Source organism: Streptomyces odontomachi (genome assembly GCF_024435355.1).
Taxonomy (GTDB): domain Bacteria; phylum Actinomycetota; class Actinomycetes; order Streptomycetales; family Streptomycetaceae; genus Streptomyces; species Streptomyces odontomachi.
On sequence record NZ_JAMJWG010000002.1, the window covers coordinates 570,788 to 626,799 of the forward strand.

Below are 56,012 nucleotides of genomic sequence, written 5' to 3' on the forward strand. Positions count from 1 at the left end.
GTCACTTTGGACGGGAGCCTAACAGGTGGCGTCGGCGAGCAGCAGCCGATCATCCTGGCCAGGCCGCCACCGGCAGGCCGACGGTAAGCAGAGCGGTTCAGTCGAATGACCAAAGCGGCCTTCCGGCCCGCCGATCCGACACCGCAGGAAAAATGCCATCGAGGCGCAGCACATCCGCCATCGCCGCCATCACCACCACACCAGCCTGTGCAGGCCATTTACACACTCCGTAACGACACCACTCCTCTTCTCGTTGACCGAAACATGCCCCATCGGCCGGAAGTTGCGCGCTGGGTCAACCATGTCCGGATAACGCTTAGCTATACTGGGACTGAAGCGTCGGAAGTTAATCAGCGGGTCGGCTCGGCCGGACCGTTCCTGCGACAACGCCCGGAGGCGGAGAGGGACGCGACATGAGGGCACCGGCGAGATGTAGACATCACGGCATCGCCGCCCTCGACGGCACCACCACCATCCGCGTGGCAACCAGGCCTTCCACTGCCTCCCCTGTCAACCGAGACCAGGCCTTCATCGAAGGCACCTACTACTGCTCATATTTGGCGCTCTCAACGAGTCATCCTTTCAGACGTGGTCCAGATATGTGGTGTCAGCCGGACAGGATTCACACGAGGGGGAAATGTGCCACGCGCCGAACGACAGGTACCGAAACCACCGGAAGCAACGCCGAGGAAAGCGCAGAGTAGGGATAGCCAGGTATTGGTGTCCCGAGTGGGATTACGTTTCTCATCGAGCCTGACCTACGACAGCTGGGAGCGAGCCGGGGTACAGCTGTCGCGCATTCTCGATTCATCGGCCTGGTGTCTGGGGGACTGGCTGATATGCGGTCAGGAGAACTACGCCGACCGCTATGTACGAGCCATCAAGGTGGCCGGTCTTGACTATCAGACGTTACGCAACTACGCCTGGGTCGCCCGGCGCTTCGAACTGAGTCGGCGCCGGGAGATGCTGAGTTTCCAGCACCACGCCGAGGTCGCCGCGCTGGCCACCGCTGAACAGGACCGGTGGCTGGATCGCGCCGAAAAAGCGGCCTGGTCACGCAATGAGTTACGCCGTCAACTGCGCCAGAGCCGCAGTGACGAGCAGCCGTCCGCGAAACCGACGTCGTTGATACCACGCCTGCCGGTGGCGCAGGAAAGAGTCGAACGCTGGCGTGCGGCAGCGCGGAGGTCGAACGATCCGTTTGCGAACTGGATCGTGGGCATCCTGGACCGTGCCGCCGAAGACGCCCTGAGTGCGGAGTCCCCGCAACACGAGTAACCGAGTAACCAGCGGCGCGGTTCAGATCGTCCTCCCGGCGGCCACAATGTCGTCCCGCTGGCGGGACAAGAAACCGGCGCCCGTCATTCCGGTGTCCTGTCCGGATACGGTCGGCACATCTCGATTGGCCGGGGCTATACGGCCGTCCACCCGACTCGCGCGATAGGTTGCCAGAGCAGCCGTACCGAAACGACCCGTCATGAGGTGTACCGCGCCACGGAACGGCGTTCCCCAGCAGCGCGGGTTTTCTTCTCCTGCACCTCGATCCAGCACGACGACAGCCCGCAGAAGCGGTGGAGGACTCAACCGATGACGACAGAGACAACACGCGTTGCCGTGGTGACCGGAGCAGGGAGGGGAATCGGGTTAGCGATAGTGCGCGCACTTGTCGAGGACGGATACGCCGTCGTCGCGGGCAGCCGCACCGTCACCGATGCGCTGAAGGAATTGACGCCGGATGCGATCGAGGCCGATCTGGGCAACCCGGACGAGCCTGCCCGCGTGGTGCAGCACGCGCTCGACCGGCACGGCGGGATCGACCTGCTCGTCAACAACGTAGCCGGCACCTCCACACCTCCCGGCGGCTTCCTGCAACTCGACGACGAGGCCTGGCAGCACACGTTCAATGTGACGTTCATGTCCAATGTCCGCGCCACGCGGGCCGCCCTCCCGAGTCTCCTCGAGCGCCGGGGCGCAGTGATCAACATCAGTTCGGTCAACGCGAAGCTGCCGCAGCCGCGCCTGATCGCGCAGTCCGCGGTCAAGGCCGCCGTGTCGAACCTCGGCAAGGCTCTCGCCGAGGAGTTCGGTGGCCGTGGTCTGCGGGTGAACACGATCTCACCCGGCCCGGTATGGACCGACCTGTGGAAGTCCCCCGGCGGGCCCGGGGACATGCTCGCCCGGCGGGCAGGCGTCGCGCTGGAGGACTTCAAGGACCAGCTGCCGGCGACCGTGGGCCTGTCGACCGGCGAGTTCGCCGACCCGGAGGAGATCGCGGCACTCGTCGTGTTCCTCGCGTCCGGGCGGGTGGCCAACATGAGCGGTGCGGATCTCGTGATCGACGGCGGGATGATGAAGACCGTCTGAACCCGGCGTGGCGCCACCGGCTCGGGGTTCGGCCGAGCCGAACCCCGAGCCGGTGGCAGTGATCACTTGTAGTGCGCCAGGCCCAGCCGTGGTTCCGTCACCACGTACAGCCCGCGAGCCTGCTCCGGGACGGGCCCCAACGAGCGCTGGAGCGCCGTGTTGAAGAACTGGGCCCGGGCGTCCTCCATCTCCCGCTCCTCATTCGTCAGCGAGTCGGGATCGCCCTTCTGCCACTCCTCCCCCGTCGACGACTTCCAGTTCCAGCCCTCCCACTCCGTCATCGCCTTGCTCGTGGTCCGTACGGCGAGGTCGAGTGTCGCCTGGGCGTCCCGCAGGTCCTCGATGCCGGACACGATGTCCACGAACGACTGCTTCAGCTCCTCGGCGCTGCAATCGCGGAGCGTGAGGCGCTGCGCCTCCCAGAAGTAGGAGTCCTGCCCGCGGTTCTGCTGGTACAGGTTCGACACGACGACCAGCAGGCGGAGATAGGCCTGCCGGTAGGACCGTTCGTAGAGGCCCTGGGCCTCCTCCTCGCCGAACTCTCCCCGGAAGACGCTGGCCAGGCTGGCCGCGGTGAGCATCGCGCTGTACATGGCGAGGTGCACGCCGGTCGAGAGCAGCGGGTCCAGGAAGCATGCGGCGTCGCCGACGAGGAAGTAGCCCGGTCCGGCAAAGCGCTCCGACGCGTACGAGTAGTCCTTCTCCATGCGCAGCGGCGTCACCAGCTCGGCGGGGGCCAGCAGATCTCCGATCATGGAGCTTTCGCGGATCGCGTCGTGGTAGACCTCCTCCGACGTGATTCCCTCCTGCCGCTTCGCGTTGAAGACTTCCTTGTGCGTGACGAGACCGACGCTGAGCCGGCCGTCCGCCAGCGGAATCCCCCACAACCAGCCGTCGTCGACGGAACCGATCGCGATCGCGCCGTCCGGTCCCGCGGTCAGCGTTTTCGCGCCCTCCCAATACCCCCAGATCGCGATGTTCTGGAACACCTCGTGGTAGCGCCGGCCATGGAGATGGCGCGAGTTCAGCAAGCCTGCCCGGCCGGACGCGTCCACCACGTAGTCGAAACCGATCTCGTACTCATCGGCTTCTCCGTCCGGCCCTTCCTGTGACCAGACCGCGCTCCGTGGCCGTTCGCCGTCGAATCCGAGCCGCTTGACTTCGGCACCTTCCAGGACCTTCACGCCCAGTTCCTTGACGTGGTCCAGGAGCAGCTTGTCGAAAACCGCACGGTCGACCTGGTACGAGTAGAGCCGGTCCTCCGAAGCGCCGAACGTGACGTCCCAGTTCTCGCCACCCCAGTCGAAATAGGCTCCCCATTTCTGCTGGAAGCCGCAGGCGTCTATCTTTTCCCGAACACCGAGCAGCTCTAAGATCGGCAGACAGGACGGGAGCAGCGACTCGCCGATGTGGTAGCGCGGAAAGTGCTGCTTCTCCATGAGCGTCACGTCAAGTCCTTCGCGGGCCAGCAGACCTGCGACAGTGGAGCCCCCAGGGCCGCCACCGATCACCAGAACTTGCGTAGATCGGTCCATGCTTTGCTCCTATCAGAGGCCCCATAAGGCCAACAGCAAGATGTGTTCCGGTCGAATACCGAAGAAGGTGGCTGTCTGATGGATGGGCAACCGTTCGACCCCGCAGCTTCCGGTGACCTTATTACGGATCGGGTCGACTCCTCAACCCATGGCGCCCATTCGCATACTCGATATTGTCCCGCCGGCGAGACATCATCGAATCTCGCAGCGCGTACCGACACCGGCAGTATGAGATGTTAGAACCTCGGAACCGCCCGTCGAATACGAAGGTGCCGGTGGTCCGGGTTCCCTGGTCGGAGGCTCTGGTGCAGAATGACCTGTCAGTACTGTCGGCCGAATCGGCATTACAGCAGCCGGCCTGGCCGGATTCTCAGCACGTGCGCCAGGTGAGAGAGACGCTGGCAAGCAGACCCCCGCTTGTGCGCGCTGAAAACGTCTACACGTTGCGTTCCCTGCTGGCCTGCGCGGCGGCGGGCAAGCTCTGTGTCGTGCAGTCCGGCGACTGCGCCGAGGACCCCGCCGAATGCACGCCCCGTTATGTGGCCCGGAAAATCGCCCTGCTGGACATGCTGGCCGGGGTGGTAAAGATGTTCACGGGCAAGCCCGTACTCCGGGTGGGGCGGATCGCGGGTCAGTTCGGCAAACCGCGGTCCAGACCGACGGAGCTGGTGAACGGTGTCGAACTCCCGGTCTACCGCGGCCATATGGTCAACAGTCCGGAACCCGATCCCCTGCTCCGCCGGCCGGACCCCGACCGGCTGCTGCGCGGCTACGACGCGGCGAGCGAAGTGATGCGCTACCTGAGCCGGCGCAGCAGGGAACGGCACCCCCTGGGGGAGGCCTCCGTCTGGACCAGCCACGAGGCCCTGCTGCTCGACTACGAGATACCGATGCTGCGCCGGGACGACGGGGGGCGGCAGCTGCTCACCTCGACGCACTGGCCCTGGGTCGGCAACCGCACCAACCAGGTGGACGGCGCCCATGTGTCCCTGCTGGCCACGGTCGACAATCCGGTCGCCTGCAAGGTGGGCCCGGACATGCCGCCGGACGAACTGGTCGCGCTGTGCGAGCGGCTCGACCCCTGCCGTACGGCCGGCCGGCTCACGCTCATCGCCCGGATGGGCGCTGACGCCGTGGCCGAGAGGTTGCCGCCGCTCGTGGCCGCGGTCCACGCGGCCGGCCATCCGGTCGTCTGGCTCACGGACCCCATGCACGGCAACACGGTCAGCGGCCCGAACGGGCTCAAGACACGATTTCTGGAAACCGTCGTCCGAGAGGTCGTGGATTTTCAGCACGCGGTATCCGCCGGGCGGGGAGTGGCCGGCGGGCTACATTTGGAGGCGACTCCGGACGACGTCGTCGAGTGCGTCGCAAACGAGTCGATGATCAAGCATGTGGGCGCCAGGTACGCCAGTTTCTGCGACCCGCGGCTCAACCCCAGGCAAGCCATCACGGTGGCTTCCGCCTGGCGCGCATAGCCACCCCGGACCGTGGTGAAACAGGCTCGCACGTGCGAGAACGTGCACCCTGTCTCGCCGGCGGGACACACCGAAGTCCCGTGCCGCTTCGTCGAGCGCCAGTGCCGCGGTCCGCATTCGACAATCCCCTTCTCCTCCTTCCTGTCGTCGTGTCAACGGAAACGAGGTCGCCGGTATGGGCAAGACGGATGTGCCGCATTACGTCGAAACAAGGATCGAAGTACCGCAGGACCCGCTCGTCGTGGCGGCCAGATTGGCCGAAGCCGGCCCGCACGGCGAGTTCGTCATCTACGAGGACGACGGACAGTGGTCCTATGCGGGCGGTGTGCTCGCCGACGTTCGCCTCGACCGCGAAGGAGCCCGACTCAGCGGCGTCCGAGAAGCGCGACTGCCCTGGAGCGAGCGGCCTTTGAGGCAGGTCGCCGAACTGTTCTCGACCCTGCCGGTGCGGGATTGGCGGGCCTATGGCACTGCCATGTTCGAGCTGTCCTACGCAAAGGACGGCAACCAGGAACACCTGGCCGATCAGTGCCTCCTCCATCTCGTGGTGCCGAAGAGCGAAGTACGCCTCGCTTCCGGCCAGGCACTGGTACGTTCCACCGATCCGGACACCCTCGCCGTGCTCGTCGAACTGCTCACCGGGCCAATTGACAGTAGAGCGCGGTACGCGATACCAATCGACGTCAGACGCACCGGCCGTGACGAATACTGCGGTGCGGTCGCGAGTGCAGTTCGCGAGATCACGGACGCTCAGCTGCAAAAGGTGATCCTGTCGCGTCTCGTCGACGTGGATCGCGATATCGACCTGGTCGCCACGTATGTGCTCGGTCGGCGCCAGAACACCCCTGCCCGATCCTTCCTTTTGCACATGGACGGTCTGGAGGCGGCCGGATTCAGTCCCGAAATCGTCGTCGGTGTGACCGCGGAAGGTAAGGTCGTCAGCCAACCGCTCGCCGGTACCAGAGCACTCACGTCCGACACCGCGGAAAATAGCCGTCGCCGCGTGGAGCTGCTATCTTCCGAGAAGGAGATCTACGAGCACGCGATTTCGGTGAAAGTCGGAAACGACGAGCTGCTGACCGTCTGCGAACCGGATTCGGTAGGGGTCCGTAATCTGATGACGGTCGAGGAACGGGGCAGTGTCCAACATCTCGCTTCTCGGGTGACGGGACAACTGGCCGAAGGACTTGACGCCTGGGACGCCTTCGCCGCCGTCTTTCCCGCGGTAACCGCTTCTGGGGTACCCAAAGAAGCCGCCTACGAGGCAATCCGCCGGCACGAGACCGAGCGCCGTGGTCTTTACGGCGGCGCGGTACTGACCGTGGACGCATCCGGCGCCCTGGACGCCGCACTCGTGCTCCGTACCGTCTACCGCCAACACGGAAGGACCTGGCTGCGTGCCGGCGCGGGAATCGTCGGGCAGTCGCAGCCCGCCCGGGAATTCGAGGAAACCTGCGAGAAGCTCGACAGTATCGCGCGCTTCCTCGTCGCCGGCGAAACCAAGGAGGAAGTGCACGCGTGAGAACGGAGAATCTCTACCTGTCCGGGATCGGCAGTGTCGTTCCGGAACGGGTGCAGACCGAACAGGCGGTGGCGCGGGGCTGGTACGACGAGGCCGCCCGCGAGGCATCGGGCATCATCTCGGTCGCGGTCAGCGAGTCGACGCCCGCACCGGACATGGCGATCGAGGCCGCCAGGACCGCGATCCGGCGCTCCGGCCACGACGTGGGCGACTTCGGCATCCTGTTGCACAGCCACGCCCACCACCAGGGTCCGGAGGGCTGGTCTCCGGCGCACTACATCCTTCGCAACACCCTGGACCGGCCGATACCGGCAGTGGAGATCAGGCAGGGGTGCCTGGGCATGCTGGCCGCGATCGAGACGGCCGCGAACCGGCTGCTGGCCAATCCCGGTCACCCGGCCGCGCTGGTGACCGCAGCGGACAACTTCTCCACCCCCCTCGTGGATCGCTGGCGGTCCTCCTCGGCGTTCGTGCTCGCCGACTCCGGGTCCGCCGTGACCGTGTCGAGGACCGGTGGATTCGCCCGGCTGCTGGCCATCGGATCGGTGTCCGACTCCCGGATGGAAGCCCTTGACCGCGGCGGCGACCCCCTGTTCCCGCCCGGGATCACCGTCGGCCGGCCGCTGGACTTCGAGAAGCGCAGAGAGCACATGCGCCAGCAGTGGGCGAAGGGCGTCACCCCGCCCATCGGGTACTTCGGCGACAAGATCTCCGCCGTCACCGAGCTGACGCTGAAGGAAGCCGGCCTCACCATCGACGAGATCGCCAGGGTGGCGCACCCCGGATTCGGGTGGGACGGGCTCGAGACCATGTTCCTGTTCCCGCTCGACATCGACGGCGACCGGGGCGTCTGGGAGTACATCAGGCGGATCGGGCACGCCGGGGTGACCGAGGTGTTCCTCGGCCTGGAGCACCTGTGGACGACCGGGCAGGTCGTTCCCGGTGACCGCGTGCTCCTGGTCACCGCGGGTGCCGGGGCATCCATGGGCTGCGCGGTCGTCGAGATCCTCACCGCCTACGGGTCAGAGTCAGGGAGCTGATGTGCTGGCTGGATGTACGCCCTGGCCCACCGAGGCAGCCGAGCACTATCGGGCACGGGGCTTATGGCGCGGGCAGGATCTCGGCACCCTGCTCCGCAGGGCGGCGGCGCAGTACGGCCCGGCTCCGGCTCTGGTGCACGGCGAGCGCCGGATCTCCTACGCCGAACTCGACCGCTGGGCCGACCGGATGGCCGCCGGCTTTGCCCGGCACGGCATACGCGCCGGCGACCGGATCGTGGTTCAGCTCCCCAACGTGCCCGAGTTCGTCGCCGTCTGCTTCGCGCTGTTCCGGCTCGGCGCCAAACCGGTCTTCGCCCTGACCGCACATCGGTCCCAGGAGATCGGGCACCTGTGCCGGAGCACCGGTGCGGTCGCCTACGTGCTGCCCGGGGTGTACCGCGGGTTCGACCACCGGGAGCTCGCCAGGGAGATCCGCGCGAGCACCCCTGACCTGCGGCTGCTCTTCACCCTCAGCGGCGGCAGGGACGACGACCTCGTCGCGCTGTCCACCGTGCAGGACGAACCCGGCGGCCTGCCGGAACAGGATGCGTCGGATGTGGCGTTCTTCCTGCTCTCCGGTGGGACGACCGCGCTGCCGAAGGTCATCCCGCGCACGCACGACGACTACGCCTACCAGGTCCGCGCCACTGCCGCCGTCCTCGGCATGTCCCCCTCGGACGTGTATCTGGCCGTGCTGCCCCTGGAGTTCAACTTCGCCTGGGGCTGCCCCGGGGTGATCGGCACGCTGGCCTCGGGTGGCACGGTCGTGCTCGCCGACGATGCCACCGCCGACGACTGTTTCGCGGCCATCGCGAGGGAGCGGGTCACCGTGACCTCCGTGGTCCCCAGCGTCGCTCAGCTGTGGCTGGAGGCGGCGGAGTGGACCGACGCGGACCTGACGAGCCTGCGTGTCATGCAGATCGGCGGTGCCAAGCTCCAGCGGTCGCTCGCGGAACGGATCGCGCCCGCCTTCGGGTGCGAACTCCAGCAGGTCTTCGGCATGGCGGAAGGCCTGATCACCCTGACCAGGTCCGATGACCGGCCGGACGTGGTCATCGGAACCCAGGGCAGGCCGCTGTCCGACGCGGACGAGATCAGGATCGTCGGCGAGGACGGCCGGGACCTCTCCCCCGGAGACGTGGGCGAACTCCTCACGCGCGGCCCGTACACCTTGCGCGGCTACTACCGCGCACCCGAACACAACGCAGTCGCGTTCACCGAGGACGGGTTCTACCGCAGCGGTGACCTGGCACGCCTGACCGAGGACGGCAACCTGGTCATCGAGGGCCGGATCAAGGACGTCGTGATCCGGGGTGGCGACAAGATCTCCGCCGCGGAGGTGGAGGGGCATCTCCTCAGCCACCCGGGGATCCTGCGCGCCGCTGTCGTCGGCGTCCCGGACGACTTCCTCGGCGAGCGGACCTGCGCGTACCTCGTCACGGCCGGTGCGCCCCCCACGCTGCACGACCTCAAGCAGGCCCTGCACCAGCGCGGACTCGCCGACTACAAGCTTCCCGACCGGGTCGAGGTCATCGACGCGCTGCCCGTCACCCCGCTCGGCAAGGTCGACAAGAAGGCACTGGCACTCTTGGCCGCTCAGCCCCGCACACCGGTGGCGAACCAGAAAGGCTGACATGGACGCAGATTCCCAGACGACCACGGAACCGCCCGACGAGCGGGAGCTGCGCGAGATCATCGCGCCCTTGATCGACGCCCGGCCCGCGGACATCCCCGGTGACGCCAATCTCATCCTGCTGGGGCTGAGCTCCATCGACGTCATGCGTCTGGTCGGCCGCTGGCGCCGGGCGCGGCTGCCCGTCGTCTTCGAGGAACTGGCGGCCGCTCCCACGCTGAGCGGCTGGCTCGCGCACTTCGACAGCCTGCGCACCCGATGAGTGGCGCAGACCTTCGGCACCATCCACATGTGAGGGGACGACCTTGGCCGAAAGAGCAGTGATCGCGGATCTCGACGAGCCGTCCGTCGTCTACGGCGTGCACGGCACGGAAGGGGAATCCCGGTGGAAGTGCTTCGCACGGCGTAACGACCTGTTCGGGTCGTGGGAGGCCGTCGAGTGGGCGGGGCTGCCCCCGGGCGGGATCAGCGGCGAACACCTGCACAGTCGCACCGAAGAGCTGTACTTCATCGTTTCCGGCACCGGAGTGATGCTCATCGACGGCCAGGAGCATCCCGTCGAAGGCGGTGACCTCGTCCTGACCACCCTCGGCACCCGGCACGGCCTGCGCAACGTGGGCGAGGGCGAGCTGACGTGGCTGGTCATCGAGGTGCTGGGTCCGCCGATGGCAGCGGTGCTTTCGGGTCATCAGAAGCAGTCCGAGCGTGGGGGTAAGTGATGAGCAACGCCGTGGTGATCAACCTTCGTGAGGTGCGGGAGATCGACGCACGCGTCTTTCTCAGCGGTCCGCTGGGGCGCATCCGCCTGCCCAGGCTCCAGCCGGGCCAGCGCGAGACGCTGGTCGCCGACGCGCAGGAGCACACCCTGTTCGTCGTGCAGGGCAGCGGAACCGCGGTGACCGGTTCGGCCACCGTCCCCCTTCGGCACGGTGTGGCGCTGACGTTGCCGCTGGGCAGCAGTGTCACGGTCGAAGCCGGCGGTGACGGTCTTGAGCTGTTCATCGCCAGCCTCGCCACCCCGCAGGCGGGCGGAGAGTCGGCGTGATCGTCACCAACGCCCACGGTCTGAACCGCATCGCCGACGACCGGGCCTGGCGCTGCCTCGCGCGACGCGGAATGTTGCACAGCGAGTGCGAGGCCTTCGACTACCTCCGGCTGCCGCCGGGCGCCACCCGTGACGGGCGCGGCCGGGAGGGAGTGGAAGAGGTCTGGTTCGTCCTCAGCGGAGCAGGCCGATTCTTCGACGAAGCAGATCATTCCGTCCCCCTGCAACCGGGCGATCTCGTCCTCTGGTCCGGGGGTTCCGGCGGGTCACTGCGCAGCAGTGCCACGGACTCGCTCGAACTGCTCGCCTTCGCGGTGCTGCCCGCCGCCGTGACGGAACAACTACCCGTCCGCAGCCCGGTGGCCTGAAGGCCCTGGACCCCGTCCTGCCGTACTGGAGGCAAACATGGTGGACCGACTGGTGGTCACGACTCTGGACGAGCCGTCCCTCGTCTACGAAATGCACGGTGGCGAGAAGATCGCCCAGTGGAAGTGCCTGGCACGGCGGAACAACCTGTTCGGGCCGTGGGAGGCAGTGGAGTGTTCCTGGCTGCCGCCGGGCGGGGCCAGCGGTGAGCATCTGCACAGCCGTACCGAGCAGTTCGACTACATCGTGTCCGGCTCCGGCGTGATGACGATCGACGGCACGGACCATCCGGTCACCGCCGGCGATCTGATCACGACGTGCTTGGGGACCCGCCATGGCATCCGCAACGTCGGCACGAGCGACCTGGTCTGGCTCGTCATCGAGGTGTCGGGTCCGGGGATGACCGGTGCGGCGCCGCCCACGCCCGACCGGCACGCACGGGACGTCCGTGCCGAGGTGATCAAGCTCCGTGAGGTCAGGGACGTCGACGCGCTGGAGTATCTCGCCGGGCCCCTGCGCCGTGCACGGCTGGTGCACCTGAGCCCGACGGAGACCGAGACCCTGGTGGCCGACGACCAGGAGCATGTGCTCTTCACGCTCGGCGGAACCGGCCACGCGGTGACGCGTTCGGCGACCGTCCCCCTGCGCCAGGGTGTGTCCGTGGGGGTGCCGTTCCGCGGCGGTGTCACCGTGCAGGCCGGCCCGCAGGGACTGGAGTTCTTCGTGGTCAGTCTTGCCGTCCCGGCGAACGCAGGTGGTGCAAAGTGATCGTCTCCAGTGTTCAGGACGGGCTGACCCGGACCGTGGACGAGCGGGCCGGCGAGGCCGTGTGGCGGTGCCTCGGCCGGCGCGGAATGTTGTACAGCGAGTGCGAGTCCTTCGACTACGTACGGCTCGCGCCGGGATCCGTCCTCGACGAGCGCGGCCGGGACGACATCGAAGAGGTGTGGTTCGTGGTGCACGGCACGGGCGAGTTCGTCGATGACGAGAAGGGCCCGCTTCCGGTGCGCGAGGGGGAACTGGTCTTCTGCTCCCACGCGGCCGGCGGACAGTGGCGCAGTGCCGCGGACTCCCCTCTGGAACTGCTGCTCCTCGCGATGATGCCCGCTTCGGTGAGCCGGGGGCTGCCGCTGCGCACCCCCGCCGAGTGAGCTGTCCGCTCTTGAGTGAGGAGGGGAGATGAGAGGCGGCATGCGTCAACAGCCGAGCGAGCGCGTCAAGGTCGATGTCCTCGTCGTGGGTTCCGGCCCGGTGGGCTGTACGTTCGCGCGGGGGCTCGTCGAAGGCGGCCGGAGCGTCCTGATGGTGGACGCGGGGCCGAAGCTCTCCGGCCGTCCGGGCGAGCATCTGAAGAACACCTTCGTCTACCAACGCAACGTCGACCGGTTCGGCGCGCTGGTCCGTGGGCATCTGCATCCGCTCTCGGCACCCTCGCGCGTTCCGGCCCCGCAAGACCTGTTGATCCGTCTTGACGCCGGCGTCGCCACCTACGCGGTCGGCGGGATGGCCACGCACTGGACGGGCGTGACTCCCCGGCACCATCCGACCGTCGAGCGTGCCGACTGCTTCCCGGCCGGCGAGTGGGACAGGTTCTACGGCGAGGCCGAGACGCTGCTCAACACCCACACCGACGTGACCGCGGACGCCGTCTCCCACCAGGTCGTGCAGGACGCGCTGGCCGCGGCATACCCGGAACTGCCCGACCCCTACGGGGTGCAGCACCTCCCGCTCGCGGGGGAACGTCGCACGGACAATCCCCAGCTCGTGCGCTGGACCGGTGCGGACACCGTGCTGGGCCCGCTCGCGGACGGTGAGCGGGGCGACTTCGTCCTCCGCGAACAGCACCTGTGCAGGCGGCTGGTGCCTGCGTCGGACGGCTCGAGGATCGAGTACGCCGAGATCGAGGACCACGCCCGGTGGCGGACGCTACGGGTGGAGGCCGACACGTACGTGGTCGCATGCGGCGCCGTGCTCACCCCGCAGTTGCTGTACGCCTCCGGCATCCGCCCGGACGCGCTCGGCCGCTACCTCACGGAACAGCCCGTCGCCTTCTGCCAGATCGTGCTCCGGCAGGACCTGGTCGACCACCTCGCATCGGACGCCCGCTTCGCCCGGCGGGTGCGGGCCCATCAGGCAGCCAGCCCCGCCGACCCGGTGCCGATCCCGCTCGACGACCCCGATCCCAACGTGTGGATCCCGGTGTCCGAAGACCGCCCGTGGCACTGCCAGATCCATCGCGACCTGCCCTACGACGACCAGGTGCCGAACCTGGACGTGGACCCTCGGCTGGTGGTGGATCTGCGCTGGTTCGGTCTTGTCGACCCGCGGCCGGAGAACCGGGTGTGCTTCTCCGACACCGCTCGGGACGCCTTCGGGATGCCGCAGCCGAGCTTCGCGTTCTCGCTCGGTGACGACGATTCCGAGCGGCAGCACCGGATGATGCGGGACATGCTCCGGGCGGCGCGAGCGCTCGGTCCGTTCCTGCCGGGGTCCGAGCCGCGGTTCGTGGTTCCCACACTGCCGTTGCACATCGCGGGGACCGTGCGAATGGGGACCGACGCGGACACCGGCGTGGTCGATCCCGACTCGAAGGTCTGGGGCGTCGAGAACCTCTACCTCGGCGGCAACGGCCTCATCCCGACCGGCACCGCAAGCAATCCGACGCTGACCAGCGTGGCGATGGCGCTGCGGGCAGCGCGCGGGATTCTCGGCGAGGAACGCCAACACGCAGCAGAAAGGTACACACATGACCGGCCCGGGATATCTGTTCCTAGGTGACGAAGAGACCGCCTTGGTCCAGCATGCGCTGGCCGGCCGGCAACTGAACCGGTACCGATTCGACGACTCGGCCGAGCAGTCCATGGTGTTCATGCTCGAGCGCGAATTCGAGCAGCGCACGGGCGCTCCGCACTGCCTCGCCGTCAACAGCGGCACGTCCGCGATCCTCACCTCGCTGGCGGCACTCGGCGTGGGTCCCGGCGACGAGGTGATCGTTCCCGGTTACACCTTCATCGCGACCATCGCCGCCGTCGTCCACCGTGGCGCGATCCCCGTCCTCGCCGAGATCGACGAGTCGCTCACCCTCGATCCCGCGGATGTGGTGCGCCGGATCACGCCGGCGACGAAGGCCATCATCGCCGTGCACATGCTGGGCGCGCCGTGCGCGATGGACGAGCTGCGGACGATCGCCGACGAGCACGGACTGGTCCTGATCGAGGACGTGGCCCAGGCCTGCGGCGGCCGGTACCGCGGCCGCGCCCTCGGCACCATCGGCGACGCGGGGGCCTTCTCGCTCAACATGTTCAAGATCATCACCTCCGGTGACGGCGGTCTGGTCACATGCGCCGACGACGCGGTGCACGAACGCGCCTTCGCCTTCCACGACCACGGGTTCAAGCCGTTCCGCCAGGGCGTGGTCGACGCCGACTCGTTGTTCGGCATGAACCTGCGGATGCACGAGCTGAGCGGCGCCGTCGCGCTCGGCCAGCTCCGCAAGATCGACGACATCCTGGGCACGCTCCGGCGGCAGAAGACGGCGCTCTCCGACGCCGTCGGCGAGCTGCCGGGGGTGGCGCGCCGCCGCCTCAACGACGCCGACGGCGAGTGCTGCTCGCTCCTCGTGCTGAGGTTCGAGTCCGTCGAGGCGGCCCGGGCGGTGGCCACCCGGCTCGACACCGTCACCCTCATCGACTCGGGCCGCCACTACTACGGAAACATGCCGCAGCTGCTCGGTCGCCGCATGCCCACCACGACGGAATGCCCCTTCGCGTGTGCCGCCCATCCCACCAGCTACCGGTACGAGCCGCACATGCTGCCCCGCACCGACGACATCCTCGGCCGTTCGGTCGCGCTGTCGGTCGGAGTGGTCGATTCCTACATCGGCGCCGGATTCGGCATCGACCCGCTCTCGTCGCCGGACGAGATCGCGGCCGTGGCCGGCGCCCTGCACTCAGCCGTCGACGAAGTGGTTGCGAAGATATGAACACGCCACCTGCCGAATCGGGATTGGCGCGGACGGGCGTCCCGCCCAGTCACTGGAGGGTCCGGGCGCAGCAGACCGTCACGTACGAAGTCCACATGATGGACAACGTCCTCGACCCGGCGAACCCGGCGCTGATCGAGGCGGGAGCGACCGTCCCCACCGACCGTCCTCGCCGGTTCGTCGTGGTCGACGCCACCATCCACGACCTCTACGGGCGGGAACTCAGCCGGTACCTGGACCACCACAACTGCGAGTACCGCCTGTGCGTCCTGTCGGCCTCCGAAGAGGCCAAGACGATGGAGGCGGTGTTCACCGTGGTGAGCGGTCTTGACTCGTTCGGCATCTCCCGCCGGCACGAGCCGGTCATCGGCATCGGCGGCGGCATCATCCTGGACATCGTCGGCCTGGCCAGCAGCCTCTACCGGCGCAGCACTCCGTACGTGCGCGTTCCCACCTCGCTCCTCGGCCTGGTCGACGCCGGGGTCGGCATCAAGACCGGGGTGAACTTCGCCTGCCACAAGAACCGCCTGGGCTCGTACTTCGCTTCCTCGGTCGCGTTGCTGGACCGGAGCTTCCTGGCGACCATGGACGAGCGGCACATCAGCAACGGCCTGGCCGAAATCCTCAAGATCGCGCTGGTCAAGGACGCGCGGCTGTTCTGGCTGCTGGAGGAGTACGCCGAGCTGCTGCTCACGGAGCGGCTCACGGGACAGACGCTGACCGGCGACGTCGTCGCCACGGACGTGTTCAGCCGTGCGGTGGGCGGCATGCTGGAGGAGCTCCAGCCGAATCTGTGGGAGAAGCAGCTGGAGCGGCTGGTCGACTACGGCCACTCCTTCAGCCCCACGCTGGAGATGCGGGCCCTGCCGGCGCTGCTGCACGGTGAAGCCGTCACCGTCGACATGGCGCTCACCACGGTGCTGGCCGAGGGGCGCGGCCTGGTCGCACGGCAGGAGCGCGAACGGATCTTCGACCTGATGCGGCGGCTACGCCTGCCGGTCTGGCACCCGTTGCTCGAACCCGAGCTTCTCGAGCACGCGCTGCGGGAGACCACCCGGCACCGCGACGGGTTGCAGCGCATGCCGATCCCGGTGGGGATCGGCGGGGCTCGCTTCGTCAACGACGTCACCCTCGCCGAGCTCTCCGACGCGGCCGGGATCCTGCGCGAGCTGGACCGGGCCCGGGCCACCACGTCCGGGCACCGTCATGCGCCGGGCAAACCGGTGGTCACCGACGTCGACGGTGCGTCCGATGCGGACGGGACGTGCGTGATCCGCCACGACGGCATGAGCAGCACCTGGGAGGCGATCACATGGTCGTCCCTACCGCCCGGCGCCTCCTGCGACGTACCTGCGCGGTCCGGCACCGACACGTTCTGCTTCATCCTCGCCGGCGAAGGAGAGCTGCTCCTCGACGATGTTCCGCACCCGCTCCTCCCCGGCCATCTGATCGCCCATCGCAGCGGCACCGTGCACCGCTTCAAGAACCTGGGCACGGCGGACCTGAGCTGGCTCGTGATCGCGGTGCCCCGCCCTCCTGCCGCCCCCGAACTGTCGGAGAACGCACCGACGACGGAGTGTGTCGCGTGACCCCACACCTGGCGACCGAGGCCCGACAGCGGGGCATTCCCGGCGCGACCGCGGTGCACCATGTGGCCTACACCGTGCCCGACCTGGACCAGGCCGTGGCGTTCTTCACCGAGGTGATCGGCGCGGAGCTGGTCTACACCCAGGGTCCAGTGCAGGACGGCGAGGGTGACTGGATGACCCGCAAGCTCGGCGTGGCCGCCGAGGCGAGCGCCCAGGTCGCCATGTTGCGGCTGGGGCCCGTGACCAATCTGGAGCTCTTCGAGTACACGGCGCCGGACCAGCGCCGGCACATGCCCCGGAACAGCGACTGGGGCGGCCACCATCTGGCGATCCACGTCACGGACGTGGATGCCGCCGTGGCCTACCTGCGCACCCAGCCGGGTGTCCGCGTACTCGGCGAGCCGGAGACCATCACCGAAGGTCCCATCGCGGGTGACCGATGGGTGTACTTCGTCACACCGTGGGGGATGCAGATGGAGCTGATCCACCTCCCTGCGGGAATGCCGTACGAGCAACAGACCCCTGCCCGGCTGTATCTGCCGGAACAGCCCTGGTCCAACCGCGAAGGAGCCCGATGAGTGCGCCGGTGAACGACAGGCCCCCGCGGATCACCCACGTGCCCGCCGGCCAAGGGCCGACGACCTGGGTCGACGGTGACGCCTACACCGTCAAGGCCGGCACCGAGAGCACCAACGGCTCGCTGGCGTTCCTGGAGGCCTCGATCCCGCCGGGCAGCGGTCCGCCGCCGCATGTGCACACGCTGGAGGACGAGGCGTTCTACATCCTCTCGGGCCAGCTGGAGATCCGCGGCGACGACCAGCGGTTCGAGGTCGGTGCGGGAGACTTCGTCTTCATCCCGCGCGGCACCGCGCACTGCTTCAAGAACCTCAGCGTGCACGTCGCGCGGATGGTCTTCCTCTACACCCCGGCCGGGTTCGAGAAGTTCTTCCTGGAGTCCGGCGATCCGGCCGTGCCGGGCATGCCGATCCCCGTGTGGGGGCCCGCGGAGTTCGAGCGCGCGACGCAGATAGCCGTACGCCTCGGGTGGCAGGGGCCGGCGACCGAGGAGGAAGCCGGCCGGTGACGCGCCGCCAGGTGGTGCTTCTCCCGCCGGGAGGCTTTACGGACCGTCGAGGAGCAGCATGTCGTCGCGCGATGGGTCAGGTTCAGCCGTCGACCCGTAGCGCACCCAGCAGCATCGGCAGGGAAGCATGCAGTTCGCGTTCCCAGTACGCCCAGCCGTGGGTTCCCGGTCCGTAGAAATGGGTGGTCACGTGCTTTGCGCCCACGCTGTCCAGCTCGGCGGCGAGTGCGTGGTTCTGCCGGTTGAAGTCGGCCTCGAGCGCGCTCGTGTTCCCCGGAGGGTCCAACGGCCCGGTGGTGCCGTCGCCGCACGACAGGTACACGGGGATCGACCGGAGCCGGTCGGCCAGGTAGAAGGGGTCGTGGGCTGCCCAGATGCCGCGCTGCGCGACCGGGTCGCCCCAGACCCGCAGCGGGTCGTCGCCCTGGCCGGCGAAGTAACCCAGGATGCGGTTCACCGACTCGTCGTTCAGCAGCGGGTGTGCCGAGCCCGAGTACGCGGCGGTCGCCTTGAACATGCCGGGATGCCGGGCGGCGTACAGCAGCGCGCCCTGGCCGCCCATGGACAGCCCGGCCACGACGCGGTCGCTGCCGGCTGCCCAGTCTCGTTCCAGCAGCCGTCGCAGCTCCACCGTGTGGAACGTCTCCCACGCCGGGTCGCCGCCCTGACCGTAGTTCCACCAGTCGCTGTACCAGCCGTTCCAGCCGGCCTCCGGCATCACCACGAGCACCTTGCGCAGGCTGTCGAGCTGCGCGACGTCGGTGAGGCTGGTCCACGAGGTGTAGTCCCCGCAGCAACCGTGCAGCAGCCAGAGGGTCGGCCAGTGCTGGCGTCGATCGCTCGGGTTCCAGCCGTCGGGCGTGAGGAGCCTGACCTTGACCGTCCGGCCGCCCAGCGCCGCCGACCGCACCGACAGGTCGACCTGACGGTCCGCGACCTGGGTGACGGCGACCACCTCGGCGCCTGCCGACGTCGCGGCGGGTGTGGCGTCGACGCCCCCGACGGTGGGCGCCGGCGACTTCCCGAGCGGGGCGGCGAGCGCCGGCGCGGTGGGCGCGAGGGTGAGGAGCAGAGCGGCAAGGACGAGCAGAAGGCGCGAGCGAAGGGTCAGGACAGCGATCACGGCGGCTCCCTGGGGTTGGTCGCTGCTTGGATGTGGTGCGACGGGGCCGGGTCAGCCCCTGTCGGGCAGGATCAGCAGGGCGTCCCCGACGGGACGTTCACCGGTGGCGTCGGACGGCTGGTTGACCACCTTGCCGTCGATCACCGTCGTGGTGGAGCCGCCTCCGTCGAGGTTCATCGCGTCGCGCAGCCCGAGCGCCCTGGCGATCTCGGCGGCCTCCGGGATGCTGAGCCCCAGCGCGCCGGTGCTGCGCCCGTCGGCGGTGACGAGCACGGTCCGGCCGGCCGCGTCCACCCCGGCCAGCGTGCGCGGATTGCGCTTCTGCACCCAGCCGTAGTACCAGCTGGGGTCGCCCGGGTGCACCATGCCGTCGGTGGCCGGCGTGACGTGGAGCCGCCCGTCGCGGACCAGTTCGGGGCCGCCGTTGACGATGTCGGTGCGGGGTGAGGGCGAGACGGGGTGGCCCTGCCGGTCCAGCAGGGTCGTCCTGATGTGCAGGTGGTCGCCGGCCCGGGCGAGGTCGCTCAGCTCGGCGACGCGCCGGCCGGTCGCCTGCACGGAGCTGCCGCCCGCCGGCAGCGCTCCGCCGCGTGGCGAGCGCAGTTCGACGACCCGGCCATGGGCGTCCAGGACGGCCTCGAGGCCCTCGCCCTGCGGGGTGCGCTGGCCGAAGTCGGGTGTGAAGGCGACGAGTTCGTCGGGGTTGGTGCAGGTCACATCGTGCAGCGGCAGCGAGGTCGGGAGGTCGTGTGCGGTGCCGCCGCAGTTCCTGATGAGACCGGGGACCCGGTTGATGCCGTTCAGGCTCAGCGAGGTGCCTCGCCCGGTGACCTGCCCCCGCCAGGTGAAGCGGGCGATCTCGGTCTGCCCGCCGTCGTCGTGGATCACGAGTCCGGGGCGCCCGCTGACCGGTTCGCTCAGCAGGCGGCCGTCGTACACGCCGACGCCGGCGGGGTCCCCCGGTGCGCCCGCGAGGGGGTCGAGGACGAAGAACCCGGCGTTGACCGCAGCGGTCGCGCCGGCGGCGTTCGACAGCACGCTGGCCGTCTCGCGGTTCTCCAGGTCGGGCCCGTACGCCGCCGTCAGGCTGCCGTGGAACCGGTGCGGGTCGATGGTCAGCACGTCGACACGCCACGGGCCCCGGTCGGTGGAGTCGCCGTCCCAGCCGGTGTACACGGCGGATCCCGCGTACCCGGCTCTGCTCAGGCGGGTGCGTTCGGATGTCGCGGCGGACTGCGCGTCGAACGATCCGACCCGGACCCGCCAGCCGAGCGTCCCGCCGGCGTAGTCGGCCGTCTTCGGCGTCGTCACCTGCTCGACCCGGGCCTCGAAGCCGTCGCGCCGCAGGGCGGCGGCCAGTTCGTCGGCGCTCGCCTTGTCTTTCAGGGTGGTGGGCGGTGCGTCGGGGTCCGGTGAGCTCTCACCGCCGGGTATGGACACCTCGACCGTCCAGTGCAGCGCCGAGTCCTGGCTGCCGCGCACGATGCGGGTGAGGGTGACACCCGGTTGCAGGGTGGTCGTCGTCCGGGTCTCGGTCAGGTCGGAGGGGCCCAACGGCAGCGCGTGCAGGCCGGGCTGCGGAGCCGGGGACGCCTGTGCCGGCAGCGCGCCCGCCGTGACGAGGACACCGAGGACAGCGGCCGCACCGCACAGTCTCTTCTTCATCTGCACCGCCTGGAAGCATGGGACAAGTGATCTACAGGACACGTCTCAGCACCCCGGTATAGGCGTCGGCGTAGCGGACCATGCCGAGGTCGCTGGGGTGGGAGCCATCGGTTGTTGCTTCGTCGTCGTCACCCAGCAGGTCGTCACCTCTGAGGTAGCTCAGGTTCCTGACCCCCGAGGCGAGCAGGTTCCGGTAGGCCTCGCGGTACGCGGTGCGGCTGCCGGCCTGCTGGTCGCGCTCCCCCTTGACCAGCCAGGCGTTGGCGTAGGTGCGGTCCTCGACCATCACGATCGGGATGTGCCCTCGCGCGGCGCGGAGCTGGCGGACGAAGGATTCGCCGCGTTCGCTCACCATGTCCGCATCCATGTTCGGCAGGCAGTCGATGACGAACACCGCGGGATCGAGTTCGGCGAGCAGGGCGCCGACCTCCGGGTCCATGAAGGCGTTTCCGGAGAACCCCAGGTTGATGACGGGCCGGTCGAAGCGACGGCCCAGGAGGGCCGTGAACGCCATGCCGGGGCGGGAGGCACAGGCTCCCTGGAGGATCGACGACCCGTAGAACACCAGCGGTTTACGGGTCCGTGGCGGCACCACCTGGAACGATGCGCCGCTGTCCACCCCGATCTGTAGCGACTCGACGCCGTTGTACAGCGGCAGGTAGGCCGTGTACCGCCGCAGTCCCGCGTCGACACCGGCTGTCAACTGCGCCTGAACGGTCTGCGCCGTGGGCTTGACCACCGCCAGCCAGCGGTCGCGGCCGTCGGCGTCCTGGGCGTACAGATCGACCCCGCTGACACCGGTTGCCGGCATGTGCGGCAGCGCCAGGCTCGGCGAACGCAGCGTGTAGCGGGCGTGGATGACCGGTGAGTCGGTGTGGAACCGGGCCAGCATTCCCGCGGAGTCACGGCTGAGGTCCCACACGGCCTGGCGCACCGAGCCCTCTGCCCGCGCGGGCAGCCGGTCGTAGAAGCGGGCGGTGTCACTCCAGCCCTTCCCCTCCACTCCCCACTGCGCCACGTCGTACCAGGCGATGCCGTCCTCGACCACCGGTTCCGGCTCGGCGGGCGCCGCTGCGGCTGCGGCCGGCCGGGCTCCGGTGAATGCGGGACCGAGCACCGTCGCACCCGCTCCGAAGGCGGCCGTTGCGAGCAGCTGCTTGCGGGTCAGTCCCTGGCGCTCCATCGGCTGTCCCATCTGTGCGGGGCAGGCGAAGCCCACCCACGACTGTCGCCTTGCCAGGCCTCGCCATCGCCTCGCACTGACACAGCTACAGGCACAGCCAAGACACAGCTACGGACAACTGATTAACACACGCCGCATCAATATCGGCCGGGTTCCCCTGCACGTCAAGGTGCGCGAGCAGGCAACATGGCCGAGCGGAGCCGACGCCCGCACCGCACGCGGTCGTCCCGACGGGCGGCCCACGGCGCCCGGTGCACCGACCGGCCACCGGGTCGGACGCGTCAGCGCAGCGGGATGTCGTGGTCGGCGCCCCGCTCGTGCTGCGGGCGGGGGCCGAAGTAGCGCCGCTCGCCCTCGGCGATCGGAACGTCGTTGATGCTGGCCTCGCGGCGGCGCATGAGCCCGTTCTCGTCGAACTCCCACAGTTCGTTGCCGTAGCTGCGGTACCACTGCCCGGCTCGGTCGTGGCACTCGTACTGGAAGCGGACGGCGATGCGGTTGCCGTCGAAGCTCCACAGGCTCTTGCGCAGCGCGTAGTCGAGCTCCCGCTCCCACTTGGCGGTGAGGAACGCGACGATCTCGGCGCGCCCGGTCAGGAACGTGTCACGGTTGCGCCAGACGGAGTCCTCGCTGTAGGCGAGGCTGACCCGGTGCGGGTCGCAGGTGTTCCAGGCGTCCTCGGCGGCCTGCACCTTGTGCAGGGCACTGGCCAGGTCGAAGGGCGGGAAGGGCGGGCGGGGCTCGGACACGGCGCGATCCTTTCTGGGCGCATGCCTCATTGCACACAGCTGTACCACAGCACCGTCCCACTCCAGCGTTCCGCGATGACGGGGCGGACCTGCGACGCGCCCCGCCGGCAACCCTGGACACGGATGCGAAAATGTTCGTTTGCGATCGAACGAGTCGTTGATTATTGACGCTTTCTTCGGGTGACCTCAACCTGTAACGCAGTCAGTGCCCGCCCGGAACAGAAGAAGAGGTCATTCGCCATGACGCTCAACCGCCGTACGTTGTTACTGGCTTCCGGCGCCGCAGTGGCCGGAGCCGCCCTCACCCGGCCCGCCTTCGCGGACGTCTCGCCGGACGCGTTCGAGACCCTGATCGACACGAACACCTTCGACAGCCGCAGCGCGCTGGAGTCCGCCTGGGACTACCTCTACCCGTGGGGCTCCGACCACAACGGCACCGCACGGATGTACGCGAGCCACACCGATCTGTCCCAGCTCTACATCGAGAGCGCCGGCACCCTGGTGTTCAAGGCGACCCGGATCAGCGGGAACGAGGGCACCAGCAGCTCGGATCCGCATCTGCCGATCCACTACCACTCGGCCGCGATCCACGCGAAGAAGCAGGTACTGGTGAACGACCAGTACCCGAACTACGAGGTCAAGGGCGAATTCCAGGCGCCGTCGGCCGCCGGCACCTGGCCCGCCTTCTGGATCACCGGCGCCAACAGCTGGCCCCCGGAGAGCGACATCCTGGAGTTCAAGGGCAGCGCCACCAACTGGTTCAACACCTACGACGGCAGCTGGGAGAACACGAAGGTCTCGGTGTCGGGTCCGGGCTCCTGGCACGGCTACCGGGCGTGGATCGCGAAGTCGAGCTCCACCGACGTGACCATCGACTACTACCTGGACGGCACCTGGGTCGGCCGGCACACGGGCTCGAACTTCGTCGGCAAGCCGATGAACATCATCATCAACCTCCAGATGGAAGGATCCTCCGGATCATCGGGGCCCTCCGGTGACACCTACTTCCGCGCCCGCAACGTCTACGTCGGCCGCAGCAACAACGGCTGAGCCCTGCTCGCCTCCCGCCTCCCGCCTCCCGCCTCCCGCATGATTCGGACATTCCGGATGGGGAACCCGCCCCCGCATGAGGGAGAGCCTGGTGCGAGGCGGCGTTGCCGGCGGCGCCGTCAGAGTGAATCCGGTGGCAGCGTCCTTGGCGCAGGCCGGGCTGATCGGCGCGGTCAGCGGGCTGCGTAGCCAGTGGGGCATGGCCGCGGTCTCCTGGAGCGCCCGCCCCACCATGGCACCCTCGACGAGGCAGGCACTGCTGACCCGGCCATGGGTGCGCGGCACGACCCTGGCCGCCGCTACGGGAGAGTTCATCGCGGACAAGTCACCACGCGTCCCGAGTCGCCTTGCCCCAGCCGGCCTGGTCCCCCGCCTGGTGCTCGGCGCCCTGTCGGGGACGGTGCTGTCCCAGCGCCATCGTGCGCCGACTCCGGGGATCGCAGCCGCGGCCATGGGCGCCTCGGCGGCCGGCGCGTTCGCGTTCGCCGGAGCGCTGTGGCGCCGGACGGCCGGATTCCGCACCGACGCCGTCGCCGCCGCCGTGGAAGACGTCGTGGCCGCGTCCCTGGCCTGTCTCGCCTGCGCCTGACGCGCACATCGCACGGGCAGGTCCAGCAGTGCCGTCCCGCTACGTGAGTTCGGAGATCAGTACCGCACGCGTTCCGGGTTCCAACGCCTGGAAGACGTGCGGTAGGTCGCCCGGGTAGGCGATGTAGTCACCCGGGCGCAGCTCCACCGGCTCGTCCGCGAGGCCGACCAGCGCCCGGCCGCCGCTGAGTACCACGTGCTCCACGGCTCCGGGCATATGGGGGTCGGAGGAGCGCTGCGATCCCGGTTCGGCTGCGATGAAGTAGACGTCGCGCCGGGCCCCGGGAGGGCATGTGCTCAGCAGGACGGCCCGGTAGTCGGCCTGCGACGAGACCACCGCAGGCCCCTCCCCGGCCCGGATCACCTGGACCTTCGGCTCAGGCCTGGCGATCAGCTGGGCGAAGGGCACCTGCAACGCGACACACAGCGCCCAGAGCGTTTCGAGGCTCGGGTTCCCGGCGCCGGACTCCAACTGGGAGAGCGTGGACTTGGCGATGCCGGCCCGCCGGGCGACCTCCGTGAGAGACAGGCCGTTACGGGTGCGCTCCCTGCGCAGCGAGGCGGCGATGACCGCCATCGGTGGCCGGCCCTCCGGCTCGGCGCCCGGGGATGTGTCGTCTGCTGCCATGGTGTCGTTCGCTCCATTGGACGATCGTTCTACTTGACGAACGCGAGGGTCTTGTTCATTGTAAGCAACATGCGTTCGATATGGAGAACCCTGGATCGGGGCCTCTGGCGCGATATCGCTCTGGTCTGTCTGGCGGTCGGGGTGGTCGGCCTGTCGTACGGTGCGACGGCGGTCTCTGCGGGGTTCCCGCCCTGGTTCCCGGTGCTCATGGGGGCACTGGTGCTGGCGGCGTCCTCCGAGTTCCTCTTCATCGGGATCATCGCGGGCGGCGGCAGCCCGATCGCGGCGCTGCTGGCCGGTCTGCTGGTCAACGCTCGCCATCTGCCCTTCGGCCTGGCCGTCCCCGACGTGCTCGGGCGAGGCTGGCGCAGAGCACTCGGCATCCACCTGATGAACGACGAAACCGTGGTCTTCGCCCTGGCCCAGCAGGGCATGCGCCGGCAGAGGGTCACCTACTGGGCCTGCGGACTGGGAATCCTGGTGTGCTGGCCCACCGGTGCCCTGCTGGGGGCAGCGGTGGGTGCGGTCATGCGGGACACGGATGCCTTCGGGCTGGACGCGATGTTCCCGGCCGTGATCCTGGCGCTGGTCATCCCGGCGCTGCGGGATGCCGGGGTTCGACGTGCCGCCCTGCTCGGTGCGGCACTGGCGCTGCTGAGCGTCCCGTTCCTGCCGGCGGGGATCCCGGTGCTGGCCGCGCTCGCGGGACTCGCGGCCCTCGGGCGTTCGACAGACTCCACCACGGGTGCGACGGCGAAGGGGGATGCGGCCTGATGCCGACCGTGACACAGCTGCTCGCCGCGACGCTGGGCCTCACGGCGGGGACCTTCCTGCTGCGGCTCTCCGGACCGCTGTTGAGGACCCGGATCACCTTCCCGCCGCAGGCGGAGAGACTGCTGGAGGTATCGGCCGTCGTGCTCCTGACAGCGCTGGTGGCCGTCACCGCGCTGACCGAAGGGACCGGTCCCGCCGGGGTCGCCCGCCCGGCCGGAGTGCTGCTCGGCGGAGTGCTGGCCTGGCGCAGGGCCCCCTTCCTGGTGGTCGTCCTCGGCGCCGCCGCCGCAACCGCCGCGCTCCGGCTGATCGGCGTGAAGTGAGGTGCGGCCGGGAGCAGGGCCCGCGTGCGGCGCTCCCCTTGCCGGTCACCGGGCCGATCGATGGCTGTCTGCGGAGACATCGCGGGATCAGGGAGCGGCCGGGGAGCGGCGGAAGGGGCGGCAAACGGTGTTGCGCGGCGGGCACGGCGGCTGCATGATCCCCCGGATGGACGACACGCCGAGCCGGTTCCCGGCTTCCGTAACAGCCCTGCGTGCTGCGGCCCGCGAAGCGGGCTTCACCCGGTCCTGCGAGGCCCGCACCGGCAGCCTGCTGGCCACCCTTGCGGCCGCCCGGCCCGGCGGCCGCATCCTCGAACTCGGCACGGGTGTGGGCGAGGGCACCGCCTGGCTTCTCAGCGGGATGGACAGCGCTTCCCAGCTGGTCACGATCGAGCTGGACGAGGCCGTGCAGGAAGTCGCCCGCAGGCAGCTGGGGTCCGATCCACGGGTGTCCTTCGTGGCCGGCGACGGCGGCGCATGGCTGCGGAACTTCGACGGGGAACCGTTCGACCTGGTGTTCGCGGACACCTGGCCCGGCAAGTTCACGCACCTGCAACGAGCCTTGCACCTCGTGGCCCCGGGCGGAACGTCCCTGATCGACGACCTCGATCCGCAGCCCGGCTGGCCGGCCGGCCACGCTGCCGCGGTCGAGCGACTCCTGACCGATCTGGAGGAACGACCGGACTTTCGCTCCGTGCGCATGGCCTGGGCGAGCGGTCTCCTCATGGCGGTGCGGTCAGCCCGGACCTGAGAGCGATCGTGCGGGCTCCGGCGCCCGGCCGGGCCGGGGGCGGCGGCACCGGACGCCGCCCGACGGCTGCCCCGCCCCTCACTCGGCGATGACCTCGGCAAGGCGCTCCCTGCTGCGGGCGGCGATATCGGCGTGCAGGTTGTTGCCGTGGCAGTCGATACCGACGAAGAGCGGGCCGAGATCACGCACCCGGAACTGCCAGAGGCACTCCGGCATCAGGTGCTCCCAGTACACGTTCTCGATCTTCTCGATCTGCTGGGTCTCCAGCGAAGCCGCACCGCCGACGACGGCCAGGTAGACACAGCCGTGCTCGGCCATCGCGGCGGCGGAGTCGGCCGACAGGCCTCCCTTGCCCAGGATCGCCCGCACGCCGAGGCGTTCCAGCAGTGGCCGGGTGAAACGGTCCATGCGTTGACTCGTGGTGGTTCCCACGCACAGCGGCACCCAGTCGTCCCCGTCCTTCTTCACGTTCGGCTGGGTGTGCAGCAGCACGGCGCCGGAGAGGTCGGCGGGGAAGGTGTGTTCCTGGTCCTGCCAGTGGATCAGCGTGGCGTCCCGAAGGCCCCAGACCGTGCCGGTGATGGTGACCTGGTCACCGACCCTGAGCTCGCGCAGCGCGTCGGGGGTCAGCGGTGTCGTCAGGGGGATTACCACGAGTAGCTCCAATCGACGTGCAGGTCGTCGTAGTGAATGCGGGCGGCACGGCGTTCGCCGCGCCAGCACTGCATGTTCACCGCGACGGGGTTCATGGAGTTGTGCGTCCAGGCCCGCTCGATGTGCACGTCGAGTGCGGTGGTGTCACCGCCCAGGCCCTGCGGTCCGATGCCGAGCTTGTTGATCCGCGCGAGCATGTCCTCCTCGAACGCGGCCACCTTGGGGTCGGGATGGCGCTGCCCGACGGGGCGGGCGGTGGCCTCCTTGGCCAGCGCGACGCACTGGTCGGACGATCCGCCGAGACCGACGCCGACCACCAGCGGCGGGCACGCCTTGCCTCCGGCGTCCGCGACGCACCGCAGGATGAAGTCCCTGATCCCCGGTTCCCCGTCCGCGGGCAACAGCATCTTCAGGAACGACCAGTTCTCCGAGCCGGATCCCTTCGGCATCATCAGCAGGTCCAGGTAGTCGGCGCCGGCGGTGAAGTCCATGTGCAGCACCGGGATGTCCTCACCGGTGGAGTCCTGCCGGTTCTTCCTGGTGATGGGGTGGACGATGCTGGAACGGAACGGGGTCTCCAGGGTCGCCCGCCGGGTGCCGGCCTCGATCTCCTGCTTGATGCGCGCGCCGTCGACGTGGGCCCCGGTGCCGATGCGCAGCCAGTAGATGGGGATACCGGTGTCCTGGCAGACCATCATGTTCTTGTCGCCGAGTTCCGCCGCGTCGAGCATGGTGCGCATGATCTGCGCCGCGCGCGGCTCGGACTCCCGCTCGATCGCGGCCTTGAGCGCACGCCGCACGTCGGGCGGTATGTCCTTCAGCGACATCACGTACGCCTCGCGCGCCACGTCCTGGAGCACGGTGTAGAACTTCTCGACCACCTCGGTGATCATGTGAACGACCTCATTTCGTCGTGGCTGTCGGACGTCGGCCGCCGCCGGTCTCAGGTGCCGGCGGAGATTCCGATCACGACAGCGCCGAATACGAACAACGCGACGGTGACCGCGTACAGCACCGCGCGGAGCACCCGCCGGCGGCGTCCGGAGCTGTAGTCGGCCAGCGCGGTGTTCAGCCCGAGCGCACCGTGCAGCAGTGCCGCAGCGAGCATCAGCGCGTCCCAGGTGATCCACAGCGCCTGGCTCCACCGTCGGGCGACGAAGGTGGCGTTGGTCGCGGCGACGTCCGTGGCGAAGTGCACCACCACGAAATGGCCGCACACCAGCACCGCCAGCAGTACGCCGGTGAGCCGTATCAGCAGATAGGGAATCGCGTGGCGGGGCACGCCCTTCGCGGGTGCGGGAAGCGGCTCCGGCGCGGTGCGCGCGTTCTGGCTCACGCTCATGTCAGCTCCGGGTACAGGATGATCACGCTCCCGAGCACGCCGGCGATCAGCGTGACGATCGTGACGCCGAACAGCGCCCGGCCCGCCGCCGCGCGGCCCAGATCGGCGATGTCGATGGCCAGCAGGCGCAGCCCGTTCAGCGTGTGGAAGAGGATGGCGAACAGCAGCCCGCACTCGAAGATCCGCATCGGCCAGGTGCCGTAGAGCTCGTGGACGTTGTCGAAGAGGGCGTGCGAGAACGCGTACAGACTGACGTCGACGATGTGCAGGCAGAGGAAGACGAAGATCACCGCGCCGCTGATGCGGTGTGCGTAGAAGGCCCATCGGTTCAGCTCGCCGCGGTCCGCTCCGGGGAGCGCGAGACGGCGCAGGAACCCCCAGGTCAGATAGGCTCCGCCCGCGGTACGCCGGGCACCGACACCGACCACGGCGGCGAACGCCACGATGGCGACGACCGCGGCGCTGAGCGCGAGGAGGAAGAGCGACTGCGCCAGGGTCATGGCGCCCCCACCTGCTGGGTCGGCTCGGCCTGGTCCGCCTGAGCAGTGGGCTTCGGTGGCTCGTGTCTGGTGAACTCCACCGGGCGGTAGTCCACACCGATCTCGCCGTCCACACGGTTCAGCACCACGTAGCGCAGCCACTCGTCGTTGTCGGCATCGGGAAAGTCCGACCGGAAGTGGGCGCCGCGCGACTCTTCCCGCAGCAGCGCGGAGGTCGCGACCAACTTCGCCACCTGTACCTGATTGACCAGGTCAAGGGCCTCCTGCCAGGCGAAGTTGACCTCGGCGGGGCCGGGCACGCCGACCTTGGCCACCCGCTCGGTGAGCTCGTCGATCCCGGCGAGCGCCCGTTGCAGGCCCGCGCGGTCGCGCACCACACCGCAGTCGGTCCACATCAGTTCCTTCAGCTCCGCGGTGAGGCCGAAGGGCAGTTCACCTCCGGACCGTTCCAGCGGCGCGTAGACCCGGCGCAGGATGTCACCGAGCTGGCCGGTGTCCGGTTCCCGCAGGTCACGGGTGGCGGCGAGCTCGGCCGCTGTGTCCCCGGAGCGTGCGCCGAACACCGTCGACTCCGCCACGCCGTTGCCGCCGAGCCGGTTGGCGCCATGGGTGCCGCCGGCGTCCTCGCCGGCCACCAGCAACCCCTCGATGCCGGTGCGGCAGTCCTGGTCGATGATCGCGCCGCCCATGTGGAAGTGCGCGGTCGGCGACACCGGGACGGGACGGCGCGCCAGGTCCTCACCGATCTGGCGGGTGCGCTCGACCATGCCGGGAAAGCGGCGCTCCACCTCCTCGGCGCCCAGCGCGGCGGAGATGTCGATGAGCACGCCGCCCGCCTCGGTCCCGCGGCCGGCCATGATCTCCAGATAGCTGGAACGGGAGACGATGTCGCGCGTGGACCTTTCCATCCGCTCGGGGTCGTAGCGCTGCATGTAGCGCTCGCCCTCGGCGTTGTACAGGTGGGCGCCGGCGCCGCGCAGGCCCTCTTCGAGCACCGCGCCGTTGAGCCGGGAACGACCGGCGAGCAGCCCGGTGGGGTGGAACTGCATCATCTCCATGTCCCGCATGTCCAGCCCGGCCCGCCAGCAGAGTGCGACCCCGTCGCCGGTCTTCTCCCGTGCCGGCGCGGAGATCTTGTACATGGTCGCGGCACCGCCGGTCGCCACGACCACCACCCGGGCCCGCACCAGGACCGGTCTGCCCGAACGGATGTCGAGCACCAGCAGCCCGGCCAGTTCACCCGCCCTGTCGCGCACGATCTCCAGCGCCCGTACGTCCTCCATCTCGCGGACGCCGAGCCGCAGCATCTGGTCGCGCAGCCGGCCCATGATCTCGATGCCGGTGAGGTCGCCGCGGTGCACGGTGCGGTCGAAGCGCTGGCCGGCGAACGCCTTCTGGTGGATGCGTCCGTCGGGGGCACGGTCGAAGAAGCAACCGGCTCTGGTCTCGAGCTCGCGGATGACCTTGGGGGCGTCACGCACCAGCGTGGCCGCCAGCTCCTGGTCGTTGAGGTACTTCCCGCCGTCAAGGGTGTCCAGCAGGTGCAGGTCCAGCGAGTCGTCCTCGTTCAGCACCGCGTTGAACCCGCCCTGCACCATCCTGGTGCAGCCGGACCTGCCGACGGCTCCCTTGCTGATCACGGTGATGTCGAGTTCGGGGGCGCGGGCCTTGGCGCGCAGTACGCACATCAGCCCGGCGCCACCACTGCCGATCACCGCTATGTCGGTGTCGACACGGTCCAGTTCGTCCGGGCTAGACACTCCCACGGTTCCTCCAACGTCGCAGCTGCCGAATCGCCTTCGCTGGATCGAGCCCCTTCGGACAGGCGCCGGTGCACTCGTACATGTAGTGGCAGCGGTCGATGCTGCCGCTCTCCTCGACCACCCTCGCCCGCTCCTCGGTCGCGCTGTCCCTGCTGTCGGCCAGCAGCACCATCGCGCGCTGCAACGCGGCAGGGCCGAGGAAGTCCCGTCCCGAAGCGGCGACGCCGCAGCCGGAGTAGCAGGCCGCGCAGCCGATGCAGTCCAGGGCCGGTGCGATCAGCTCCCGCTCGGGGCTGTCCGGCGGTATCACGGCGGGCTCGACACGTTCCTCGTCCGGGGTGAACGGGATGACCGCAGCCCACTGCCGCCAGAACGGGGCGGTGTCGACGATCAGATCGCGGATGACCTCGAGCCCCGCGGCCGGGTCGATGCGCAGGGCAACGGTGTCCTCGGGCACCCTGGTCTGACAGGCCAGCGTGGACCGTCCGTCCACCCGGACCGTGCACGTGCCGCACATCGCGACCCGGCAGGAGAACCGGAAACCCAGTGAAGGGTCGTGGTCCCGCTGGATCGCGAGCAGCACGTCCAGCACCATCATCGGCTCGATCCGCACCACGTCGAAGACGCTCGGCGCCTCAGGATCGGTCCGGTGAAGGGTGACGCGGATGGTGTCCGAAGTGCGCTTCCCTCTCAACCGTCGCTCCATCTTTCACGAGTTCGGTGAGCTGCCTGCCCCCTGTCGGTGTCGCACGAAGGCGCCGATCCGGAGGGCGCCCACATGGCCTGAGGACTGACCTCTGCACGCAGACAAGCACAGATAACCGCCGACGGGCAAGGGTGCAGGTTCCTTCCTGCCGCTGTCCTTGACGCTCGATTCGCCGGTACCTACAGTCCAGCCTCACGGCGCACGGTCAGACCTCAGGTCACCAAATGAGTGGGGACGTCTTCCTATGACTGTCAGGGACAACCGGCCACCACACCCGTCAACGGACGTCACGCCGCCGCAGCGGCCGTCCGGAATCAGTGACGAGACCACCAGGACCGGTCTCGCCGCCTCCTTGCTGAGCGGACTCGGATGGCTCTTCGACGCCTACGTCATCAACATCTTCGCGCTGGTGCTTCCCCTGGTCGCGCTCAGCTTCGGCACCTCTCCCGCCCGGCTCGGCATCGTCGCCTCGCTGTTCCTGCTGGGATACGCGGTGGGGACCATCGGCTTCGGGCTGCTCACCGACAGACTCGGACGCAAACGGTCACTGAGCCTCTCCATCGGGGGCTACGCCGTGCTCACCGCGCTGACCGGCGCGTCACCGAACATCGCGACCATGGGCGTGTTGCGCTTCCTTACCGGGGTCGGCGGTGGTGGCGAGCTGCCGGTCGGCGCCACGTTCACCAGCGAGATGTGGCCGGCCCGCCGCAGGGGGCTCGGCATCGGACTGATGTACTCCGGCTACCCGCTGGGCTATCTGCTGGCCGTCGGGGGCGCCTTCGTCGCGGACATCATCGGCTGGCGATGGATCTTCGTCATGTCGCTGGTGCCCGGTGTGTTGATTCTGGCGATCCGCTCCGCGATCAAGGAATCGCCGCGCTTCGTGGTGGTGCAGGAGCAGATGCAGCAACGCTCCGCACAGGCGCGGGGCAGCCGGCACGATTTCCTGAACGTCCGCACGATCCTGGCCGACAAGGTGGAACGCAGGCACCTGCTGATCGGTGTCCTGATCTTCATCCCGCTGGCGTACTGCTACTACGCGCTGTCGGTGTTCCTGCCCGAGTACATGCGCGAGACCCTGCATCTGAGCTACAACGACACGCTGGTGTACCTGACCTTCCTGACGGTTTCCTACTTCGTCCTCGCGATCCTCGTGGCCTGGCTCGGCGACATCGTCGGCCGCAAGCCGACCGCCATCGGTTCCGCGGTCGTCGCCGGTATCGGCGGTGTCGCGATGTTCACGACGCACTCTCCGGCCACGTTCCTGGCGATCGGGCTGATCGCCTACCCGGCGTGGGTGGGTCTGACGTGGACGATCGGCATCGCCTACGTCAACGAGATCTTCCCGACCAGCATGCGCGGTTCCGGGTTCGGCCTCAGCGTGGGAGCCGGCAGGATCATCTCGATCGCGGCACCCACCATCGGCGGCGCCCTCTCCGGCAGCATCGGCCTGGGCGGCAGTTTCAAGGTCGCGGCAGGGCTGTGGGTACTGCTCGTGATCGGTTTCCTGCTCGGGCCGGAGACCAAGCGGAAGACGCTGGAAGAGATCGAACGGTCCGAAGCCGAGCGGGTGCACGGCCGGTAGCGGAACCGGTGCGGCGACAGCGCGCCGTGAAGCGGTCGGGGAGGCCGGGCTCGAACTCGGCCGGGGCCGGCCCCGCCTGCCGCTCAGGCACCACCTCCGCCCCGGCCCCGGCTGGCCCATGGGCAAGATGGGCTTCATCTTCGACGGGAGCCAACCTCACCGTCGAGCGTGCCCGCACCGGCCAAGGCCCGCAGTGCCTCGTCACCGGACCCGTCTGAAGCCCGCCTCCCACACGACCGCAAGGAGTTCCCGTGTCCGCTGAGGACGTCAACACCAAGGCATGGACCGTCCACGGACAGCAGCAGGTGGTCCGTGCCCGCCGCCTGCCGGATCGGCCCGTACGCCTCTCCAGCCGCCCCCGCGCAGCGCTCCCGCCCGTGCCACACGCGGCCATCGGCGTCGGTGCCATCGTCCTCGGCGACGACGGCCTGCTACTCGGCCGCCACCGCTACGGCACCCTCGAACTGCCGGGCGGAACGGTCGAGCCCGGCGAGTCCCTCGAGCAGACCGTGGTACGGGAACTCGCCGAGGAGACCGGACTGCGCGCCCGGGCCGAGGACGTCACGCTCCTGGGCACGCTCGTCGACCACGTCGACCACGTCGTACGCGTCACCGTCGGCGCCGTCGTCGACGCCTGGCAGGGCCGGCCCGCCACCCAGCCGGACGAGAGCGTCGGCGACTGGGCCTGGTACCCGCTCGACCGGCTGCCCGACGGACTGTTCGTGTGCAGCGCCCAGATCCTCACCGCCTGGCGCCCCGACCTGCCCATCGACCACTCCCCCGCGCACTTCAGCCCCTACGCGTAGCGCACGCCCAGCGCGCGGCGGACCGGGCCCCTGTCAGGCCAGGATGCGGGTCGCGAGTCCGGTCAGCTGCTCCTCGAGACCCCGCAGCCCGTCCAGGTCGTCCGCGACCAGATATGCGGTGACCAGCTGTGCCGTCGCGGCCACCAGCGCCTCGCAACCGAACCGCTGCTCGGCGGACGAGACCTGGAAGATCTCCGCGATGGCGTCCGCGAACTGCCGCTGGCTCTCCCGGCGCCGGGCCATCGCCTCGGGCCCGGCCGCGTACACCTCGACGAGGAACAGCCGGGCCAGCGAGGGGTGTTCGGCGAGCGTGTGCAGATAGAGGTGCAGCAGCTCCCGCAGCGTCTCGCGCGGCGCGCGGTCCGGGTCGGCCGGCAGCTCCAGCCTGCCGGTCACCACCTCAGTCGCCGCGTCGAGTGCCTGGATGAAACAGTCCTGCTTGGAACGGAACTGCTGGTAGAACGTCTCGCGCGACACCCCGGCGCGCCGGATGATCTCGGCGACCGGTGTCGCCGCGTACCCCTTCTCCTGCACCGCCTCCGCCATCGCCCACAGCATCCGGACCCGCTGCGACGCGACGACCTCGGCACGGCTGAGCCGGTGCCGGCCGCTGGGCAGTGGCCCTTCCGGGGGTTGTTCCAGGGATGGCTCAGCCACGTCCACGTCGTCCTCCGCGGTCCGGATCGGGCTCCAGACGGAGTGTAGTGATGGCGGTGGCGAGCATCTGGTAATGGCCCGTGAGCAGCAGGAACTCGATTGCCTGCGGCTCGGTCAGATGGGTGCGAAGTGCCTTCCAGGTCGCGTCGTCGAGGTCCTGTTCCGCATGGAGCATGTCCACGGCGGTGAGCAGCACCCGCTGCCGGGGCGTCCAGCCGGCCGCGTCGGGGCCTGACCGGATCCGTTCGACGTCGGCGGTGCTGACTCCCGCCCGGCGGCCGAGCCGCACATGGTGGCTGAACTCGTAGGCGCAGTGCCGCAGATGAGCCACGCGCAGGATGATCAGCTCGGTGTCATGACGTGGCAGGGTGCCGCCCGGCATCAGCCGTCCCGCGAACCGGAGCCAGCCGCGGAACACCCTTCGGTTGCGGCCGAGGGTGAGGAACAGCGCCGGTGGCACGGTGCCTGCGACCCGTCCCGATATGCGGCTGAACACCCAGGTCAGCAGGCCGACATCGGCCCGGCTGCCCGGCGCGATGCGCGCCTGCCCCACCGTCCGGTCCGTCGCCCCGCTCACCGTCCGGCCTCCGGCGCAGCGGCCCGCAGTGCCCGGTCGGCGACGCGGTTGAACAGCCGCATGGCCAGCACGTACACCGGTGGCAGGACGCGCTGCACCAGGTGCAGCGTCCGGATCCAGGGCGATGTGTGCACGAGATAGCGCTTGCGGCGCATGCCGTCGAGGATGGCCACCGCCACCTCGTCAGGCGTCACCGCCAACCGCTTGAAGCGCGCTTGGACTCGCTTGAAGGCGGGGCTGTCCTTGTCGACGCCGGCGATGTCGACGCTCTTGGTCAGTGGCGTGTCCACCGCGCCCGGGCAGACGAGGGTGACGCCGATGCCGTGCCGGTGCAGGTCGAAGCGCAGCACCTCCGACACGCCGCGCAGCCCGTACTTGCTCGCGCTGTACGCGGCGTGCCACGGCAGCCCGACGAGACCGGCGGCGGAGGAGACGTTCACCAGGTGCCCGCCGCGGCCCGCTTCGGCCATGGCGGGCACGAAGGACTCGATGACGTGGATCGGGCCCATCAGATTGACCTCGACCTGGGAGCGCCAGTGGCGGTGCTCCAGCGTCTGCACCGTGCCCCAGGCGGAGATCCCGGCGACGTTCATGACCACGTCCATGGCGCCGCCGTCCGCGTGGCACTTCTCGGCCAGTGTCCGCATCTGCTCGTACGAGGAGACGTCGGCGGGCTGCGCCAGACCGACCTCGCCGCCCGCGTCCCGGATCGCCGCCACCGTGCCCGTCAGCCCGGTCCGGTCGATGTCGGTGAGGAAGAGCACGGCACCCTGGGCCGCGGCCCGGAGGGCGACGGCCCGCCCGATCCCGCTTGCGGCGCCGGTGACGAACACCCGCCGGCCGGCCAGGAATCGTCCTTCCGGATGCTTCATGCGGTGCACTCCCAGACTCCGAAGGCTGAGCGGTACAGGAAAACTCTCCCACCCGACGAGGCGGGCGCGCCGCCGGGCGGCGCAGGTCTCGGACGCTTCGGGCCGTTACGGATGGGGCACCTCGACCTTCACCGGGTCACCGCCCGGGTAGTGCACGGTCACGTCGTGCTCCAGATGCCGGTCGAACAGGAACATCCCCGCGTACTTCCGGTCCACGCAGACCTTCCAGCTCTTGGTGGTGCTGTCGCCGGGCGCGATCGGCACCGGAAGTCTCCGGTGCGATGTCTGCGTCACCCAGGGCACGCCGAGGGCGCCGACGATGTGCGTGTCGAAGTCGACGGTGCCGGAGTGCACCGGCGTACCGCCGGTGTTGGTGAAGGTCAGCGTGACCTTCTCGCACCACGGCACGCCGGCCGACGCCGGGTGCGGACTGCTCACGTGGAGTGCGCCGTCACCACCGGAGCCCGACGTACCGCTGCCGCCCGCTCCGTCACCGCCCTTACCACCGCCGGCCGTTCCGCCACTCCCCGTCGTACCGTCGTCCGGGGCGCCGTCGTCCGTGCCTCCGTCGGTGGATCCCGGCGCGGGGTGGGCACCGTACGCTGCGGAGCCCGAGCCGCTCCTGGTGGTCATCCGGATGCCGAGCCCGTCCACGGACAGCGCGTCGGACGTGATGAGGGCCTGCTCCCCCCGCACCTTCGTCATGTAGACGAACGGCGGCACGACGGGCGGCGCGGGCAGCTTGTCCGGCGCGAAGGTGACGCACGCCGGGCCCGGGATGCCCTCGATGCACCCCGAGAAGGACTTCATGTAGAGCGTCACGTGACCCGTCATCGTGATGATGTTCGACGTCAGCTCCTGCTGGGCGTCGCCCGGATCGCGCGATTGCAGTCGGTAGTCCGTGAGCGTCGCCGCGTTCATCCGCAGCACGATCACCTTGAAGCGGCCCTTGGCCGTGGTCATCTCCGTGGTCCCGGCGAGCGTGAAACCCTGCGGCGAGAAACGGGACGCGGTGACCACCGCAGGCGCCAGCGCGACCCGCCCCGGCGCCGCGTCCGCCTCCGCGGCCTGTGCCCGCGGCCCGCCCACGCCGACGAGGGCAAGCGTCAGCACCAGGGGCAGCACCACGGCCAGGGCGCGCCCGGACGGCTCAGGGCTGTCGCCGGTCCCACCCGCCCCGGCGGCCTCCTCGGTCCCGCTCGCCCTGCCCGTGTCGCCCGCAGGTACGGCGGGCCGCGGTGTCCAGCCGAAGCCCATCGCGCTCCCGGTGATGCCCAGCGCGGTGCCGAGGACGAAGCCCCCGAGGTTCGTCGCCACGAAGGACAGCACCGAGAGCAGCAGCGCGTTGAGGCTGACGTAGGTGCGGGCGTGCGGCGCCAGGATCAGGAAGGCGCCCGCGAGGATGAGCGCAGCCCCGATGCCGATCGCCGCAAGGCCACCGAGTCCGAGGTTCACCAGCACGCTGAGCGGGGACAGCGGCGCGAGCAGCACGTCCGTGCCCGCCGCGCCGAGCAGCACCCCCGCCCAGAACGGCCGCCGCCGGCGCCAGGACCGGAACACGGCACGCTGCCGCGGCCACGGCAGGCGCGCGTCGAGAAGCGCGCCGGCGCGGGCGCTGCCGGGGCGCCTCAGTAGCATTCCTTGCCGTCCTTGCGCAGGCTGATGCTCATGCCCTTGAGGCGGAAGTCGCCGCCCATGGCGCTCCAGGCGCTGGAGTGCACCTTGGTCACGTCCACGTCCTTGACCTGCATCCCGAACGTGCCTGCCGGGCCCTTGACGCCCGGCACCGCGTCCAGCGTCCCGGCGTCCCGGCCGATCTGGGCGGCGCCGAAGTTCGAGTCGCCGGAGAGCGAGTCGCCGTCGATGGTCAGGCTCCCGGCCGTGACCGTCCCGGCGTCGCCGCCGGCCGTGAGCCGGAAGACGACCGTGCCTATGGGGGTGTCGATGCGGGTGGACTGGCAGATGTCCGAGAGCCGGACGTCCTTCAGGGCCAGCAGCGACACCGCGTGCTTGGCGCCGTCCCCGGACCTGTCCACCTGCACGTACGAGGACAGGCCGGCGCTGACGAGATGGCCGGAGCTCATCTTGAAGTTGGTGCCGGACACCGCGAACGACGCGGCCAGCGCGCCCTGGGACATCAGGGTGGCCAGGACGCCCACGGCCAGGACGGCCGGTACGGCGACGACGGCACTCTTCTTCCAGGCCGTTCGGCCCTCGGGAGACGTCGGCTCGATGGGGTCGTCGATTGCGCTCACGGGAACCTCCGGTGGGGTCGGCAGGACGGTGGTGCGAAGGTCAGCGGCACATCAGGATTGGCGAACAAGGCTGTACACGAAATATTGGCGAACAGTGTTGTACACGAATTCCCGCCGGGTCGCCAGAGGCGGCGCGCACGCCGAGTGCCCGCGTGGCGCGCCGAGTTCGCGTCACCGGTGACGACCTGGGGGGTCAGGGGCCAGGGCCAGGGGCAAGGCCAGGCCAGGGGCAAGAGTCAGAGGCAGGAGTCAGGGCCAGGGGCAGGAGTCAGGGAGCCAGGGCCAGCGACGGCGCTAGAGTCCGATCCGCGCTCCCCATCGCAGCGCCGCGGGTGCCACCCTGCTGCCGAGCAGCGCCAGCTTGGACTCGACGGTGACCGGGACGACGGGACGCCGGCCCCGTACCGCCCGCAGGATCTGGGTGGCCACCTTCTCCGGCGGGAAGCCGCGGCGCGCGTACAACCGGGTGACCCTCCTCCGCTGGGCGGCCTGCTCGTCCGGGGTGAGGCCGGAGAACGTCGCCGTCCGCGTGATGTTGGTGTGCACGATCCCGGGGCAGATCGTACTGACCGAGATCTTCTCCTTGGCGAGCTCGGCGCGCAGGCAGTCGGAGAGCATGAACACCGCCGCCTTGCTGGTGGCGTAGGCGGCCAGCATCTTCGAGGGCAGATACGCGGCGGCCGAGGAGAGGTTGACGAGGTGCCCGCCCTGGCCGCGCTCCTTCATCAGCGCGCCGAAGGCGCGGCAGCCGTGGATGACGCCCCACAGGTTGACGTCGAGGACGCGCTGCCACTCCTTCTCGGTGGTCTCGAGGAACGTACCGGAGTGGCCGATGCCCGCGTTGTTCACCACGATGTCCGGCACGCCCTGCTCGGCGGCGACCCGCGCCGCGAAGGCCTCCATCGCCGGGCCGTCGGAGACGTCGACCTGATGGGCCGTCACTTCGGCGCCGAGCAGCCCCGCCAGTTCGGCGGTGCGGTGGAGACCGTCCGTGTGGCGGTCGCACAGGGCGAGCGAGGCGCCCCGCTCGGCGAAGGCGAGGGCAGTGGCCCGGCCGATGCCGCTGCCGGCGCCGGTGACCACCACCAGCCGGTTCGCGAACTCGCCCTTCCGGGCGCGGCGGCCGTGCTGGGCCTTGGCGAGGGCTGGGGTGGCGGGTGCCCCCTCCTGGTGGGCGCTGAACTCGCGGATCAGGTTGGCCACGACGGGTCCCTTCTGTAGCAGCGCCGACCAGTGCGTGGCGGGCAGCTCCCGGCGCCACAGGTGCGGGGCCCACTGCTCGAGCCCCTCGGTCAGGGCCGGGCTGACGAAGCTGTCCTTGGTGAGGGTGATGACCTGGACCGGAACCGCGGTCGGGCGCGGGCGGGGCTTCCGGAGCCGGGGCAGCATGTTGGCGCGGTACAGCCGGATGCCGCGCACCGCGTCGGCGGCGAGCGTGGTGTGCGGGTGTCCGGGACGCGGTCTCACGCCCTCACGCACGCGCAGCAGGGTGCCCCAGTTGCGGGCGAGACCGAGCCGCCAGACGGCGGGCGCGACCACCGGCACGTGGAAGAGGTAGATGTACCAGGAGTGCAGCGCCTGGGAGACGAGCTGCCACAGGTGGCGCGGGGTGGGCCGGTGCAGCCGGCGGCGCAGCCAGTAGCCCATGTGGTCCAGGCACGGTCCCGACATCGTGGTGTACGAGGCGATGCGCTCGACCGCCTTCGGGTCGGTCACGGCCTCCCAGGACTGGATGGAGCCCCAGTCGTGGGCGACGACGTGCACGGGCCGGCCCGGGCTGGTGGCGTCGGCGACGGCGTACAGGTCGTCGGCGAGGAGGTCGAGGCGGTACCCCGCCGTGCCGGACGGGGCGTCGGAGTCGCCGGCGCCGCGTACGTCGTAGCGCACCACGTGGTGGTCGACGGCGAGTTCGGCGGCCACGTCGTCCCAGACGTGGTGGGTGTCCGGGTAGCCGTGGACGAGCAGCACGGTCGGCGCCGCCGGGTCGCCCTGCTCGTAGACGGCCAGGGAGACGCCGCCGGACGGGACACGGGTGCGGCGCACCCCGGACGCGGCGCTCACCGTTCCACCGCCCTGGCCCGTAGCTCCAGACCTCGGCGCACATGGGGCAGGTCGTCGTCCAGCCAGTACGCGTCGTCCTCGGTGACGACGAGCAGCTCCTCGAACTTCACCCCGACGTCCCGGAACCCGATGTGCGGCTCGACCGCCCACAGGCCGGGGGTCGGTGCGTGCCGGGAGGCGCGGCCGTCGGCCCACAGCGGGGAGCGGCCCGCCATCCGCTCGTGGACGAGCTCGCGGCCGAGGGTCTGCAAGGTGCGGACGCCGAAGCCGAAGAGGTTCACCCCGGCGGGCAGCCGCTGCGGGGGCATCCGGGTCACCTGGTGGCCGATGACCCGGCCCGGGTAGACCTTGTGCCGGTTGTCGTAGCCGTGTTCGGCGATCTGTGCGTCGACGGCCGCGTACACCTCGTCGAGGGTGCGGCGTTGGCGGACGAGGTCGACGATCAGCTCACGGTAGTCGAGCAGGTCGGTGGCGATGCGGTCCCAGATGCGGTGGTGGCCGAGCACGCCGCCGTAGCCGATGTCGGCGGTGTAACCGTCCACGATGGGGGCGCAGTCCAGCACGTACGGCATGCCCGGCCGCAGCTTGCGCCGGGTGGCGAAGAACTGGAGCGGGGTGCGGAAGTGCCGGAACGCGGTGCGGTCGCCGAACCAGGCGAAGGGCACGTGGAAGAAGTCCTGCACGCCCTCGGCGACCAGTTCCTTGCGCAGCCGGGCGGCCGCCTGGCGCTCGGTGACGCCGGGTTCGAGCCAGTCGGCGACGCTCTGGGTGCAGCGGTAGGCCAGTTGCTGGAGCTCGCGGAAGCGGTCCAGGTCCTGCTGGTCGAACGGGAATGCGGGTGGCGCGCCGCGGGGCCGGGCGTTGGTCGTACGCATGGGGGTGGGGTCTCGCCTTCGTCGCGTGGTAACGGCAGGTGGTCAGACGTCCAGTTCGAGGCAGGCACCGTCGTCGGCGCGGGAGACGCACACGAGCATGTCGCCGGCGGCCCGCTGGGCATCGGTGAGCTTGTGGTCGCGATGGTCGACGGCGCCGGAGAGCACGCGGAGCCTGCACACCCCGCAGAACCCCTGCCGGCAGGAGTAAGGGGTGGCCGGTTCCGCGGCGCGCAGTACCTCGAGCGCGCTGCGGTCGGCGGGCACGGGGAGCTCCCTGCCGTCGCGCAGCCGGAGCGTGAAGGGCCGCGCGTCGACGAGGGGCGGGGCGGTGAAGCGTTCGAAGTGCAGTGCGGTGGCGGCGCTGCCGGGGAACGCCCGTTGCAGCGCGTCGAGCATCGGCGCGGGTCCGCAGGCGTAGACGGCGGCGCCCTGCGGAGCGCGGGCGAGCAGCTCGGCGGCGTCCGGGACGCCGCCCTCGTCGTCGGCGAGGACCTCGACGCGCCCCGGGTGCCGTCGGGCGAGCGTGTCGACCTCCTCGGCGAGGGGCAGGGAGTCACGGGTGCGGCCGGTGTGGACGAGCGTCCAGTCGAGCCCGTGCCAGGCGGCCTCGCGGGCCATGGGCAGGACGGGGGTCACGCCGATGCCGCCCGCGATGAGCAGCACCCGCGGCTCGCGGGCGAACGGGAAGGCGTTGCGGGGACCGGCGACCGCGACCCGGCTGCCCTCCGCCAGCTCCCGGTGCACCTCGGCCGATCCGCCCCCGCCGTCGGGGACCAGCCGGACCGCGACCCGGTACGCGTACCGGTCGGCCGGGTCACCGCACAGCGAGTACTGCCGGCGGCGCCCCGACGGCAGCTCGAGGTCGAGGTGCGCGCCCGGCTGCCACCGCGGCAGCATTCCGCCGTCCGGCGCGACGAGGCGCAGCGCCACCGCGTCCGGGGCGACCGACGCTCGCCTTGCGACGGTGAGTTCGCGGGGCCGATCGTCCTCGGGCGGTCTCGGCCGGCGGTCCCTGCGGGTGGCCAGCGGAACGTACCAGGAGCTGAACCGGTCGAGGCCGGCCAGGAACCGGTCCGGGCGGTCCCGGCCGTACAGGTCGGGCGGCGGGGTCGGTCGGGGCGACGTGGGCATGCGGCTCTCCTGCGGCAGCGTCAGTGGGCGGCGGCGCGGGCGGCGGGCGAGGCGCCGAGGTAGGCGACGGCCTGCCGCGTCGAGCCCTCCTGGCTGGGGTGGTAGCCGGGGCTGAAGTAACGCAGTACGGAGCCGACGAGCTTCACCAGGTCCGGCAGCAGCCCCTTGTGGGCGGCCCGCGCCGCGTCCCGCCAGCCGGCCTTCGTCCCGGGGGCCGGCTCGGGGTCGACGGCCATCAGGTACCTGGTCCCGCGTACCCACAGCCGAGCCAGGGTCACGGTGGCGATGACCATGGGGCGGATGCGGCGCGTATAGCTCCGGTCGAGGTGGCGCAGCAGGTCGAACGCGACGCTGCGGTGCTCGACCTCCTCCGCACCGTGCCAGCGCAGCAGGTCGAGCATCGTCGGGTCGGCGCCCGCGCGGTCCAGCGCGTCGGCGTTGAGGATCCAGTCGCCGAGGAAGGCGGTGAAGTGCTCGATGCCGGCGATGATCGCGACCCGTTCGATCAGGTACTGGCGCTGCCGGCGGCGGCCGATGCCCGGCTTGTCGCCGAGGACGTGGTGGAAGAGGTACTCGACCTGGGCGACGTACGGGGCGATGGGCACGTTCCTGGCGACCAGGTGGTCGAGCACGCCTTGGTGGGCCTCGGCGTGCACGGCCTCCTGGCCGGTGAAGCCGAGGACGCGGGCGCGCAGCTCCTCGTCCGTGATCAGCGGCAGGGTCTGCCGGAAGACCCTCACGAACCAGCGCTCCCCCTCGGGGAGCAGCAGGTGCAGCACGTTGATCACATGGGTGGCCATGGGCTCGCGGGGGATCCAGTGCAAGGGGAGGTCGTCCCAGTCGAACCGGACATCGCGAGGTGTCAGTACCAGGTCATCGTGCTCGTCCGTCTTCTTCATGACAGCTCCCGGGCAGGGGCAGGCAGCCGGCGCCCCGCTTATTGATGGTTACTCAACAGTATGGAGTGTTGAGTTCCTGTCAATAGACTGAGCGCATGGCTCGCCCGACTTCCCGATCCCGCATGCTCCCGACCGAGCGACAGGCCCACATCCTCGCCGCCGCCCGGCGCATCCTCGCGGACCGGCCGATCGAGGACATCTCCGTGGAGGCCGTCGCCTCCGAGGCAGGGGTGTCGCCCGGCCTGCTGTTCCACTACTTCGGCTCGCAGCGCAAGTTCCGCCAGGCGGTGCTGGAGATGGCGGCCGCCGAACTGCTGGCGCACGTACGCCCCGACCCGGAGCTGAGCCCCGCGGAGCAGCTCCACACCGGCATCGAGACGTTCATCGACTACGTCTCCCGGTTCCCGACGATCTACCAGGCGGTGACCCGCCTGAACCACGGTGCCGACGTCCGCGCCCTGCACACCAGCGCGCGGACCGCGATCGGCGCATGGATCCTCGAGGCGATCGCCGGTACGGGGGCGGACCTGACCCCCGCGATGCGGCTGACGGTGACGGCGTGGTTGGCGTACATGGAAGAGGCGGTCCTGGGGTGGCTGGCGACGCCGGACATCAGCAAGGAGGAGCTGGCGGGGATGTGCGAGCGCAGCTTCTACCTGCTGACGCGGGCGGCGCTGGACGACGAGCAACGGTGGGCGGAGATCGAGGCCGCACTGGGGAAGCAACCCTCGGACTGACGCGGCCGCCGCACCGGCCGAGGAGAGGTCCTAGCGAAGCGTGGCCGGCACGTCGGCGGAGTCGCCGATCGAGACGAGGTACCGGGCGTACGCCTTGACGTTGGACTTGGTGACGAGCTTGCCCTGCAAGGTCTCCTCTTCCGTCACCTTCTTGCCGTCGAGGACCTTTCCGGCGAGGCCGACGACCTTCTGGCCGAGGGCGTAGGGCGACTCGGCGTTGGTGCCGTACATCGTGCCGGCCTGGATCGCGGCGAGGGCGTCGGCTATGCCGTCGTTGCCGACCAGCCGGACCTTTCCGGTGAGGTTGCGGGCCTTGAGGGCGGCGAGGGCGCCCATCGCCATCTCGTCGTTGGCCGCGTAGACGCCGTCGATGTCGGGATGGGCCTGGAGGGTGTTGGTCATGACGTCGAGTGCCTTGGCCCGGTCGAAGTCGGCGGCGTGCTTGGCGACGGTCCTGATGTGCGGGTACTTGGCGATCTCCTCCTCGAAGCCCTTGCTGCGGTCCTGGGCGACGTTGGTGCCGAGCAGCCCCTGGATCTCGACGATCGTGCCCTTCTTGCCGAGGGACGTGGCGAGCGCGTCGGCGGCGTTGCGGCCTGCCTGGATCGCGTCGTAGCCGATGAAGCAGGACAGGGTGCCGCCCTGGGGCTTGCGGTCGAAGGCCATGACGGGGATGTGGGCGCCGTTGGCCTGCTTGACGGACGCCGTCGCCGACGTGCTGCTGACCGGGTCGATGATCAGGGCGCCGACCTGCTTGGAGACGGCGGTGGTGGCCAGGTTGAGGGCGGTGGCGTCGGAGTTGTTGGCGTTCTCCACGCTGAGCTTCACCCCGGACGTGGCCGCCTGGGACTTGGCGCCTTTCCCGACGCTGACGAAGAACGGGTTGTTCATGGTGCTCATGATCAAGGTGGCGGTCTTCTTCCCGGACGCCTTACCGGACGAGGTGCCGGAGCTTCCGTCCTGGGTGCCTCGGCTGCAACCGGTCAGGGCGAGCGCGGTGGCGGCGGCGAGGACGGCGGCCGTCCGCGCGGTACGGATGACGGGCATGGTGGGGCTCCTTCAGGGGGTGTGACGCGTGGCGGGGACGGTGGCGGAGGTGGGGGCGGTGTCCGTCGCCGGGGGTTCGGCGGGCAGGGGCGGCTTGCGCCAGGCGACCATGGCCCGCAGGGCGTCGACGTTGCGGTCGAGGAAGACGGCCAGCAGGATGACCACGCCCTTGACGACGCTCTGGAGGAACGGGGAGACGTCGAGCAGGTTCATGCCGTTGTCGATGACGCCGAGGACCAGGGCCCCGATCAGGGTGCCGATCAGCTTGCCCCGGCCACCGGCGAGGCTGGTGCCGCCGATGATGACGGCGGCGATCGACTCCAGCTCCAGGCCGGTTCCGGCGGTGGGCTCGGCGGTCGACAGGCGGGCCGTGAGGATGAAGCCGCCGACGGCCGACAGGAGCCCGCTGATCACGAAGGCGAGGATCTTGATCCGCTGGGTGCGGATGCCGGAGAGCCGAGCCGCCTCCAGGTTGTCACCGGTCGCGTAGACGAAGCGGCCGAAGCCGGTACGCGCCAGCAGCACGCCGAAGACCGCGTACCCGGCCAGCATCAGCCACACGGGGAGCGGGATGCCGGCCACGTACTCCTGCCCGATGCCCTGGAAGTCGTAGTCGCCGGCGGCGACCGGGTTGCCGTCGGTCAGCTGGAGGGACATCCCGGACAGGATGGACAGCATGGCCAGCGTGGCGATGAAGGACGGCATCCGGGTCCTGGTGACCAGCAGCCCGTTGACCAGGCCGACGACCGCGCCCACGCCGAGTCCCGACGCCAGGGCGGGCAGCAGTCCGTGGTCGCGCAGGACGAGGGCCGTCACCACGGCGGTGAAACCGAGGGTGGCGCCGACGGACAGGTCGATCTCGGCCAGGATGATGACGTACGTCTGCCCGACGGCCAGCAGCGCGACGACCGAGGTGGCCAGGCCCACGTTCAGCAGGTTGGTGCTGGTCAGGAAGACCGGTGAGGCGATGCTCAGGACCACGCCCACCAGCAGCAGCATCCAGACCGCCCGCAGTTGACGGGCCACGGACTTCAGGACGGGGCTCATGCGGCACCTACCAATGCGTGTTCCAGGACGGTCTGCTCGTTGAGGCGGTCGCCGGCCAGCTCTGCCACCAGCCGCCCCTGGCGCATGACGACCGCGCGGTCGGACATGGCGACGAGTTCGGGGAGGTCGGAACTGACCAGGACGACCGCGACCCCGTCCGCGGTGAGCTGGTTGATGATGCGGTAGATCTCGGTCTTCGCGCCGACGTCCACCCCCCGGGTGGGCTCGTCCATGAGCAGCACCCGGGGCCCGGTCAGGACCCACTTGGCGAACAGCGCCTTCTGCTGGTTGCCGCCGGACAGCGACGCCATCGCGGCCTCGGGCGACGGGGCGCGCACGCGCAGCGTCGACATGGCCTCGTCGCAGGCCGCCCGCTCGCGGCCGCGCCGTACGAGATCCACCGGACCGGTGTGCCGGCGCAGCGTGGCCAGGGAGATGTTGGCCTCCACCGACATGTCCGGGCACAGGCCCTCCGCCTGCCGATCGGGGGTGATGTAGGCGATGCGGCAGGCGATGGCGTCCTGGATGCGGCGCAGCGACACCGGAGCGCCGTCGACCTCGACCGTCCCGGTGGTGAGCGGCTCCAGGCCGAACAGCGCGCGCAGCAGGCTGTTGCGGCCACAGCCGACCACACCGCCGACCCCCAGGACCTCTCCCGCACGGACATCGAGGTCGACGCCCTGGAAGGTGGCCCCGGACCCGGCGCCCCGGACCCGCAGGACGATCTCGTCCCTGGTGTTGCGCTCCTTGGGGTAGAAGTCGTCCACCGTCTTGCCGACCATGGCCGCGACGACCTGCGCCGGGCCGGTGCGCACGGTCGGCGAGTCCAGGGCGACCAGGCCGTCGCGCAGGACGACGACACGGTCGGCGAGCTCGAAGATCTCGTCGAGGCGGTGGCTGATGTAGAGGACGGACACACCCTGCTCCCTCAACCGCCGTACCTGCCGGAAGAGCTGCTCCGACTCGCGCTCGTCGAGGGCCGCCGTGGGCTCGTCGAGGATGAGCAGTCGCAGGTCGTGGGAGGTGGCCTTGGCGATCTCGACCATCTGCTGTTCGGCGATCCCGAACGTGCCGACGGGCCTGGACACGTCGATGTCGGCCATGCCGAGCTCGGCGAGGGCCGACCGGGCTTCGCGGGCCATCCGCCTCCTGGAGACCAGCACGCGTCCGAAGCGCCGCTCGCGGTCGAGGACGTGGATGTTCTCGGCGACCGTCAGATGCGGAAAGAGGTTCTGGCGGAACTCCTGGTAGATGACCTCGATGCCGCGCGCCATCGCCGCCTGCGGGTTCTTGAGGGTCACGGGCTCGCCGTCGATGACGACCTGCCCGGAGTCCGGCTGGCCGGCGCCCGAGACGACCCGGGTGAGCGTGGACTTCCCGGCCCCGTTCTCCCCGGCCAGGGCCACGACCTCGCCCGGACCGACCTCGAAAGTGATGCCGCGCAGCACCCTGTTCTCTCCGAAGGACTTGGTGACGTCCTGGAGGCGTAGCCTCATGCCTGGCTCCTCAGTACACGACGCCCGCCGTGAGCAGCACGTTCGCGTACGGGGTGAACTCCCCGGAGCGGACGGCGGCCCGTGCGGTGGCGGTCGCCTGCTTGAAGGTGGTGTGGGGTGCGAAGCGCAGGGCCACCCCCTGTGCGGCGAACCGCCTCTCGATCTCGACGAGCATCTGCGGGCTCGCCTCCTTGATCTCCTCCGACAGGAGCACGTCCTCCACCGCGACCTCGGCCAGGATCACGTCGAGCAGGTCCAGGAAGCGCGGCAGGTTCTCGGCGATGGCCAGGTCCACCCGCTCCACGCCCGGCGGGACGGGCAGGCCGGCGTCGGTGACGACGAGCCGGTCGGTGTGGCCGAGCTCGGAGATGACCCGGGCGAGCTGCCCGTTGAGCGTTCCTCTGTTGCGCCTCACGAGGCGGCTCCTTCCAGGTCGGTCGTGGCATCGGTGGTGGCGGACCCGGTCGCGGAGCCGGCGGAGGCGAGCAGGGCGCGGACCGCGGCCAGGTCCGGGAGCGAGGGACTCGCCCCGGGGCGGAGGGTGGCCAGGGCGCCGGCCGCCATGCCCTGTCGCAGGGCGACGTCGGTGTCCAGGCCGGCGGCGAGTGCCGCTCCGAGCGCGCCGGTGAAGGCGTCGCCGGCCGCCGTGGTGTCGACGGGGGTGACGGGGAAGGCCGCAAAGTGCTGGACCCGTTCCGCGGTGACCGAGACTGCCCCGGCCCCGCCGAGGGTGATCAGCGCGTGCCGCACACCCCGGTCGAGGAACCAGTGGCCGGCCCGCCCGGCGGCCTCGGGTCCGTCCACTTCGATGCCGGTCAGGGCGGTGGCCTCGCTCTCGTTGGGGGTGACGAGGTCCACGTGCGCCCAGACGTCGTCGGGCAGCGGCTGGGCCGGAGCCGGATCGAGCACCACGGTGAAGCCCGCCTCGGCACCCGCCCGCGCGGCGTGGCAGGTGACCTCGGCCGGGATCTCCAGCTGGAGCAACATGACGCCGGTGCGGTCCCGGGTCCCGGCGATGCTCGCGTCCACCATGTCGGTCGTCAGGGCGGCATTGGCCAGCGGTGTGATGACGATGTCGTTCTCACCGGAGGCGTCGACCCGGATGTGGGCGACACCGGTGCGCTCGGGGAGCGTACGGACCTCGGAGGTCTGTACGCCGTGTGCGCGCAGGCCGTCCAGCACGGTGCCCCGGAAGAGGTCGTCTCCGACGCAGCCGACCATCCAGGTGGGCGCGCCCGCACGGGCGGCGGCGACGGCCTGGTTGGCCCCCTTGCCGCCGAGGACGAGGGTGAAGTCGTCCCCCAGCACCGTTTCGCCGGGTCGTGGCAGGCGTCTGCTGAACGCGGTGACGTCCGCCGTGATGCTGCCGACGACGAGAACACCAGTCCGGGGCATCCCGGTCCTCCTCCTGTTGTGGGCATCGGTGGGGAAGGGAACGGCCGCGTGGCCGTGCCCTGCGGAGTTGCGCCTGTGGGGAGTCGTGTGTGCGGGCAGGTGTGCGTGCCGGACTCGCGCCCGTGTCTTGGTGCGTCGAGCCTGGTCGGATCGGTCCCGGCCGGGTGCCGGACCCGGGCTACTGCCGCGGGGCTCCGGTGGAGCCGCGTTGGACGAGCTTGGTGTCGAGCGTGATCCGACGGGAGCTGCGGTCCCCGTCGTCGTCCTGGCCGAGTCGCCGAAGCAGCAGGCGCATGGCGAGGACGCCCTGTTCGGCCATGGGGCGGTCGATGACGGTGAGGGGTGGGTTCAGCAGCGGTCCGGCGTCGAGGTCGTCGAAGCCGATGACGCTGACCTCGGCGGGGACGCCGACGCGCATGTCGTGCAGCGCCTTCAGGGCGCCGAGGGTCATGAGGTTGTTGGCGGTGAAGACGGCGGTGGGCGGCTCGCTCGAGGACAGCAGCCGCAGCGTGAGCTGGTAGCCGCTCTCCTCCCGGAAGTCGCCGATCAGGTCGAACTCCGGCGGCAGCTCCACGCCGCCCTCCGCCAGTGCCGCCACGAATCCCTCGCGGCGGTGGCGTCCGGGCGTCGTCTCCTGCTGGCCGCTGATGGCGGCGATCCGGGTGTGCCCGAGCGACAGCAGGTGGAAGGCCGCCTGCCGGCCACCCTCGTGGTTGTTCACCAGCACCGCGTCGAAGTGCTCGCCGCCCGCCAGGTCGCGGTCCACGAACACCAACGGCACGCCCGCGTCGCGGACATGGAGCGGCGTCATGTCCTGCTCCGTCGCCGGCGCCAGGATCACCCCGTCGACCTGGTGGATCATGTCGGTGAGCACCTCGTCCTCGCGCTCACTGCTCTCGTCGCTGTTGGCGAGCAGGATGCGGTACCCACGGTCCCGGGAGGCCGACTCCATGCCCTTCACGACGGCCGCGAAGTACGGGTTGGTGATGTCGGGCACCACGACGCCGATCGTGTGGGACCGCCCGGACTTCAGCGACTGCGCGGCGACGCTGGGCCGGTAGCCTAACGCCTCGACAGCCGCCTGGATCGTCTCCGCGTTGCGCACCCGGTGGCCGCGCAGGTGCCGGGAGACGGTGGCCGCGGAGACCCCGGCGCGGGCAGCGACATCATGGATGGTGCTCACTGCTGATCTCCCGTTTCGTCACTGAAACCGTTGTCAGAGAACGATTGCAGTCACGTCGACACCCCGTCAATGAGGCGGTGTGCAGATTTTTCAACCCGTACGGTCGCCGACGTCGACGAGGAAGCCTGGGACCGGCTCGTCGACATCACGCTCAAGGCCGCGTACGTGGCCGGCAAGGCGGCGGTCCCGCTGATCTCCGAGGCCGGCGACCCACGCCGGGCGCGACAGGCCACCGGCCCAGCGTCAACGGATCACCTCGTCACCGGGTCACCGGGTCACCGGGTCACCCCACGGCACCTCCACCGACCGGTGGTACTGCCACCCGAGCCCGGACCACCTCGGCGCGTGCGTGGCAAGCCGTACTCGGTACTCCTCCCAGGTCCGCCCGTCGACCGGCGACCACCCGATCTCCGCGAGGCCGGGCAGCCGCGGCAGTGTCATGTACTGCACCTCGTCGAACGTCTTCACGCGCTCCGTCCAGAGCGCGGACTCCGCCCCGAGCACCTGGTCCTCGCCGACGCCGGGAATGTAGGTGGCCGGGTCCCAGGTGTAGCCGTCCTGGACGTCGGTGTAACCGGCCCAGTCGTGCCCGTACGGCGTGTCGGCGTCGTACTTCATGTCGAAGTACGCCTTCTTGCTGGGCGAGAGGACGAGCTCGGCACCCTGCGCCAGCGCGCCCTGCGCCTTCTTGGCGTCGGCCCAGAACTGGACGACGGTACCGGAGGCGATCTCGGCGAGGCCGACCTCCTCCCAGCCGATCATCTGCTTGCCGAGGCCGTGCACGGTCTGCCGGACGCGGCCGATGAAGGTGCGGTAGTCCTCAGGTGGCGTCGCCAGCGCCTCGTCGCCGCCGATGTGCAGGTAGGGGCCGGGGGTGAGGTCGGCGAGTTCACCGAGGACGTCGCCGATGAACCGGTAGGTGATGTCCTTGTCGATGCACAGGGAGACGGGGATGCCGGTCTCGCCGGTGTAGAGCGGCGGTGCCACGCCGTCGCAGGCGAGTTCGGCGTAGCTGGCCTTGGCGGCGTTGACGTGGGCGGGCATGTCGATCTCGGGGATCACCATGATGTGGCGTTCCGCGGCGTGGCGGACGATGTCGGCGTACTCCCGTTGGGTGAAGTAGCCGCCGGTGCCGCCGCCGACCTCGGTGGAGCCGCCGTAGGTGGCCAGACGGGGCCAGCTCTTGATCTCCAGGCGCCAGCCCTGGCTGTCGCTGAGGTGCAGGTGAAGGCGGTTGATCTTGTACATGGCGAGGATGTCGACATAGCGCTTCACCTCTTCGGCGGTGAAGAAGTGCCGGGCCACGTCCAGCATGGCGCCGCGCCAGGGGAACCGCGGGGCGTCCTCGATGTGCAGGGGTGCGATGGTCCACGGGCTGGCCTGCGGGGTGGCGGACTCCGCCGCGGCGGGCAGCAGCTGGCGCAGGGTCTGCGTCGCGTGGAAGAGGCCGGCCGGCTCGGTAGCGCGCAGGAGGACGCCGCCGTGAGTGACGTCGAGGCGGTAACCCTCGGCCGAGGGGGTCTCGTCGTCGCCGGCCAGGGTGATGGCGTGTGGGGCGGTGCCGAAGGCGACCACCGGGACGGCGTGACCGGTGGCCCGGCGCAGCCACGTGGCCAGGTACTCGGCCGTGCGGCGGGCCTCGGGGGCCCGGTGGCGTACCGCGACGGCGGTGTGGGCGGTGATCTCGAACGGCCGGCCGCCGGTCATCTCCAGCGTGCGGGGTCTGGGGATGAGCGCGGGCGGGGGCGGCGCGACAGGGGTGGTGCGGGCGGGGGCCGCGGCAGCCGTGGAGGTGAGGCCGGCGGCGGTGGCGAGGCCGGCGGTGCCGGCGAGGAGGACGCTGCGGCGACGGGGGCCGTGGTGCATCGGTGGTTTCCTCTCAGGCCAGGGTGAGGTGGGGTTCGAGGGTCACTTCGAAGAGGCGGTCCCAGGGCAGCTCGACGAGGACGTCGGTGACGCCGGTGAGCCCGGCGGTGCGGGTGGTGGCCCCGCGGCGGCCGAGGACGAGGTGGTGGCCGGCGAAGTGGTCGGCGAAGTACCGGCGGGTCGCCGGGACGAGGCGGTCACGGACCCACCCATCAAAGAAAGCTTTCTGCTCGGGCGTCAGGTTCAGCGGGTTCCATCCCCTGGACCTGGCTTCCGCGTAGGCGGCCTGCTGGATGACGTTCTTCCAGTGGTCGTCCTTGACGAACCGGTAGAGCAGGTACTGCGCGTGCGCACGGCCCGGCTCCATCAGCGCCGGAGTTCCAAGGCCGCTGCTCGAGCGGCGCAGGAACGCCCAGCGGGCGGTGGCATGGGCCAGGGCGAGACCGAGGGCGTTGCCGCCGGTGTTCCAGCCGGAGAACGACAGCAGCGCCGCCTGGTCGACCTGCTGTTCCAGCTGGACCACCAGGTCGTGGTCGGCGCGGTTGACGAAGACCGGGTCGACCACGAGGACCGACTCCCCCGCCGCCGTCAGCCTGGCGGCCCGCCGGGCGAACGCGGCGAGGTCGGCCGCTCGCCGGTCGGCGCCCGCCGACGGGGTGTTGACCAGGAGCACGAGATCGGCGCGGCCGTCGACGACGGTGCCCCCGACGGACTTCACGTGCCGGCGGATGTTCTCCGCGAAGGGGATGCCTTCGAGCTCCGCCGTCCACTCCTCGGCGGAGATCCCGGCGTACTCCACCCGGTAGGTGGGCGCGGCCCCCGCGGCGACCAGCCGGGCGACCAGCAGCGCGTCCACCTCGTCAGCGCCGGGGAAGACCTCGACCTGCCGGCCGACCCCCCGCTCCGCCACCAGCTGTTCCAGCTCGACGCGTTCGGCCCGGGCCAGGCCCACCGGGGCGGTGTCGTCCTCGGAGAGGACCAGGTGGCTGATGGTGCCGTCGGCGACCCACTCGACCATCTGCCGGTTGATCTCGTGGTTGCGGGCCCGCGCCGCCAGGTAGTCGTCGAGCACCGCGTCCGGGATGCCGGCCCGGACCTCGTCGAGCCGGGGCCGCAGCTCCTCCTGGCCGAGGTTCTCCACCTGGTCGTACAGCTTGGCCCACTCGACCAGCGCGTCCCTGTACTGCTCGTTGTCCGGATTGCCGGGGGTCACCGCGAGGCGCTGGATGGTGTCGTGGACCACGATCTGCGCATCCGGCCGGGCGGCCCGCAGCGTCCGGATCGCCGCGACGTTGGCCTGCGCCGACTCGAGGGTGGGCGTGCCCGTGCGGGAGGCGATCAGCCCGCCGTAGGCGAGCATGCTCACCGAGATCACGTACTCGTCGGCGCCGACCGAGCCCAGCCACCGGGCGACTGCCGCGCCGTCCCCGGGCTGGAAGAACCGGCCGAGCGACTTCCGCGGCGGCAGGGCGAGGCCGACGCCGGCGACGGCTGCGGTCATGGTCGGGCAGTAGGTGTTGACGGGCCGGTCGTCGAGGGGGACGAGGGCGATCCGGCGGTCCGGACGGCTCGGACGTGGGGCCGCGGCGGCCGCCTGCGGGGTGCGGCCCAGCACCGGGACGGCCAGGCCGGCGGCTCCGGCGGCAAGGACGGTACGCCTCCTCGTCAGCCGTTCCCCCGTCAGCCGGTCCCTCGTCAGCCGGTCCCCCGTCAGCCGTTCCCCCGTCAGCCGGTCCCTCATCAGCCGTTCTCCTGTCAGCCGTTCTCTCATCAGGCGTGCTCTCCGTTCTGGGCGGTGTGACCGGGAGCCACCCGAGCCAGCTCCCTGGTCAGGTACAGGGGTGAGGTGATGGCGTTGCCCACCACCACGGCGTGCGCCCCGGCGGCGAAGGCGCGGCGCAGGTCGTTTGGAGTGCGGTAGCGGCCCTCGGCGAGCACCGGCACGGCCAGCCGCGTGGCAAGGCGTTCCAGCAGGTCGAGGTCGGGCCCCGGGGTCTTCGGGGCGTGCGGGGTGTACCCGGAGAGCGTGGTGGCGACGGCGTCGGCGCCGGCGGCGACCGCGGCGTGCGCTTCCGCCTCGATGGACACGTCCGCCAGCACGAGGGCGCCGGCGGCGTGCGCGGCGGCGACGACGGCCGCGAACGGCGCGGGACGCGGCCGGTCGGTGGCGTCGACGGCGACCAGGTGCGCCCCGGCCTGGGCCAGGGCGCGGGCGTGCTCGCCGGTCGGGGTGATCGTCACCGGCCCGGGGCCGTCCTTCCACAGGCCGATGACCGGCACGTCCACCGCCGCCCGCACGGCCGCGACGTGGTCGGGGGCGTTGCAGCGGATGCCGGCCGCACCGCCGAGGACCGCGGCGGCGGCGACCCTGGCCTGCACGGAGGCGTCGCGCATCGGGTCGTCGGGTTCGTCCGGCAGCGGCTGGCAGGAGACCACCAGGCGACCGCGGAGGGCGTCGAGAACGTTCACTTGGGCTCCGTCTCGGTGGTGTGCGGGAAGGTGGCCGACCGGGGTCGGCCACGGGGATCAGCCGGCCGGGGTCGGCCTCAGGGGTCGGTCGGCCCGGGGTCGGCCGGAAGGTGCGTGCCCGGGTGGGTCATCGCCGCCCTGGCCGCGCCGACGGCGACCGCCGCGGCGCCGAGCGCGGCCGGAACCGGCGTCACGTCGGCGTGCAGCGTCAGCCGTTCGGCGGCGTAGGCGTCGCGGGCGTGCGGCAGCAGGGCCTGGCCGGCGCCGCCGGCCAGCACCACCGTCTGCGGGTCGAGCAGCGCCACCAGGCCGGCGAGGGCCCGGCCGAGGGCGCGGCCGGCGGTGGCGAGGACCGCGGCCGCGGCCGCGTCGCCGGCCGCAGAGCGGGCGGCGACCTCGGCTCCGGTGACGTCCGCTCCGGTGCGCAGCCGGTAGGCACGGGCGAGCCCGGTGCCGGAGGCCACGCCTTCCAGGTGTCCGGTGCGCCCGCAGCCGCAGGGCAGCCGGTCGGCGTCCGGCGCCGGGAGATGGGCCAGCTCTCCGGCGCCGCCACGCGCCCCGTGCTCGACGCGGCCGCCGCGGACCAGGCCGCCGCCGAGGCCGGTTCCGACCGCGACCAGCAGCACGTGCGCGCTGCCGCGGGCGGCACCGGCCCAGGTCTCGCCGAGGGCGGCGGCGTTGACGTCGTTCTCCACCACGACGGTCCTGCCGATGCGCTCGGCCAGCACGTCCGCCACCGCGGTGCCGGCCCACCCGGGCAGCGAGTCGGTCGCGTACCGGACGGCGCCGGTGGCCGGGTCGATGACGCCCGCGGCGCCGACGCCGACCGGTCCCGTGCCGCCGAGGCGCCGGGCCAGCTCGGCGGCGGTGCGCAGCACCGCGTCCGGGCCCTGCGCGGCCGGGGTGTCGGCGCGCGCCCGGTCCAGCACGGTGCCGTCGGGTCCGACGAGGGCGGCCAGGGTCTTGGTGCCGCCGATGTCGATGCCGAGCGTGGCGGCCTCGCGAGGACCGGCCCAGGACCGTCCGCCGGCCGGGGCGTTCACTTCAGCCCCGTGTGGGCGAGGCCCTCGATGAACTGCTTCTGCGCGACGACGAACACCACCAGCACCGGGATCGCGGTCAGCGACGCCGCGGCGAGCTGGACGTTCCACATCGGCCCGCCGTAGGCGTCCACGTACTGGGTGAGCGCCTGGGGCAGGGTGAACTTCTCCGGCGAGGAGAGGTACACCACCGGTTCCAGGTAGAGGTTCCAGCTGTGCAGGAAGGTGAAGATGCCGACGGCGCCGAGCGCCGGCCTGGCCAGCGGCAGGGCGATGCGCCAGAACGTGCCGAAGTGGCCGATGCCGTCGACCCGGGCGGCCTCCTCCAGTTCACCGGGCAGGCTGATGAAGAACTGCCGCATGATGAACGTGGCCAGGACGCTCGGCGCGCCGAAGATCGGCACCAGGATCAGCGGCCAGTGGGTGTCGATCATGCCGAGGTCGTGGAACATCTGGAACAGCGGGACGATGGTGACCTCGCTGGGGACGAGCAGTCCGACCAGCACCACCAGGAACAGCACGTTCTGGCCGCGGAACCGGATACGGGCGAAGGCGTACCCGGCGAGCGAGGACACCA

At 70.4% G+C, this 56,012-nt stretch carries 56 protein-coding genes and 1 pseudogene (1 of these 57 cut by a window edge); 25 read left to right on the plus strand and 32 right to left on the minus strand.

All coding sequences use genetic code 11. From position 1 onward, the window contains the following. Positions 1-720: 720 nt before the first annotated feature. Positions 721-1,278, plus strand: coding sequence for an LmbU family transcriptional regulator (locus tag NQO67_RS07005; protein ID WP_255948072.1), 558 nt, complete (start codon positions 721-723; stop codon positions 1,276-1,278). A gap of 204 nt (positions 1,279-1,482) precedes the next feature. Continuing rightward, positions 1,483-2,364 carry an SDR family NAD(P)-dependent oxidoreductase gene (locus NQO67_RS07010; protein ID WP_255948074.1) on the plus strand — a complete coding sequence of 294 codons (882 nt, stop codon included), beginning with the start codon at positions 1,483-1,485 and terminating at the stop codon, positions 2,362-2,364. A gap of 62 nt (positions 2,365-2,426) precedes the next feature. On the opposite strand, the gene NQO67_RS07015 is transcribed toward NQO67_RS07010, so the two are convergent. After that, positions 2,427-3,899 (minus strand): NAD(P)/FAD-dependent oxidoreductase, encoded by a 1,473-nt coding sequence (locus tag NQO67_RS07015; RefSeq protein ID WP_255948075.1) that lies wholly within the window; start codon positions 3,897-3,899, stop codon positions 2,427-2,429. Positions 3,900-4,204: 305 nt separating this feature from the next. On the opposite strand from NQO67_RS07015, the gene NQO67_RS07020 reads away from it, so the two are divergent. The 15 genes from NQO67_RS07020 (at position 4,205) to NQO67_RS07090 (ending at position 17,638) form a co-directional block, all read left to right on the plus strand. Next, positions 4,205-5,377, plus strand: coding sequence for a 3-deoxy-7-phosphoheptulonate synthase (locus NQO67_RS07020; RefSeq protein ID WP_255948076.1), 1,173 nt, complete (start codon positions 4,205-4,207; stop codon positions 5,375-5,377). 175 nt (positions 5,378-5,552) lie between these two features. Next, complete coding sequence (locus NQO67_RS07025; RefSeq protein ID WP_255948077.1) at positions 5,553-6,899, plus strand: salicylate synthase; 1,347 nt, start codon at positions 5,553-5,555, stop codon at positions 6,897-6,899. Continuing rightward, positions 6,896-7,939 (plus strand): ketoacyl-ACP synthase III family protein, encoded by a 1,044-nt coding sequence (locus NQO67_RS07030; RefSeq protein WP_255948078.1) that lies wholly within the window; start codon positions 6,896-6,898, stop codon positions 7,937-7,939. The genes NQO67_RS07025 and NQO67_RS07030 overlap by 4 nt, the downstream gene beginning before the upstream one ends. A 1-nt stretch (position 7,940) precedes the next feature. Beyond that, a complete protein-coding gene (locus tag NQO67_RS07035) occupies positions 7,941-9,572 on the plus strand; it encodes a (2,3-dihydroxybenzoyl)adenylate synthase (protein WP_255948079.1) in 1,632 nt (543 codons plus the stop codon). A gap of 1 nt (position 9,573) precedes the next feature. After that, the gene (locus tag NQO67_RS07040) at positions 9,574-9,834 is read left to right on the plus strand and encodes a phosphopantetheine-binding protein (RefSeq protein ID WP_255948080.1); all 261 of its coding nucleotides are present in this window, start codon (positions 9,574-9,576) and stop codon (positions 9,832-9,834) included. A 43-nt stretch (positions 9,835-9,877) separates the two neighbouring features. After that, positions 9,878-10,291 (plus strand): cupin domain-containing protein, encoded by a 414-nt coding sequence (locus tag NQO67_RS07045; protein WP_255948081.1) that lies wholly within the window; start codon positions 9,878-9,880, stop codon positions 10,289-10,291. Next, complete coding sequence (locus NQO67_RS07050; protein ID WP_255948082.1) at positions 10,291-10,617, plus strand: hypothetical protein; 327 nt, start codon at positions 10,291-10,293, stop codon at positions 10,615-10,617. Before NQO67_RS07045 ends, NQO67_RS07050 begins: the two co-directional genes overlap by 1 nt. Then, complete coding sequence (locus NQO67_RS07055) at positions 10,614-10,985, plus strand: cupin domain-containing protein (RefSeq protein ID WP_255948089.1); 372 nt, start codon at positions 10,614-10,616, stop codon at positions 10,983-10,985. The genes NQO67_RS07050 and NQO67_RS07055 overlap by 4 nt, the downstream gene beginning before the upstream one ends. Positions 10,986-11,022: 37 nt before the next feature. Then, positions 11,023-11,751 carry a cupin domain-containing protein gene (locus tag NQO67_RS07060; protein ID WP_255948091.1) on the plus strand — a complete coding sequence of 243 codons (729 nt, stop codon included), beginning with the start codon at positions 11,023-11,025 and terminating at the stop codon, positions 11,749-11,751. Then, the gene (locus NQO67_RS07065) at positions 11,748-12,134 is read left to right on the plus strand and encodes a cupin domain-containing protein (RefSeq protein ID WP_255948093.1); all 387 of its coding nucleotides are present in this window, start codon (positions 11,748-11,750) and stop codon (positions 12,132-12,134) included. Before NQO67_RS07060 ends, NQO67_RS07065 begins: the two co-directional genes overlap by 4 nt. 40 nt (positions 12,135-12,174) lie before the next feature. After that, positions 12,175-13,761 carry a GMC oxidoreductase gene (locus NQO67_RS07070; protein WP_255948095.1) on the plus strand — a complete coding sequence of 529 codons (1,587 nt, stop codon included), beginning with the start codon at positions 12,175-12,177 and terminating at the stop codon, positions 13,759-13,761. Next, entirely contained in the window at positions 13,730-14,965 is a 1,236-nt protein-coding gene (locus tag NQO67_RS07075; protein WP_255948097.1) for a DegT/DnrJ/EryC1/StrS family aminotransferase, read from the plus strand. Before NQO67_RS07070 ends, NQO67_RS07075 begins: the two co-directional genes overlap by 32 nt. A 95-nt stretch (positions 14,966-15,060) precedes the next feature. After that, positions 15,061-16,554 (plus strand): iron-containing alcohol dehydrogenase, encoded by a 1,494-nt coding sequence (locus tag NQO67_RS07080; RefSeq protein WP_255948099.1) that lies wholly within the window; start codon positions 15,061-15,063, stop codon positions 16,552-16,554. Next, complete coding sequence (locus tag NQO67_RS07085; protein WP_255948100.1) at positions 16,551-17,132, plus strand: VOC family protein; 582 nt, start codon at positions 16,551-16,553, stop codon at positions 17,130-17,132. The genes NQO67_RS07080 and NQO67_RS07085 overlap by 4 nt, the downstream gene beginning before the upstream one ends. Further along, on the plus strand, positions 17,129-17,638 hold the full coding sequence (locus NQO67_RS07090) for a cupin domain-containing protein (RefSeq protein ID WP_255948102.1): 510 nt from the start codon (positions 17,129-17,131) through the stop codon (positions 17,636-17,638). Before NQO67_RS07085 ends, NQO67_RS07090 begins: the two co-directional genes overlap by 4 nt. A gap of 82 nt (positions 17,639-17,720) precedes the next feature. On the opposite strand, the gene NQO67_RS07095 is transcribed toward NQO67_RS07090, so the two are convergent. The 4 genes from NQO67_RS07095 to NQO67_RS07110 all read right to left on the minus strand — a co-directional run bounded on the left by NQO67_RS07095 (position 17,721) and on the right by NQO67_RS07110 (position 22,358). Continuing rightward, the gene (locus tag NQO67_RS07095; RefSeq protein WP_255948104.1) at positions 17,721-18,761 is read right to left on the minus strand and encodes an alpha/beta hydrolase; all 1,041 of its coding nucleotides are present in this window, start codon (positions 18,759-18,761) and stop codon (positions 17,721-17,723) included. Between the two features lie 51 nt (positions 18,762-18,812). Continuing rightward, positions 18,813-20,426 carry a phosphodiester glycosidase family protein gene (locus NQO67_RS07100; RefSeq protein ID WP_255948116.1) on the minus strand — a complete coding sequence of 538 codons (1,614 nt, stop codon included), beginning with the start codon at positions 20,424-20,426 and terminating at the stop codon, positions 18,813-18,815. A gap of 31 nt (positions 20,427-20,457) precedes the next feature. After that, complete coding sequence (locus NQO67_RS07105; protein WP_255948118.1) at positions 20,458-21,609, minus strand: SGNH/GDSL hydrolase family protein; 1,152 nt, start codon at positions 21,607-21,609, stop codon at positions 20,458-20,460. 281 nt (positions 21,610-21,890) lie between these two features. Continuing rightward, the gene (locus NQO67_RS07110) at positions 21,891-22,358 is read right to left on the minus strand and encodes a nuclear transport factor 2 family protein (RefSeq protein ID WP_255948120.1); all 468 of its coding nucleotides are present in this window, start codon (positions 22,356-22,358) and stop codon (positions 21,891-21,893) included. A gap of 240 nt (positions 22,359-22,598) precedes the next feature. Between NQO67_RS07110 and NQO67_RS07115 the strand changes: the two genes are divergently transcribed. Then, positions 22,599-23,408: a LamG domain-containing protein gene (locus tag NQO67_RS07115; protein ID WP_255948122.1), complete on the plus strand. Its 810-nt coding sequence runs from the start codon at positions 22,599-22,601 to the stop codon at positions 23,406-23,408. Between the two features lie 133 nt (positions 23,409-23,541). Beyond that, positions 23,542-23,997: a DUF4126 family protein gene (locus tag NQO67_RS07120; protein WP_255948124.1), complete on the plus strand. Its 456-nt coding sequence runs from the start codon at positions 23,542-23,544 to the stop codon at positions 23,995-23,997. 39 nt (positions 23,998-24,036) lie between these two features. Here the strand turns inward: NQO67_RS07120 and NQO67_RS07125 are convergent, their stop codons facing one another. Then, on the minus strand, positions 24,037-24,624 hold the full coding sequence (locus NQO67_RS07125; RefSeq protein WP_255948126.1) for a helix-turn-helix domain-containing protein: 588 nt from the start codon (positions 24,622-24,624) through the stop codon (positions 24,037-24,039). A 69-nt stretch (positions 24,625-24,693) separates the two neighbouring features. On the opposite strand from NQO67_RS07125, the gene NQO67_RS07130 reads away from it, so the two are divergent. The 3 genes from NQO67_RS07130 (at position 24,694) to NQO67_RS07140 (ending at position 26,472) form a co-directional block, all read left to right on the plus strand. Beyond that, positions 24,694-25,398, plus strand: coding sequence for an AzlC family ABC transporter permease (locus NQO67_RS07130; RefSeq protein WP_255948128.1), 705 nt, complete (start codon positions 24,694-24,696; stop codon positions 25,396-25,398). After that, the gene (locus tag NQO67_RS07135; RefSeq protein WP_255948130.1) at positions 25,398-25,721 is read left to right on the plus strand and encodes an AzlD domain-containing protein; all 324 of its coding nucleotides are present in this window, start codon (positions 25,398-25,400) and stop codon (positions 25,719-25,721) included. The genes NQO67_RS07130 and NQO67_RS07135 overlap by 1 nt, the downstream gene beginning before the upstream one ends. Before the next feature lie 166 nt (positions 25,722-25,887). Next, a complete protein-coding gene (locus NQO67_RS07140; protein WP_255948132.1) occupies positions 25,888-26,472 on the plus strand; it encodes an O-methyltransferase in 585 nt (194 codons plus the stop codon). Between the two features lie 78 nt (positions 26,473-26,550). On the opposite strand, the gene NQO67_RS07145 is transcribed toward NQO67_RS07140, so the two are convergent. The 6 genes from NQO67_RS07145 to NQO67_RS07170 are packed head-to-tail and all read right to left on the minus strand — an operon-like array spanning position 26,551 to position 31,425. Further along, on the minus strand, positions 26,551-27,126 hold the full coding sequence (locus NQO67_RS07145; protein WP_255948134.1) for a FumA C-terminus/TtdB family hydratase beta subunit: 576 nt from the start codon (positions 27,124-27,126) through the stop codon (positions 26,551-26,553). Beyond that, positions 27,120-28,019 carry a fumarate hydratase gene (locus tag NQO67_RS07150; protein ID WP_255948136.1) on the minus strand — a complete coding sequence of 300 codons (900 nt, stop codon included), beginning with the start codon at positions 28,017-28,019 and terminating at the stop codon, positions 27,120-27,122. The genes NQO67_RS07145 and NQO67_RS07150 overlap by 7 nt, the downstream gene beginning before the upstream one ends. A 50-nt stretch (positions 28,020-28,069) precedes the next feature. Continuing rightward, a complete protein-coding gene (locus tag NQO67_RS07155) occupies positions 28,070-28,468 on the minus strand; it encodes a succinate dehydrogenase/fumarate reductase transmembrane subunit (RefSeq protein ID WP_255948137.1) in 399 nt (132 codons plus the stop codon). Then, complete coding sequence (gene sdhC, locus NQO67_RS07160; protein ID WP_255948138.1) at positions 28,465-28,968, minus strand: succinate dehydrogenase, cytochrome b556 subunit; 504 nt, start codon at positions 28,966-28,968, stop codon at positions 28,465-28,467. Before sdhC ends, NQO67_RS07155 begins: the two co-directional genes overlap by 4 nt. Further along, on the minus strand, positions 28,965-30,728 hold the full coding sequence (locus tag NQO67_RS07165) for an FAD-binding protein (RefSeq protein ID WP_255948139.1): 1,764 nt from the start codon (positions 30,726-30,728) through the stop codon (positions 28,965-28,967). Before NQO67_RS07165 ends, sdhC begins: the two co-directional genes overlap by 4 nt. Beyond that, complete coding sequence (locus NQO67_RS07170; RefSeq protein WP_255948140.1) at positions 30,721-31,425, minus strand: succinate dehydrogenase/fumarate reductase iron-sulfur subunit; 705 nt, start codon at positions 31,423-31,425, stop codon at positions 30,721-30,723. The genes NQO67_RS07165 and NQO67_RS07170 overlap by 8 nt, the downstream gene beginning before the upstream one ends. Before the next feature lie 256 nt (positions 31,426-31,681). On the opposite strand from NQO67_RS07170, the gene NQO67_RS07175 reads away from it, so the two are divergent. Both NQO67_RS07175 and NQO67_RS07180 read left to right on the plus strand, forming a co-directional pair. Next, a complete protein-coding gene (locus tag NQO67_RS07175) occupies positions 31,682-33,022 on the plus strand; it encodes an MFS transporter (protein ID WP_255948141.1) in 1,341 nt (446 codons plus the stop codon). Positions 33,023-33,321: 299 nt separating this feature from the next. Beyond that, a pseudogene (locus NQO67_RS07180) lies at positions 33,322-33,828 on the plus strand (NUDIX domain-containing protein); the annotation flags it as partial. Positions 33,829-33,861: 33 nt separating this feature from the next. Here NQO67_RS07180 and NQO67_RS07185 read toward each other — a convergent pair. From NQO67_RS07185 to NQO67_RS07225, 9 genes are all read right to left on the minus strand, one after another. Next, positions 33,862-34,485, minus strand: a complete 624-nt coding sequence (locus NQO67_RS07185; protein ID WP_255948142.1) for a TetR/AcrR family transcriptional regulator — start codon at positions 34,483-34,485, stop codon at positions 33,862-33,864. Further along, on the minus strand, positions 34,478-35,062 hold the full coding sequence (locus NQO67_RS07190) for a carboxymuconolactone decarboxylase family protein (protein WP_255948143.1): 585 nt from the start codon (positions 35,060-35,062) through the stop codon (positions 34,478-34,480). Before NQO67_RS07190 ends, NQO67_RS07185 begins: the two co-directional genes overlap by 8 nt. Then, complete coding sequence (locus tag NQO67_RS07195) at positions 35,059-35,934, minus strand: SDR family oxidoreductase (RefSeq protein ID WP_255948144.1); 876 nt, start codon at positions 35,932-35,934, stop codon at positions 35,059-35,061. The genes NQO67_RS07190 and NQO67_RS07195 overlap by 4 nt, the downstream gene beginning before the upstream one ends. A 105-nt stretch (positions 35,935-36,039) precedes the next feature. Continuing rightward, a complete protein-coding gene (locus NQO67_RS07200) occupies positions 36,040-37,572 on the minus strand; it encodes a DUF6114 domain-containing protein (protein WP_255948146.1) in 1,533 nt (510 codons plus the stop codon). Next, a complete protein-coding gene (locus tag NQO67_RS07205; protein WP_255948148.1) occupies positions 37,563-38,189 on the minus strand; it encodes a DUF6230 family protein in 627 nt (208 codons plus the stop codon). The genes NQO67_RS07200 and NQO67_RS07205 overlap by 10 nt, the downstream gene beginning before the upstream one ends. 294 nt (positions 38,190-38,483) lie before the next feature. After that, entirely contained in the window at positions 38,484-40,250 is a 1,767-nt protein-coding gene (locus tag NQO67_RS07210) for an SDR family oxidoreductase (RefSeq protein WP_255948150.1), read from the minus strand. Then, on the minus strand, positions 40,247-41,125 hold the full coding sequence (locus NQO67_RS07215; protein WP_255948152.1) for a M24 family metallopeptidase: 879 nt from the start codon (positions 41,123-41,125) through the stop codon (positions 40,247-40,249). The genes NQO67_RS07210 and NQO67_RS07215 overlap by 4 nt, the downstream gene beginning before the upstream one ends. A 42-nt stretch (positions 41,126-41,167) precedes the next feature. Next, a complete protein-coding gene (locus NQO67_RS07220) occupies positions 41,168-42,256 on the minus strand; it encodes a PDR/VanB family oxidoreductase (protein WP_255948154.1) in 1,089 nt (362 codons plus the stop codon). A 20-nt stretch (positions 42,257-42,276) separates the two neighbouring features. After that, complete coding sequence (locus NQO67_RS07225) at positions 42,277-43,155, minus strand: metal-dependent hydrolase (protein WP_255948156.1); 879 nt, start codon at positions 43,153-43,155, stop codon at positions 42,277-42,279. A gap of 95 nt (positions 43,156-43,250) precedes the next feature. Between NQO67_RS07225 and NQO67_RS07230 the strand changes: the two genes are divergently transcribed. After that, positions 43,251-43,892 (plus strand): TetR/AcrR family transcriptional regulator, encoded by a 642-nt coding sequence (locus tag NQO67_RS07230; RefSeq protein ID WP_255948158.1) that lies wholly within the window; start codon positions 43,251-43,253, stop codon positions 43,890-43,892. Positions 43,893-43,922: 30 nt separating this feature from the next. On the opposite strand, the gene NQO67_RS07235 is transcribed toward NQO67_RS07230, so the two are convergent. The 11 genes from NQO67_RS07235 to NQO67_RS07285 all read right to left on the minus strand — a co-directional run. Continuing rightward, positions 43,923-44,939: a substrate-binding domain-containing protein gene (locus NQO67_RS07235; RefSeq protein ID WP_255948160.1), complete on the minus strand. Its 1,017-nt coding sequence runs from the start codon at positions 44,937-44,939 to the stop codon at positions 43,923-43,925. A 12-nt stretch (positions 44,940-44,951) separates the two neighbouring features. Beyond that, positions 44,952-45,986 (minus strand): ABC transporter permease, encoded by a 1,035-nt coding sequence (locus tag NQO67_RS07240; protein WP_255948162.1) that lies wholly within the window; start codon positions 45,984-45,986, stop codon positions 44,952-44,954. Then, complete coding sequence (locus NQO67_RS07245; RefSeq protein ID WP_255948164.1) at positions 45,983-47,482, minus strand: sugar ABC transporter ATP-binding protein; 1,500 nt, start codon at positions 47,480-47,482, stop codon at positions 45,983-45,985. Before NQO67_RS07245 ends, NQO67_RS07240 begins: the two co-directional genes overlap by 4 nt. A gap of 10 nt (positions 47,483-47,492) precedes the next feature. After that, positions 47,493-47,897 carry a D-ribose pyranase gene (gene rbsD, locus NQO67_RS07250; protein WP_255948176.1) on the minus strand — a complete coding sequence of 135 codons (405 nt, stop codon included), beginning with the start codon at positions 47,895-47,897 and terminating at the stop codon, positions 47,493-47,495. After that, complete coding sequence (locus NQO67_RS07255) at positions 47,894-48,877, minus strand: ribokinase (protein ID WP_255948178.1); 984 nt, start codon at positions 48,875-48,877, stop codon at positions 47,894-47,896. Before NQO67_RS07255 ends, rbsD begins: the two co-directional genes overlap by 4 nt. Before the next feature lie 178 nt (positions 48,878-49,055). Further along, positions 49,056-50,060, minus strand: a complete 1,005-nt coding sequence (locus tag NQO67_RS07260) for a LacI family DNA-binding transcriptional regulator (RefSeq protein WP_255948180.1) — start codon at positions 50,058-50,060, stop codon at positions 49,056-49,058. Between the two features lie 267 nt (positions 50,061-50,327). Beyond that, a complete protein-coding gene (locus NQO67_RS07265; RefSeq protein ID WP_255948182.1) occupies positions 50,328-51,926 on the minus strand; it encodes a beta-N-acetylhexosaminidase in 1,599 nt (532 codons plus the stop codon). A gap of 13 nt (positions 51,927-51,939) precedes the next feature. After that, entirely contained in the window at positions 51,940-53,667 is a 1,728-nt protein-coding gene (locus tag NQO67_RS07270) for a DUF4127 family protein (RefSeq protein WP_255948184.1), read from the minus strand. 29 nt (positions 53,668-53,696) lie between these two features. Beyond that, complete coding sequence (locus NQO67_RS07275) at positions 53,697-54,395, minus strand: putative N-acetylmannosamine-6-phosphate 2-epimerase (protein ID WP_255948186.1); 699 nt, start codon at positions 54,393-54,395, stop codon at positions 53,697-53,699. A gap of 77 nt (positions 54,396-54,472) precedes the next feature. Further along, on the minus strand, positions 54,473-55,438 hold the full coding sequence (locus NQO67_RS07280) for an ROK family protein (protein WP_255948188.1): 966 nt from the start codon (positions 55,436-55,438) through the stop codon (positions 54,473-54,475). Next, positions 55,435-56,012, minus strand: the 3' portion of a protein-coding gene (locus NQO67_RS07285) for a carbohydrate ABC transporter permease (protein ID WP_255948190.1). The gene runs 280 nt beyond the window's last position; only the last 578 of its 858 coding nucleotides appear in the window; its start codon lies beyond the right edge, outside the window; the stop codon is at positions 55,435-55,437. Before NQO67_RS07285 ends, NQO67_RS07280 begins: the two co-directional genes overlap by 4 nt.

What these genes read in the sequence shown, in the direction of transcription:
- NQO67_RS07125 (WP_255948126.1), bottom strand. Translation starts at nt 24,624, where the DNA reads ATGGCAGCAGACGACACATCCCCGGGCGCCGAGCCGGAGGGCCGGCCA.
- NQO67_RS07070 (WP_255948095.1), top strand. Translation starts at nt 12,175, where the DNA reads ATGCGTCAACAGCCGAGCGAGCGCGTCAAGGTCGATGTCCTCGTCGTG.
- NQO67_RS07195 (WP_255948144.1), bottom strand. Translation starts at nt 35,934, where the DNA reads ATGAAGCATCCGGAAGGACGATTCCTGGCCGGCCGGCGGGTGTTCGTC.
- NQO67_RS07130 (WP_255948128.1), top strand. Translation starts at nt 24,694, where the DNA reads ATGCGTTCGATATGGAGAACCCTGGATCGGGGCCTCTGGCGCGATATC.
- NQO67_RS07025 (WP_255948077.1), top strand. Translation starts at nt 5,553, where the DNA reads ATGGGCAAGACGGATGTGCCGCATTACGTCGAAACAAGGATCGAAGTA.
- NQO67_RS07140 (WP_255948132.1), top strand. Translation starts at nt 25,888, where the DNA reads ATGGACGACACGCCGAGCCGGTTCCCGGCTTCCGTAACAGCCCTGCGT.
- NQO67_RS07175 (WP_255948141.1), top strand. Translation starts at nt 31,682, where the DNA reads ATGACTGTCAGGGACAACCGGCCACCACACCCGTCAACGGACGTCACG.
- NQO67_RS07255 (WP_255948178.1), bottom strand. Translation starts at nt 48,877, where the DNA reads ATGCCCCGGACTGGTGTTCTCGTCGTCGGCAGCATCACGGCGGACGTC.
- NQO67_RS07235 (WP_255948160.1), bottom strand. Translation starts at nt 44,939, where the DNA reads ATGCCCGTCATCCGTACCGCGCGGACGGCCGCCGTCCTCGCCGCCGCC.
- NQO67_RS07060 (WP_255948091.1), top strand. Translation starts at nt 11,023, where the DNA reads ATGGTGGACCGACTGGTGGTCACGACTCTGGACGAGCCGTCCCTCGTC.
- NQO67_RS07090 (WP_255948102.1), top strand. Translation starts at nt 17,129, where the DNA reads ATGAGTGCGCCGGTGAACGACAGGCCCCCGCGGATCACCCACGTGCCC.
- NQO67_RS07135 (WP_255948130.1), top strand. Translation starts at nt 25,398, where the DNA reads ATGCCGACCGTGACACAGCTGCTCGCCGCGACGCTGGGCCTCACGGCG.
- NQO67_RS07105 (WP_255948118.1), bottom strand. Translation starts at nt 21,609, where the DNA reads ATGGAGCGCCAGGGACTGACCCGCAAGCAGCTGCTCGCAACGGCCGCC.
- NQO67_RS07240 (WP_255948162.1), bottom strand. Translation starts at nt 45,986, where the DNA reads ATGAGCCCCGTCCTGAAGTCCGTGGCCCGTCAACTGCGGGCGGTCTGG.
- NQO67_RS07265 (WP_255948182.1), bottom strand. Translation starts at nt 51,926, where the DNA reads ATGCACCACGGCCCCCGTCGCCGCAGCGTCCTCCTCGCCGGCACCGCC.
- NQO67_RS07015 (WP_255948075.1), bottom strand. Translation starts at nt 3,899, where the DNA reads ATGGACCGATCTACGCAAGTTCTGGTGATCGGTGGCGGCCCTGGGGGC.
- NQO67_RS07225 (WP_255948156.1), bottom strand. Translation starts at nt 43,155, where the DNA reads ATGAAGAAGACGGACGAGCACGATGACCTGGTACTGACACCTCGCGAT.
- NQO67_RS07215 (WP_255948152.1), bottom strand. Translation starts at nt 41,125, where the DNA reads ATGCGTACGACCAACGCCCGGCCCCGCGGCGCGCCACCCGCATTCCCG.
- NQO67_RS07230 (WP_255948158.1), top strand. Translation starts at nt 43,251, where the DNA reads ATGGCTCGCCCGACTTCCCGATCCCGCATGCTCCCGACCGAGCGACAG.
- NQO67_RS07270 (WP_255948184.1), bottom strand. Translation starts at nt 53,667, where the DNA reads ATGAGGGACCGGCTGACGGGGGAACGGCTGACGGGGGACCGGCTGACG.
- sdhC (WP_255948138.1), bottom strand. Translation starts at nt 28,968, where the DNA reads ATGACCCTGGCGCAGTCGCTCTTCCTCCTCGCGCTCAGCGCCGCGGTC.
- NQO67_RS07075 (WP_255948097.1), top strand. Translation starts at nt 13,730, where the DNA reads ATGACCGGCCCGGGATATCTGTTCCTAGGTGACGAAGAGACCGCCTTG.
- NQO67_RS07220 (WP_255948154.1), bottom strand. Translation starts at nt 42,256, where the DNA reads ATGCCCACGTCGCCCCGACCGACCCCGCCGCCCGACCTGTACGGCCGG.
- NQO67_RS07200 (WP_255948146.1), bottom strand. Translation starts at nt 37,572, where the DNA reads ATGCTACTGAGGCGCCCCGGCAGCGCCCGCGCCGGCGCGCTTCTCGAC.
- NQO67_RS07100 (WP_255948116.1), bottom strand. Translation starts at nt 20,426, where the DNA reads ATGAAGAAGAGACTGTGCGGTGCGGCCGCTGTCCTCGGTGTCCTCGTC.
- NQO67_RS07040 (WP_255948080.1), top strand. Translation starts at nt 9,574, where the DNA reads ATGGACGCAGATTCCCAGACGACCACGGAACCGCCCGACGAGCGGGAG.
- NQO67_RS07115 (WP_255948122.1), top strand. Translation starts at nt 22,599, where the DNA reads ATGACGCTCAACCGCCGTACGTTGTTACTGGCTTCCGGCGCCGCAGTG.
- NQO67_RS07050 (WP_255948082.1), top strand. Translation starts at nt 10,291, where the DNA reads ATGAGCAACGCCGTGGTGATCAACCTTCGTGAGGTGCGGGAGATCGAC.
- NQO67_RS07245 (WP_255948164.1), bottom strand. Translation starts at nt 47,482, where the DNA reads ATGAGGCTACGCCTCCAGGACGTCACCAAGTCCTTCGGAGAGAACAGG.
- NQO67_RS07150 (WP_255948136.1), bottom strand. Translation starts at nt 28,019, where the DNA reads ATGATCACCGAGGTGGTCGAGAAGTTCTACACCGTGCTCCAGGACGTG.
- NQO67_RS07155 (WP_255948137.1), bottom strand. Translation starts at nt 28,468, where the DNA reads ATGAGCGTGAGCCAGAACGCGCGCACCGCGCCGGAGCCGCTTCCCGCA.
- NQO67_RS07080 (WP_255948099.1), top strand. Translation starts at nt 15,061, where the DNA reads ATGATGGACAACGTCCTCGACCCGGCGAACCCGGCGCTGATCGAGGCG.